57 protein-coding genes and 1 tRNA gene (1 of these 58 cut by a window edge) are annotated in these 55,110 nt (G+C 64.2%); 22 read left to right on the top strand and 36 right to left on the bottom strand.

Annotated features, from left to right (window positions below; genetic code table 11):
* Positions 1 to 151: 151 nt before the first annotated feature.
* Positions 152 to 225: transfer RNA gene (locus tag OU419_RS16250), tRNA-Cys, on the top strand.
* A 526-nt stretch (positions 226 to 751) separates the two neighbouring features.
* Here OU419_RS16250 and OU419_RS16245 read toward each other — a convergent pair.
* The 3 genes from OU419_RS16245 to OU419_RS16235 all read right to left on the bottom strand — a co-directional run bounded on the left by OU419_RS16245 (position 752) and on the right by OU419_RS16235 (position 5,261).
* Positions 752 to 964, bottom strand: coding sequence for a hypothetical protein (locus tag OU419_RS16245; RefSeq protein WP_144244908.1), 213 nt, complete (start codon positions 962 to 964; stop codon positions 752 to 754).
* An 86-nt stretch (positions 965 to 1,050) separates the two neighbouring features.
* The gene (locus OU419_RS16240) at positions 1,051 to 2,928 is read right to left on the bottom strand and encodes a UvrD-helicase domain-containing protein (protein WP_227343479.1); all 1,878 of its coding nucleotides are present in this window, start codon (positions 2,926 to 2,928) and stop codon (positions 1,051 to 1,053) included.
* On the bottom strand, positions 2,925 to 5,261 hold the full coding sequence (locus OU419_RS16235) for an ATP-dependent nuclease (RefSeq protein WP_015014880.1): 2,337 nt from the start codon (positions 5,259 to 5,261) through the stop codon (positions 2,925 to 2,927). The genes OU419_RS16240 and OU419_RS16235 overlap by 4 nt, the downstream gene beginning before the upstream one ends.
* 238 nt (positions 5,262 to 5,499) lie before the next feature.
* On the opposite strand from OU419_RS16235, the gene OU419_RS16230 reads away from it, so the two are divergent.
* Positions 5,500 to 6,237, top strand: a complete 738-nt coding sequence (locus OU419_RS16230; RefSeq protein ID WP_254473794.1) for an HNH endonuclease — start codon at positions 5,500 to 5,502, stop codon at positions 6,235 to 6,237.
* Positions 6,238 to 6,245: 8 nt separating this feature from the next.
* On the opposite strand, the gene OU419_RS16225 is transcribed toward OU419_RS16230, so the two are convergent.
* The 13 genes from OU419_RS16225 to OU419_RS16165 are packed head-to-tail and all read right to left on the bottom strand — an operon-like array spanning position 6,246 to position 18,527.
* Entirely contained in the window at positions 6,246 to 6,464 is a 219-nt protein-coding gene (locus OU419_RS16225) for a DUF2274 domain-containing protein (RefSeq protein WP_013721742.1), read from the bottom strand.
* Positions 6,461 to 7,747 (bottom strand): TrbI/VirB10 family protein, encoded by a 1,287-nt coding sequence (locus tag OU419_RS16220; RefSeq protein ID WP_254473802.1) that lies wholly within the window; start codon positions 7,745 to 7,747, stop codon positions 6,461 to 6,463. The genes OU419_RS16225 and OU419_RS16220 overlap by 4 nt, the downstream gene beginning before the upstream one ends.
* A 2-nt stretch (positions 7,748 to 7,749) precedes the next feature.
* Entirely contained in the window at positions 7,750 to 8,733 is a 984-nt protein-coding gene (gene trbG, locus OU419_RS16215) for a P-type conjugative transfer protein TrbG (protein ID WP_015014877.1), read from the bottom strand.
* A complete protein-coding gene (trbF, locus tag OU419_RS16210; RefSeq protein ID WP_254473804.1) occupies positions 8,730 to 9,434 on the bottom strand; it encodes a conjugal transfer protein TrbF in 705 nt (234 codons plus the stop codon). The genes trbG and trbF overlap by 4 nt, the downstream gene beginning before the upstream one ends.
* 12 nt (positions 9,435 to 9,446) lie before the next feature.
* Entirely contained in the window at positions 9,447 to 10,832 is a 1,386-nt protein-coding gene (trbL, locus tag OU419_RS16205; RefSeq protein ID WP_043088274.1) for a P-type conjugative transfer protein TrbL, read from the bottom strand.
* Positions 10,829 to 11,149, bottom strand: coding sequence for an EexN family lipoprotein (locus tag OU419_RS16200; RefSeq protein ID WP_041110920.1), 321 nt, complete (start codon positions 11,147 to 11,149; stop codon positions 10,829 to 10,831). The genes trbL and OU419_RS16200 overlap by 4 nt, the downstream gene beginning before the upstream one ends.
* Before the next feature lie 12 nt (positions 11,150 to 11,161).
* The gene (gene trbJ / locus OU419_RS16195; RefSeq protein ID WP_023087421.1) at positions 11,162 to 11,887 is read right to left on the bottom strand and encodes a P-type conjugative transfer protein TrbJ; all 726 of its coding nucleotides are present in this window, start codon (positions 11,885 to 11,887) and stop codon (positions 11,162 to 11,164) included.
* On the bottom strand, positions 11,884 to 14,337 hold the full coding sequence (gene trbE / locus OU419_RS16190) for a conjugal transfer protein TrbE (RefSeq protein WP_254473806.1): 2,454 nt from the start codon (positions 14,335 to 14,337) through the stop codon (positions 11,884 to 11,886). The genes trbJ and trbE overlap by 4 nt, the downstream gene beginning before the upstream one ends.
* 15 nt (positions 14,338 to 14,352) lie before the next feature.
* A complete protein-coding gene (locus OU419_RS16185) occupies positions 14,353 to 14,625 on the bottom strand; it encodes a VirB3 family type IV secretion system protein (protein WP_041110926.1) in 273 nt (90 codons plus the stop codon).
* The gene (locus OU419_RS16180) at positions 14,622 to 15,011 is read right to left on the bottom strand and encodes a TrbC/VirB2 family protein (RefSeq protein WP_254473808.1); all 390 of its coding nucleotides are present in this window, start codon (positions 15,009 to 15,011) and stop codon (positions 14,622 to 14,624) included. Before OU419_RS16180 ends, OU419_RS16185 begins: the two co-directional genes overlap by 4 nt.
* Positions 15,008 to 16,060, bottom strand: coding sequence for a P-type conjugative transfer ATPase TrbB (gene trbB, locus OU419_RS16175; RefSeq protein WP_254473810.1), 1,053 nt, complete (start codon positions 16,058 to 16,060; stop codon positions 15,008 to 15,010). Before trbB ends, OU419_RS16180 begins: the two co-directional genes overlap by 4 nt.
* Positions 16,057 to 16,521 (bottom strand): ribbon-helix-helix protein, CopG family, encoded by a 465-nt coding sequence (locus tag OU419_RS16170; protein ID WP_003111089.1) that lies wholly within the window; start codon positions 16,519 to 16,521, stop codon positions 16,057 to 16,059. Before OU419_RS16170 ends, trbB begins: the two co-directional genes overlap by 4 nt.
* Positions 16,518 to 18,527: a conjugal transfer protein TraG gene (locus tag OU419_RS16165; protein WP_254473812.1), complete on the bottom strand. Its 2,010-nt coding sequence runs from the start codon at positions 18,525 to 18,527 to the stop codon at positions 16,518 to 16,520. Before OU419_RS16165 ends, OU419_RS16170 begins: the two co-directional genes overlap by 4 nt.
* Here OU419_RS16165 and OU419_RS16160 point away from each other — a divergent pair.
* Entirely contained in the window at positions 18,522 to 18,797 is a 276-nt protein-coding gene (locus OU419_RS16160) for a hypothetical protein (RefSeq protein ID WP_254473814.1), read from the top strand. The genes OU419_RS16165 and OU419_RS16160 overlap by 6 nt on opposite strands.
* Here the strand turns inward: OU419_RS16160 and OU419_RS16155 are convergent.
* Together OU419_RS16155 and OU419_RS16150 are read right to left on the bottom strand one after the other, a co-directional pair.
* Positions 18,764 to 19,042 (bottom strand): EexN family lipoprotein, encoded by a 279-nt coding sequence (locus OU419_RS16155; RefSeq protein ID WP_254473816.1) that lies wholly within the window; start codon positions 19,040 to 19,042, stop codon positions 18,764 to 18,766. The two genes, OU419_RS16160 and OU419_RS16155, sit on opposite strands and share 34 nt — an antisense overlap.
* On the bottom strand, positions 19,039 to 19,983 hold the full coding sequence (locus tag OU419_RS16150) for a LysR family transcriptional regulator (RefSeq protein WP_015476680.1): 945 nt from the start codon (positions 19,981 to 19,983) through the stop codon (positions 19,039 to 19,041). The genes OU419_RS16155 and OU419_RS16150 overlap by 4 nt, the downstream gene beginning before the upstream one ends.
* A 212-nt stretch (positions 19,984 to 20,195) precedes the next feature.
* On the opposite strand from OU419_RS16150, the gene OU419_RS16145 reads away from it, so the two are divergent.
* The 12 genes from OU419_RS16145 (at position 20,196) to OU419_RS16090 (ending at position 32,188) form a co-directional block, all read left to right on the top strand.
* Entirely contained in the window at positions 20,196 to 20,804 is a 609-nt protein-coding gene (locus OU419_RS16145) for a TetR/AcrR family transcriptional regulator (protein ID WP_254473818.1), read from the top strand.
* 67 nt (positions 20,805 to 20,871) lie between these two features.
* On the top strand, positions 20,872 to 21,291 hold the full coding sequence (locus tag OU419_RS16140) for a hypothetical protein (protein WP_015476682.1): 420 nt from the start codon (positions 20,872 to 20,874) through the stop codon (positions 21,289 to 21,291).
* 27 nt (positions 21,292 to 21,318) lie between these two features.
* Complete coding sequence (gene hlyD / locus OU419_RS16135) at positions 21,319 to 22,359, top strand: secretion protein HlyD (protein ID WP_254473819.1); 1,041 nt, start codon at positions 21,319 to 21,321, stop codon at positions 22,357 to 22,359.
* 1 nt (position 22,360) lies between these two features.
* Positions 22,361 to 24,133 (top strand): ATP-binding cassette domain-containing protein, encoded by a 1,773-nt coding sequence (locus tag OU419_RS16130; protein WP_015476684.1) that lies wholly within the window; start codon positions 22,361 to 22,363, stop codon positions 24,131 to 24,133.
* Entirely contained in the window at positions 24,130 to 25,299 is a 1,170-nt protein-coding gene (locus tag OU419_RS16125; protein ID WP_015476685.1) for an ABC transporter permease, read from the top strand. Before OU419_RS16130 ends, OU419_RS16125 begins: the two co-directional genes overlap by 4 nt.
* Positions 25,300 to 25,303: 4 nt before the next feature.
* The gene (locus OU419_RS16120) at positions 25,304 to 26,422 is read left to right on the top strand and encodes an ABC transporter permease (protein ID WP_254473821.1); all 1,119 of its coding nucleotides are present in this window, start codon (positions 25,304 to 25,306) and stop codon (positions 26,420 to 26,422) included.
* On the top strand, positions 26,419 to 27,957 hold the full coding sequence (locus tag OU419_RS16115) for an efflux transporter outer membrane subunit (RefSeq protein ID WP_254473823.1): 1,539 nt from the start codon (positions 26,419 to 26,421) through the stop codon (positions 27,955 to 27,957). Before OU419_RS16120 ends, OU419_RS16115 begins: the two co-directional genes overlap by 4 nt.
* Before the next feature lie 20 nt (positions 27,958 to 27,977).
* Positions 27,978 to 28,187 (top strand): YgaP family membrane protein, encoded by a 210-nt coding sequence (locus tag OU419_RS16110; protein ID WP_015476688.1) that lies wholly within the window; start codon positions 27,978 to 27,980, stop codon positions 28,185 to 28,187.
* A 7-nt stretch (positions 28,188 to 28,194) separates the two neighbouring features.
* The gene (locus OU419_RS16105; protein WP_254473825.1) at positions 28,195 to 29,604 is read left to right on the top strand and encodes an MBL fold metallo-hydrolase RNA specificity domain-containing protein; all 1,410 of its coding nucleotides are present in this window, start codon (positions 28,195 to 28,197) and stop codon (positions 29,602 to 29,604) included.
* The gene (locus OU419_RS16100; protein WP_099589932.1) at positions 29,604 to 30,470 is read left to right on the top strand and encodes an LOG family protein; all 867 of its coding nucleotides are present in this window, start codon (positions 29,604 to 29,606) and stop codon (positions 30,468 to 30,470) included. Before OU419_RS16105 ends, OU419_RS16100 begins: the two co-directional genes overlap by 1 nt.
* Complete coding sequence (locus OU419_RS16095; protein ID WP_041110945.1) at positions 30,467 to 31,666, top strand: lipid A deacylase LpxR family protein; 1,200 nt, start codon at positions 30,467 to 30,469, stop codon at positions 31,664 to 31,666. Before OU419_RS16100 ends, OU419_RS16095 begins: the two co-directional genes overlap by 4 nt.
* Positions 31,667 to 31,726: 60 nt before the next feature.
* Entirely contained in the window at positions 31,727 to 32,188 is a 462-nt protein-coding gene (locus tag OU419_RS16090; protein ID WP_254473827.1) for a cytochrome c, read from the top strand.
* Positions 32,189 to 32,225: 37 nt separating this feature from the next.
* Here the strand turns inward: OU419_RS16090 and OU419_RS16085 are convergent, their stop codons facing one another.
* The 9 genes from OU419_RS16085 to OU419_RS16045 form a co-directional block, all read right to left on the bottom strand.
* Positions 32,226 to 34,199: a relaxase/mobilization nuclease domain-containing protein gene (locus OU419_RS16085; RefSeq protein ID WP_254473829.1), complete on the bottom strand. Its 1,974-nt coding sequence runs from the start codon at positions 34,197 to 34,199 to the stop codon at positions 32,226 to 32,228.
* 448 nt (positions 34,200 to 34,647) lie between these two features.
* Positions 34,648 to 35,235 carry a S26 family signal peptidase gene (locus OU419_RS16080; protein WP_041110951.1) on the bottom strand — a complete coding sequence of 196 codons (588 nt, stop codon included), beginning with the start codon at positions 35,233 to 35,235 and terminating at the stop codon, positions 34,648 to 34,650.
* Positions 35,232 to 35,765, bottom strand: coding sequence for a DUF2840 domain-containing protein (locus tag OU419_RS16075; RefSeq protein ID WP_041110953.1), 534 nt, complete (start codon positions 35,763 to 35,765; stop codon positions 35,232 to 35,234). The genes OU419_RS16080 and OU419_RS16075 overlap by 4 nt, the downstream gene beginning before the upstream one ends.
* Positions 35,762 to 36,046 carry a hypothetical protein gene (locus OU419_RS16070; RefSeq protein ID WP_041110968.1) on the bottom strand — a complete coding sequence of 95 codons (285 nt, stop codon included), beginning with the start codon at positions 36,044 to 36,046 and terminating at the stop codon, positions 35,762 to 35,764. The genes OU419_RS16075 and OU419_RS16070 overlap by 4 nt, the downstream gene beginning before the upstream one ends.
* A complete protein-coding gene (parA, locus tag OU419_RS16065; protein ID WP_033834762.1) occupies positions 36,043 to 36,681 on the bottom strand; it encodes a ParA family partition ATPase in 639 nt (212 codons plus the stop codon). Before parA ends, OU419_RS16070 begins: the two co-directional genes overlap by 4 nt.
* Positions 36,682 to 36,934: 253 nt before the next feature.
* Positions 36,935 to 37,792, bottom strand: coding sequence for a replication initiator protein A (locus OU419_RS16060; protein WP_041110956.1), 858 nt, complete (start codon positions 37,790 to 37,792; stop codon positions 36,935 to 36,937).
* Between the two features lie 26 nt (positions 37,793 to 37,818).
* Complete coding sequence (locus tag OU419_RS16055) at positions 37,819 to 38,100, bottom strand: helix-turn-helix transcriptional regulator (protein ID WP_216186429.1); 282 nt, start codon at positions 38,098 to 38,100, stop codon at positions 37,819 to 37,821.
* A gap of 83 nt (positions 38,101 to 38,183) precedes the next feature.
* Complete coding sequence (locus tag OU419_RS16050) at positions 38,184 to 38,942, bottom strand: DUF2285 domain-containing protein (protein ID WP_254473831.1); 759 nt, start codon at positions 38,940 to 38,942, stop codon at positions 38,184 to 38,186.
* A 309-nt stretch (positions 38,943 to 39,251) separates the two neighbouring features.
* The gene (locus tag OU419_RS16045) at positions 39,252 to 39,602 is read right to left on the bottom strand and encodes a DUF2958 domain-containing protein (protein ID WP_053243682.1); all 351 of its coding nucleotides are present in this window, start codon (positions 39,600 to 39,602) and stop codon (positions 39,252 to 39,254) included.
* Between the two features lie 240 nt (positions 39,603 to 39,842).
* Between OU419_RS16045 and OU419_RS16040 the strand changes: the two genes are divergently transcribed.
* The gene (locus OU419_RS16040; RefSeq protein ID WP_041110964.1) at positions 39,843 to 40,148 is read left to right on the top strand and encodes a helix-turn-helix domain-containing protein; all 306 of its coding nucleotides are present in this window, start codon (positions 39,843 to 39,845) and stop codon (positions 40,146 to 40,148) included.
* 63 nt (positions 40,149 to 40,211) lie between these two features.
* Here OU419_RS16040 and OU419_RS16035 read toward each other — a convergent pair whose 3' ends face one another.
* From OU419_RS16035 to OU419_RS16020, 4 genes are all read right to left on the bottom strand, one after another.
* On the bottom strand, positions 40,212 to 40,526 hold the full coding sequence (locus tag OU419_RS16035) for a DUF736 domain-containing protein (protein ID WP_041110966.1): 315 nt from the start codon (positions 40,524 to 40,526) through the stop codon (positions 40,212 to 40,214).
* Between the two features lie 1,014 nt (positions 40,527 to 41,540).
* A complete protein-coding gene (locus tag OU419_RS16030; RefSeq protein WP_023087442.1) occupies positions 41,541 to 41,729 on the bottom strand; it encodes a hypothetical protein in 189 nt (62 codons plus the stop codon).
* Positions 41,730 to 41,791: 62 nt separating this feature from the next.
* The gene (locus OU419_RS16025) at positions 41,792 to 43,843 is read right to left on the bottom strand and encodes a ParB/RepB/Spo0J family partition protein (protein WP_254473833.1); all 2,052 of its coding nucleotides are present in this window, start codon (positions 43,841 to 43,843) and stop codon (positions 41,792 to 41,794) included.
* A 78-nt stretch (positions 43,844 to 43,921) separates the two neighbouring features.
* Positions 43,922 to 44,746, bottom strand: coding sequence for a DUF932 domain-containing protein (locus OU419_RS16020; protein ID WP_013721781.1), 825 nt, complete (start codon positions 44,744 to 44,746; stop codon positions 43,922 to 43,924).
* Between the two features lie 565 nt (positions 44,747 to 45,311).
* On the opposite strand from OU419_RS16020, the gene OU419_RS16015 reads away from it, so the two are divergent.
* A complete protein-coding gene (locus OU419_RS16015) occupies positions 45,312 to 46,415 on the top strand; it encodes a hypothetical protein (RefSeq protein WP_254473835.1) in 1,104 nt (367 codons plus the stop codon).
* Positions 46,416 to 46,441: 26 nt separating this feature from the next.
* Here OU419_RS16015 and OU419_RS16010 read toward each other — a convergent pair whose 3' ends face one another.
* Both OU419_RS16010 and radC read right to left on the bottom strand, forming a co-directional pair.
* Positions 46,442 to 46,792, bottom strand: a complete 351-nt coding sequence (locus tag OU419_RS16010) for a DUF2958 domain-containing protein (RefSeq protein ID WP_254473837.1) — start codon at positions 46,790 to 46,792, stop codon at positions 46,442 to 46,444.
* A gap of 281 nt (positions 46,793 to 47,073) precedes the next feature.
* Positions 47,074 to 47,580, bottom strand: a complete 507-nt coding sequence (gene radC / locus OU419_RS16005) for a RadC family protein (protein ID WP_254473839.1) — start codon at positions 47,578 to 47,580, stop codon at positions 47,074 to 47,076.
* A gap of 393 nt (positions 47,581 to 47,973) precedes the next feature.
* Here radC and OU419_RS16000 point away from each other — a divergent pair, with 393 nt between their 5' ends.
* From OU419_RS16000 to OU419_RS15980, 5 genes are all read left to right on the top strand, one after another.
* Positions 47,974 to 48,168 (top strand): type II toxin-antitoxin system RelB/DinJ family antitoxin, encoded by a 195-nt coding sequence (locus tag OU419_RS16000; RefSeq protein WP_062832679.1) that lies wholly within the window; start codon positions 47,974 to 47,976, stop codon positions 48,166 to 48,168.
* A 102-nt stretch (positions 48,169 to 48,270) separates the two neighbouring features.
* Complete coding sequence (locus tag OU419_RS15995) at positions 48,271 to 49,053, top strand: hypothetical protein (RefSeq protein ID WP_228846171.1); 783 nt, start codon at positions 48,271 to 48,273, stop codon at positions 49,051 to 49,053.
* A 33-nt stretch (positions 49,054 to 49,086) separates the two neighbouring features.
* Positions 49,087 to 50,091 (top strand): DUF4917 family protein, encoded by a 1,005-nt coding sequence (locus OU419_RS15990; protein ID WP_121259421.1) that lies wholly within the window; start codon positions 49,087 to 49,089, stop codon positions 50,089 to 50,091.
* Positions 50,092 to 50,130: 39 nt separating this feature from the next.
* Positions 50,131 to 51,690 (top strand): LA2681 family HEPN domain-containing protein, encoded by a 1,560-nt coding sequence (locus tag OU419_RS15985; RefSeq protein ID WP_121259423.1) that lies wholly within the window; start codon positions 50,131 to 50,133, stop codon positions 51,688 to 51,690.
* A 60-nt stretch (positions 51,691 to 51,750) separates the two neighbouring features.
* Complete coding sequence (locus OU419_RS15980; RefSeq protein WP_254473841.1) at positions 51,751 to 52,719, top strand: HNH endonuclease; 969 nt, start codon at positions 51,751 to 51,753, stop codon at positions 52,717 to 52,719.
* Between the two features lie 47 nt (positions 52,720 to 52,766).
* On the opposite strand, the gene OU419_RS15975 is transcribed toward OU419_RS15980, so the two are convergent.
* The 3 genes in view from OU419_RS15975 to OU419_RS15965 are tightly spaced (at most 13 nt apart) and all read right to left on the bottom strand, a layout consistent with a single transcriptional unit that may run on beyond the window.
* Entirely contained in the window at positions 52,767 to 53,474 is a 708-nt protein-coding gene (locus OU419_RS15975) for a hypothetical protein (protein ID WP_062832676.1), read from the bottom strand.
* 7 nt (positions 53,475 to 53,481) lie between these two features.
* Positions 53,482 to 54,765 carry a hypothetical protein gene (locus OU419_RS15970; RefSeq protein WP_062832675.1) on the bottom strand — a complete coding sequence of 428 codons (1,284 nt, stop codon included), beginning with the start codon at positions 54,763 to 54,765 and terminating at the stop codon, positions 53,482 to 53,484.
* A gap of 13 nt (positions 54,766 to 54,778) precedes the next feature.
* Positions 54,779 to 55,110 carry the 3' end of a TIGR02391 family protein gene (locus OU419_RS15965; RefSeq protein ID WP_041105696.1) on the bottom strand. It continues 487 nt past the right edge of the window, so only the last 332 of its 819 coding nucleotides appear in the window; its start codon lies beyond the right edge, outside the window; its stop codon occupies positions 54,779 to 54,781.

Below are 55,110 nucleotides of genomic sequence, written 5' to 3'. Positions count from 1 at the left end.
TGCCGGGGACGAAAAATTAGGCTACAATTCAGGTCTTCGCTGGGTACCTCGGCGAAGAAAGTGTTCGGGAAACAACGACTTACGCGCCTAGTAAATGTCTCGTTTCCCGCTCCAGATTTTGACGGTTCGCGATGTGAGCCGTTCGTTTTACGGCTGAGTAGCAGAGTGGTTATGCACCGGATTGCAAATCCGTGAACGCCGGTTCGATTCCGACCTCAGCCTCCAATAGAAAAGCCCTGTAAATCCAAAATTTACAGGGCTTTTTCTTTAGCAGACAATTGTGCTTGCAGCAGCTCTCGCGGGTTGCAGGCAGGAACTGAGGGTGTATATATTTCGCCCGCTTTTCATTTGATCTGTTCAGCCGCGCTACCGCCCGGATGGCGAAATCGGTAGACGCAAGAGACTTAAAATCTGTTTTGTCAAGTCCTTTCTGCTTTCGCCACCAAGCCGGAAGGTCAATAGTGGCAAGGACTTGGGAGCATCCAAGGCGTAGCTTCGCGGCTCGGCTTGATGGTCAGGAGCCAACTAGGAGCCAGCAGGGAGAGGTGTAGGCTCCAGTGCATCATGTAATGCCCGAGTGGTGAAATCGGTAGACACAAGGGACTTGAACAATTTGAGCCCTCCGGGGGAAACCCCAGAGGTGAAGCCCGTCAAAGTCGGCGAACGCCCTGGATGCCCCGGCATCCGAGCCAACGCCGAGCCAAGCCCAGGCCCAATGCCTGGGAAGGTGTAGAGAGCAGACGGCGGGCACCTACGGCTGCAAGGCTATGGTGAAGGCGTGCTCCAGACCACGAACAGCGCACGCGCTGGCGGCGAAAGCCGAAGTGGTAAGAAAATCCCTCGCCGAAAGGCGTGCCGGTTCGATTCCGGCCTCGGGCACCAATTCAGGGGCCGCTTCTGTTGGCGCAGAAGCGGCCTTTTCATAGGGGGCAATGACACGGCTCATCCAAGCGCGTTCAGTCAAGGTTAACTCCGCTGCGCTAGATCGCGACAAGCCCAGGAGCAAGGTCCAGCGGCCTTCACCGATTGACTGCCCGATGTGTTGAAACCTCAGCCCAGATGCTCCGCACCTCGGATTACGGCCTCGGGGAATAGATTCTGCGCCACGATCGCGGTGCGAGCCGCTGCGACATCGGGCACAAAGGCCACGACTGCCAGGTCCTTCGTTGCACGCGAGCAGCACACATAGAAGAGGCGGCGGGTTCGATCGAGTACGGACTCTTCACCTGCCGCCAGGTTGGCTTCGTCCTTGTCCGAGAGGGGGACGTACCCGAGATACTTCCCGTAAGAATACTGCCGGAAGCCCGCTTCCTCATCGTCGATGACGACCAATACGCGCTCAAATTGGGCACCCTTCACCCCATGATGCGTCGCGAACGGTGACTCCTCTGTAAAGTAGCGCCGGTAGGCCCAGAGTTCGTCGACACCGCATGCCAGATAGGCTTGAACGTTCTCGAAGCCGCTGCTGCCGTCATCCACAGGCTCTGCAACCAGATGCATGGCGAAGCGATCATCGAGGCGCAGCAACTCGTTATCTCGCACATGCGTCAAGACGTCCCGGATAGTCGCCTGCGATCCTGCTGCCAACAGACCGACAAGCCCGTCGAGCGCTTGCTGTAGCGCTGTAAGAACGGGGGCCGTCGCTTGCCCTCGAAGCCGCGCTGGTTCAAGCCTCGGGCATTCGCTGCGCAAGGTCGATATCACTGTGAACCGATCACCCGCTTGCGCCGCGACAACGAGCGGAAGTATGTGCTGGACAAGTGGACGGAGCGGCCAGGCTGTGCCATCGCTCAGCCCTTCACTCAGACTCATGGGGGCTCGGTCATTGAGCGCAGCATACAGATTAGGGAACCCGAGCCGGTTGGCCGCCATGCGGTGCACCAGTACAAGCAGGCGGACATCGCCTTCCCGCACGTCGCTTAGCCACAGACCGTCGCCGGTTTCGGCGGCCAGCCACTGCCTAATGGCCGCGAGGCGCGCACTCCGCTCCGCGTCCGCCGGCAGGATGAACAGATTGGAGGTACCGGCAACCGGCTGCTCGATGCCATCAACGGTTATCGTCCGACCACGCACCTGCTCAAGACCGTCGCCAGGGGCGCGGATTGCATTGATGACCCCGAGCACCGATGTCGGGCACCGGAAGTTCTCGGGCTTTGTGATCTCCGCCCAGCCGTCGTTCAGCGGGACAGTGCCTGCTCCGCTCATATAGATCTTCTGCATCGGGTCTCCGAAGAACCCGACACACAGGCCAGGATGTTCGCCCGCAATGTGCCGTAACGCCTCGACGACCTCCGGATTGGTGTCTTGGCTCTCATCGACGAAGATGTAGGGAAAGCGCTTAGCGACGAGTTGTCTCAGCAGCGGATGCGCTGCGACGCAGGCTGGGGTGAGCTTGAGGATATCGTCATGGCCAAGGATGCCTTCAGCGTAGCTGCTGCCGGTGCCGTAGACGAACTTCTCTACTTCACTGATCGCAGCCAGATCGGCTTCGAGATCTGCGATCTCCTGTTCGAGGCGGGCCTTCGTTTTCGCCTGAGTCCGAGGCTTGTCGTAGTGTGCGCGTCGCTCCGCGATCTTCTCGTCGATGCGGATGGCTACCCAAGCCGCGATATCCGAATGGAACGGCCGGATGACTGACCACAGGAAACTGTGGATGGTCGAGATGTGGAATAGCGGCGAGGCCCCGACATCGGCCGAAATCTCACCGACGGCGACTTCGGTATATGTGATGCAGGCGATTTGTTGCCCGGCGCGGCGCAGGGCAGGACCGCGGGTCTCGGCTAGGTGCGCGATAGCCTTGATCAGCGAGGTCGTTTTCCCCGACCCCGCACCGGCGACCATGACAAACGAGCGTGGCGGCATCCGATCGAGACACGCTCGAACATCTAGATCGGCTTGTGTGTCAGGACTGCCGATCCGGCTTGTCATGCCGCTACCTCGTCGCCGGCGGCGACTGGTGCCCCCTGGGGCGCGTCCTCATGCGGCTGGCCCTCATGCGGCTGGTCCTCGTCCGGTTCCGGCGGCGCAATCTCGGTCTCAAGCCAGCTCAGGCCCTCGGCGATATAGGTTGGGACAGACCAACTGCTCGGATCTTCGGCTAACAAGGCGAGCGCGAAGTCGGTCTTGCTGAAGCTCTTAGCCTGCACGCGCTTGTGGATGCGTTCCGCAAGCGTGGTCAGGTTCTTCTCGTCGGCCTTGGCGATGCGGAGCTGAAGCGGCTTACGGTTCTTGTCCTGACACCATTCAAGATTTTCGAGTGCGAATGCTTCCTCCAGCGTGCGCCCGGCTAGCGCCAGGGTTTCTCCGCCCCAAGTGACATCGGTCCGGCACTGATAGGCAACGCGTACCAAAGCGTCATTGTCGTCCGTCCTCGCCTGGATCTTCTGCTCAGCCGTCGCCTCCCACAGGGCGGCGACCGTGTCGCATTTCGGTAGCCATTGGAGCAAAGTCTGATTGGACGTCGCCGCGCCCGGATGACCGGCTATGCACGCCTTCCCGGGCTTCTCCGCAGCCACAGGCAAATCCTCCTCGTCATCGTCAATGTCCTCAGCGTCAGCGCCGGCAGCCTGCGCGTTCTCGGCGGCTGGTTCCGCGGCTTCCGGTTGACCAGCGGGTGCCGCACCCTCGCCATCCTGCCCCAGTGGACCGAACACGCTGTCGAGATCGGTGATGATGAGCGTTGTCAGTCCGAGAAACTCGATCAGCGTTTTGAATCGGTAGCCGAACGCTCCGCCGATCTCTAGGACGGTGAGATAGGTCGATTGCAGCCGCGGCGCGGCATTGGCGATCATCTGCGGCAATAGCAGCCGTTCGACATTGCCTTCGACCAGCACGGCGCCATCGGCGAAGAACAGATCGCAGTGCGCGAGTTTCAAATAGCGCTCGAGGAAGCTTCGGATGTCCGGATCGGTGCTGTCGTAGAAAACCGAGAGGTTGAGCACATCGGAGGTCGACACATTCTGTGCACGGCTTCGACGAAAATAGCGGATCGGCCGGAAGCCTCGTTCGTAAAGGATATGAGTCGAATGGGTCGTGACGACGACCTGGCTCGTATAGTGCGTGCGGTCCTCGCCCTTGAGCGCTAGGATGTCCATCACCTTGCGTATGAAGGCCTGTTGAAGCTGGGCATGGAGGTGCGCTTCGGGCTCCTCGATGAAGATCAGGTGGACCGGCGGACGGTTTTCCTCGATCGCCAGCCATTGAGCGTGGAGGTCGAGCAGCTCAACGACCATGAAGATGAGGTTTTTGAAGCCAAGACCGTTATACCGATCGGGCAAGGTAGGCGGGTCGGGCTTCCCGTCATCGGCTCCCAACGCATAGTGAACGATCGCGCCATCTCGACCGCTCATGATCTGGGCAGGGTCGAGGGCCGAGCGGATCATCATGCGCGGGTTTGAGAGGCCCGGATAGCCGAGCTTCGACAAGCTCTTGAGCGTCGGTTCGAACACTCGTTCGAGATGCTCATTAAGCGAGACTTCGGATGCTGCGAGGGCGCGCAACGCTTCGATATCTTCGCCTTTCTGTTCGAGGTTGCGCCCGTAGAAGCGACTGAGTACACGGGAGAGATCCTCGGCGCGAGAGCCACCTGGGCCGTCCGAGAGATGGCGCTGTGCGTTCAAGAAGTCAATGTGGAGAAGGCCGTTCAAGATCTCACGGCCGCTCCGGTCGCGTCCGGTGAGAGTGGCTGGGTCATAGCCAGCCTCTGCGACCATCTTCGCATCGAACCGCGCGGGATCGAGTACGAAATAGCGCAGCTCATATTCGTCATGTAGCCTGTCGCGAAGGAACTCCCGCAGGTTACGTGGCGAGGGATCGAAGGCGGGTGCTCCGTCTTCACCCTTAGCGACCGCATCGAGCACGCGCTGGCGCACTTCGACATAGCGTGCATGCGTCGCCGCAGGATTGGTGGGCGCGTAGGCAACACGCATCCCCACCAGCTTGCCTTCCCAAGCAAGGCTGGGAAGAAGATCGATGACGCGGTGAACATCGTCCGGACCGATTTCGAACCAAACGTCGATTTCCATCGTGGGAAGGCTCGCCTCGCCATCGCCCTCACCAAACGCAACGATGTCGGCCCAAAGTTCGGCACTAAAGTCGTGAATGTTGAAGCGGCCACTGCCAGTGAATAACTGGAGTGCGTGCCCGACTGATGTCTTGCCGCTGTTGTTGGCACCGACAAAAATAGAGATGTCGGAAGCAAGATCAATTACAACGTTTCGCAGCCGCCTGAAATTCCGGACGGCCAACTTCTTCAAATGCATCCTAACCTCCCCCGGTTATCGGACCATCTGGCTGGTCAAAAGGCCAGCATTTTTATGCAGATTACTATAACTATAGCGTTTCCCTTAGGGCGACGAACTTGGCGGCCACTGGTTGCTGCCGATCCACAAGGACACTTTCGACTGGTGCTGCATCGGTGGAACGGCCTATCGAACGCGTCGCGGCGTTAGCCGCCCCGATTCGTAAGCTCCGCGATCCCCTTGCCCTTTGGAGGAGGAGATGCATTTCACTGCAATGAGTAGAAACTTGGAGCGCATGCGTGCTGCTATTACCGAATGGATGATTAAAGAGGAAATCCTGGGGGATGCGTTCTTCGTCGATATCGAGGCTTGGAGAGCTCGAAACGAGCCCTATGGGAACGACTCGCTCTTAGTCTTGGTGTTCGACAGCAGCACGCTTCATACCATGTTGAACTACGGTGGCGACACGATGGAGTTCGACGATCTGGTTGAGTCGTTCGGATTCTGGTACGAGCTTGGTCACTCTTGGAACATGGGCTTCTACCCTATTGAGGGGTATGACTACTCACGGCTTTCAGGCACCTATGCATCCAAGCTGCAAGATGAAAGGTGGTGTAAGAAGGCAGCAACCGTGAAGAAGCGGGCAGGACATCAATGTCAGGACTGCGGAGCCACGAAGCCTTTGGATGCCCACCATTGCTACTACGCAAGTATGCGAGAAGGCTTCGAGCCGTGGGAATACCCACTCAGTGCCCTGCGTGCTTTGTGTCGTGAGTGTCACATCCGGCGCGAGAGATCAGAGATCCGGCTACGTGCGTTTGCTGCGTCCCTGACGAGCGAAGAACTTGACGCGCTGCGCCCCGCCATCAGTCACGCCATCTATTGGCACCAAACCGCAGCGGTGTTCTCGTCCCTTTCCGCCCTGGGGCCAGAAGAACGACACCTACAGGCAGCGCTGGAGATTCTCAGAAACGGCCGAAACGATCCCGACCGCTGAAGGGGCGTCTACCTTGCGTGGCGTCTAAATCCCCGGTCCCCCGCCATGAACGCCTCCAGCATATGCGGGATCAGCGTCATGGCGTCGACCGTCTCGCCATACGTCTGTGCGTGCAGCGCGGCGTAACGATCGAGGTCTGCCTTGAGGCTGCCCGAGCAAACAAAGGTCAGCTTGACGCTCTCGGTCTTGGGCAGCGGCCCGAGTCGCAGCTTGCGGGTCGTGCTCATCTCGAACTCCCCCGGTTGAAGAACAGCGGCTGATAGGGGCGGAGAACCAGGTCGCGGTTGACGATGATCCGCACCGGCAAACCCGGCCGTTCGGTCAGCGTCGGCTGGATGTTGAGGTTGCGCCGGGTCATTTCCTGTCCGACCTGGTTCACGCTGTCCTGCAAGCTGTCGCGTCCGGCGATGATGACGCGGTCGCCGTTCTGGCGGTTCCCCGGCGAGGCCAACTCGGCACCGACGCCCAGCAGCGTCGTCAGGGCGGCGCCGGCGAAGATGCGATCCCAATGCCAATCGACACCATCCTCCAGGCCGGCATAGCCGGCCGGGTCGGTGCCGGCCAGGTTGTCCAGCGTCAACGAGGACGTGTCCGGCAGAATGATCCGGTTCCACACCACCTGCACCCGGCTCTGGCCGTAGCTGACCTGGCTGTTGTAGCGCCCGAGGATGCGCGCCCCCTGTGGAATCAGCAGATGCCGGCCCGTAGCCGTGTCGTAGACAGGCTCCGTCACCGTAGCGATCACGTCGCCCGGCAAGTCCGACTTGATGCCCGTCACCAGCGCGCCCGCGATCACGGTTCCGGCCATCACCTGATACGGAGACGCCGGCAGCGCCAGGTTGCCGGAGTTGCGGGTTTCCGTAGAACCGGCTTTCAGGAACGCTTCTTTCTGGTCTTGCCGGTTCTGCACGGTCGTCGGGTCGGCGAGCTGGGCCGCCGTCGAGGCAGGCCCGGCAGCGAGAGGAGCGAAGGCCGCGAGTGTGTTTGCAACACCAGGCGCACCCGGCGCAGCTTGCGCGACCGTGGTGGCGGCCTGGCCCTGGGCGCCCGAGCGGAAGAACACCGACGAGGCCGCCGCCGCGTCCGCCTCCTTGCGCAAGGCATCTTCGGGATCATGGCCTGGCGGCGAATAGCCCGGCGTCACCGGCTGCTGCGAAGCGACGATGGCCGGGCCAAGGTCGCCGGGCAACGGCGGCCCCAGCTCGGGCACATCGGGCGGCAAGGCTGGTGGCAGCTTCGAGTAATCCGTCGGCAGCGCATCCAGTCCTTCGGACTTCGAGACGCGATCGACGTTGTAAAGCTCGGTTTGCTCGCCCGTACCGCGCCGCTGCGGTTGCAGCGACCAGATCGTGGCCCCAAGCACGGCGACCGACAGGCCGCCGACGAGGATGGCCAGCGTGCGCCGGTTCAGGCGCGTGACCGGGCGCGGCTGGGCGCGCAGCGCCACCGCCTCGGGCGCGACCTTGCCCGCCTGCGGCGTGGCGAGGTCGGGGGTGTTGTCCTGGCTCATGGTCAGTTCCTCCGTGCCACGCCATCCGTGCGCTCGATCCGCACCACGTCGCCCTTGTCACCGCCCAGGCGCAGTTCGGCCGCGCCGAACAGCCGATCCACGATGTAGTACGGCGAGCGGAAGCGGTAGTTCACCAGTTGCCCGTCGCCCTGCGCGCCGATGACAAACAGCGGCGGCAGCTCGCCTTGCGCGATGCCCGCCGGAAACTGGATATAGACCTTTTCGCCGTCATCGAACGCACGCAGCGGCTTCCAGGGCGGATTGCTGCCGCTGATCGCGTAGCGGAAGCGCAGGTTCTCCAGCGCCAGCCCGGTATCGACAGGCGCGGCGGCATTGGCCGCCTGCGCCTGACGCTGTAGCGCCAGCATCCGGTCGCGCGGATACTCCCAGGACACGGACGCCATCCACGTCTTCTCCGTCGAAGCCAGCTCCAGCAGGTACGTCCTGCGGCTGGTGGTAATGACGAGATTGGTCTTGAGGCCCGAGCGGATCGGCTTGACCAGCACGTTCACGCGCAGGTCGGCACCGCTACCGCTGGACGTGTCGCCCACGATCCAGCGCACGGTATCGCCGGCGGCCACCGTCACCAGTTCCTCGCCCGGCTGGAGCGAAACCACGGTCACACGGCCGACGGCCGCATAGACCTGATACAGCGCGCCATCGGTGAAGGGCCAGACCTGAATCGCATTGACGTAGCCCTCGCGCGTGGGCGCGACGCGGGCCTCGGCATTGGCGCGCGAGACGCGCACCTTCTCGTCGGCCGGCTCCGGCGCGGGTTTGGCGTCCTCGAGCGGCTTCAACTGCGCCGGCATTGGCAGCACCTCGGGCACGGCCACCACTTCCACCGGCGCGGGCGGCTCCGGCAGCGGCTGCGCCTGCACCGGCTCATCGAGCGAGATGGTTGGCGGTGGCTTGCCCTGCGAGGCGCAGCCCGCGAGGGCGAGCAGGATCGCCGGCAAAGCGGATTTACGGAAAAGATCATTCATGGCTTGGCTCCTTCGGAAGAATCCAGTTCGCGGCTCCACGACAGGCCGTTGACGTAGATGCCCAGGGGGTTCTTGCGCAGGCGTTCTTCGGTGCGCGGCGGCTGGAGCACGATGGACACCACGGCCGTCCATCGCTCCAGCCCAGCCGCGGCGCCGTTGACGTAACGGCGTTCCGTCCAGCGCACGTTGAAAGAGGTGTCGCTGGCGCGCACGACGCTGGTGATCTGTACCGTCACAGACTCCTTGCCGATGCGCGCGAACGGGTCGTTGACCCGCGCGTAGTCGTTGAGCACGGCCGCGCCCTTGTCGGTCGTGTAGTCGTAGGCGTCGAGCCAGTTCTGGCGGACGACGATGGAGTCGATGGACAGCGAGCGCACCAGCGTCACGAAGCGCGCGATGTGGTGCGCGGTCTGCGCATCGTTGGGCCGGTATGGCGTGGCGGCTTCGCCCACGGCGCGTACCTGGCCCGCGTTGTCCACCTCCACGACGTAGGGCGTCACGATGGATTGCGCCGAGCGCCACACCAGCCCGCCGGCCATCAGCAGCGCAAGCGTCAGGCAACCGAAGGCCATCAGGCGCCAGTTCTTCGCCTGGACGCGCGGCGAGCCGATGCGCGCGTCCCACACCTGGCCGGCAGCTTGGTACGGCGTGGCAGGCTGCGGCGTGTCGGCGTAGCGCACCTGCGGTTTCTTGAATCGCATGGTCAGTTCTCCTTATGAATCGGAATCGCGCAGGCTCGGCCCCTGGCCGGAGCCGCCGCCATCGCCACCGCGCAGCGCGTGGGCGGTGGTGGTCGCGGCGTGGGTGAGTTGCTGGCGGCGATGCAGGCGCTTGGCCCAAGCGGGCTGTTCCTGTGTCTGCGCCGTAGCGGCGCCGGATGCGGCCTCGCCTGCGGCACCCTGACCGGATGCCGCGCCCGCGCCGCCATCGGCGGCAGCGCCGTTCCAGCCAGCGCGGAAGGGAGCGGCCATGCGTTGCCCGGCAGCGGATGCACGGGATGCAGCCGCACGTCCGGCGGACTGCGCGCCGGTCTTGGCGACGTTGCCCAAGCCCGCCATCGCGCCCTTTGCGCCGCCGCCAGCGGCGGCGGAGCCGGCCTGGAACGCCGATTTCGCACTGCCAGCCGCCGACGTGGCCGCACGCGCACCAGCGCCGGCCAGCTTGGCGGCAGCCGGTGCCATGCGCGCGCCAGCGGCCACGGCACCGCCTACGCCCGTCGCGGCAGCACCAACAGCCACCGCCGTCCCGGCTGCGCCGATGGCAGCGCCTGCCATCGCACCCGCGCCGAGCTGCGGCGCACCGGACACAAGGCCCGTGGCGATGCCAGGGCCGAAGATCCCCAGCGCCAGCAAGGTGAGCGAGGCCAGCATGATGACCAGTGCGTGGTCGAGCGACGGCTCATCGGGATGGACTTGGAACTGAGTGAACAGGCCCGAGCCGATACCGACGATCACGGCCAGCACCAGCACCTTGACGCCGGAGGCCACCACGTTGCCCAAGACCTTTTCGGCCAGGAACGAGGTCTTGTTCCAAAGCGCGAACGGCACCAGCACGAAGCCCGCGAGCGTGGTCAGCTTGAACTCGATCAGCGTGATGAATAGCTGGATCGCCAGCACGAAGAAGCAGAGCACCACGACCAGCCAGGCGAGGAACAACACCAAGATGGCATCGAGGTTCAAGAACACCTCGGGAAATCCCATCATGTCGTCGAGCTGGAGGAAGATCGGCCCGCCCGCGTCAAGGCCGGTTTTCGCCAGCCGGCCCGGCTGCAAGAAGTTCTCCATCGTGATGGCAGAGCCGGTGGCGGTGATGCCCAATCCCGCGAACGAGCGGAAGACGATGCTCGCCAGCCAGTTGAAGTTGTTGATGATGTAGGCGAAGGCGCCGACGTACAGCACCTTGCGCAGCAGCTTGGCGATCACGTCCTCGCCCTGGCCGGTGGCGTGGCTCATGGCCCAATACAGGCCGGCGATCGTCATGTCGATGACGATCAGCGTGGCCGTGAGGAACGCCACTTCGCCCCGCAGCAGCCCGAAACCCGAGTCGATGTAGGCGGAGAAGGTGTTGAGGAACTGGTCGATGATGGTCACGTCATTCATGGCGTGCCCTCCGGTTCGGTCGGCGGTGCCGGCGCTACGCCATCGGCTGGCTCATCGAAGCTCGGTGGGATCGACGGCAGGTCGGCCAGCGTCTGGTATTCATCTGGCCCGGCCTCGCCGGAAAAGAAGCGCCGTCGGAAGGCTTCGGCGGCGGCGCGACAAGCGTCCTCGCCCGTGGCCTGCCGGTCGGCCGCGCATTGCGCGCGCAATGCCTTGAGCCGCATGGGATCGGCGGCCAGGGCATCGACATGGTGGTCGGCCGGCTGCTCGCCGCAAGCGGCCAGCAGCACGACACCAAGGGCGAGGACGCATCGCATGGCGGCCTCCCGTCAGTTGCCGTAGAAATCCACGCGCTGCGGCGTGTACTGCGTGCCATCGCCCAGGAAACGTCGCCGCACCTCGCGGGCGCGCTCGGTGGCCGCCGCCTGCCGCGCCAGTTCCAGCGAGGCCGCACGATCCTGCGTGATCTGGAGCCGTTGCGACTGGATCGACTGCTTGGCCTGCAATGCCAGCAACTGGTTCATGGCCTGCATGGCTTGCAACGCACCTTGAGCCGACTGGCTCTTGCCCACGAGATCGGCCAGCACGCTTTCGTCTTCGCCCAGGTTCTGCGACACCTGGGCCTGCATCTGCATCGTGGTCTGCAAGCCGTTGAGGGTGTTCTTCCAACGCTCCTGCGCGTCGCGGTACATCTGGTCGCCGCTCACCGTGGCGGCGTACTGCTCGGGATACAGGCGCGCAAACTCCCGATCCAGATTCGTCACGTCGTAGGCCAAGCCGCGAGCCTGGGCGATCAGCCGCTCGGTCGTCGCCAGATTGGCGCGCAACTGGCCGACCACGCTGGACGGCAGGCTGGCGAGGTTGCGCGCCTGGTTCATCAGCATCTGCGCTTCGTTCTGAAGCTGCTGGATCTGGTTGTTGATCTGCTCCAGCGTGCGGATTGCAGTCAGCGTGTTCTGCACGAGGTTCGTGGGGTCGATCACCACCCATTGCGCATGGGCGGTGGCAGTGCAAAGCATGGCCGCGATGGCGGCGGCGATAAGGCGCTTCTTCATGGCAGGTTCTCCTGGGGTTGGTCAGCGAGGGAACCCGGCGCGAGGCCGGGGAACGAGGGCAGCAGGTCGGCCGCCCAATCGAGGCCGCGATGGCGCAGCCACGCGCCCGCGAAACCGGGTACGCCGGCGTCCAGCAGCACGCGGTCTATGTCGCGCTGGTCTTGCGGCGTGGATGCGCCCGCGAAGGCCAGCGCCGCCGGCCCCAGGTCGAGGTCGAACAGGCGGTTGCCGAGGCGGGATTGGTAGTAGTAGTCGCGCTTGGGCTGCGCGGTGGCGACGATTTCGATCTGCCGCTTGTTGAGGCCGAAGCCCTCGTAGATCGTGCGAATCTGCGGTTCGGTCGCCTGCGGGTTGGGCAAGAAAATCCGACTCGCGCAGCTCTCGATGATCGCGGGCGCGATGCTCGAATCCTTGATGTCGGCGAGGCTCTGCGTGGCGAAGATGACGCTGACGTTCTTCTTGCGCAGCGTCTTGAGCCACTGGCGGATACGCGCGGCAAACGCCGGGTCATCGAGGAACAGCCAGGCTTCATCGAGGATCAGCAGCGTGGGCGCACCGTCGAAGCGTTCATCGAAACGCGCAAAGAGGTAATGCAGCACGGCCATGACGGCGGCCTTGCTGTGCATCAACTCCTCCATCTCGAAGCACTGCACGTCGGCCATGCCCATCCGATCGTGATCGGCGTCCAGCAGCTTGCCGTGGGCGCCGCCGAGCACGTAAGGCGACAGCGCCTGCCGCAGCGCGTTCGATTGCAGCAGCACGGAAAGCCCCGTCATCGTGCGCTGCTCCAGCGGCGCACCGGCGAGACTTCCCAGCGCCGACCAGATGGCCGCTTTCTCATCGGGGCCGACCGCCACGCCTTCGTGCAGCAAGCGGCCTTCGATCCATTCAGCGGCCCAGGTGCGGTAGCCCTCGCGGTCGATGCGCGCGAGCGGCTGGAAGGCGATTTCGCCATCCGTGCCCAGGTCGTAGTGTTCGCCGCCCAGGCCGAGGATGGCGGCCCGCATGGAGCGGCCCATGTCGAAGGCGAAGATGCGCGAGCCGCGATAGCGGCGGAACTGCATCGCCAGCGTGGCGAGCAAGACCGACTTGCCCATGCCGGTCGGGCCTGCGACCAGCGTGTGGCCCACGTCGCCGATGTGCGTCACCAGCCGGAACGGCGTCGCGCCATCGGTGCGCGTGACGATCAGCGGCGGGCCGTCGAGGTGGTCGTTCTTCTCTGGCCCGGCCCATACCGCCGACACCGGCATCATGTGCGCCAGGTTCAGCGTCGAGACGATGGGCTGGCGCACGTTCGCATAGGCGTTGCCAGGGATCGAAGACAGCCAGGCATCCACGGCATTGAGCGTTTCGGGGATGGTGACGAAGCCCCGGCCCTGGATGGCGCGCTCCACCATGCGCAACTTCTCGTCTGCGACGGCGGCGTCCTCGTCCGTGACGGTGACGGTCGCCGTCAGATAGCCGAAGGCAACTTGATCGCTGCCCAGCTCCTGCAAGGCAGCGTCGGCGTCGGCGGCCTTGTTGTTGGCGTCGGTATCGACCAGCGGGCTTTCCTGCTGGAAGATCGTTTCGCGTAGCAGCGCGATGACGTTCTTGCGCTTGGCGAACCACTGGCGGCGCAGGCGGGCGAGTTCTCTTTCCGCCTCGGCTTTGTCGAGGCAGAGAAAGCGCGTGCTCCAGCGGTACGCAAAGCCAAGGCGGTTGAGGTCGTCCAGAATCCCCGGCCAGGTCGAGGTCGGGAAGCCCCGCACCGACACCACGCGCAGGTGCTGGTCGCCCAGCATGGGCGCCAGGCCACCGACCAGCGGCGAGTCGGTCAGCAGCGCGTCGATGTGGAACGGCACTTCGGGCACGCCGACGCGATAGCGCCGCGTCGAGATGGTCGCGTGCAGGTAGGTCAGCGTCTGCGCGTCATCGAGCCAGTCAATCTCCGGCATCACGCCGTCGAGCAGGTCAAAGACGCGATCCGTTTCCGCGACGAAGGCTTGCAGCCGCTCGCGCCAGTCCACGCCATTCGTCGGCGTGTTCTCGTAGAGCATCTTGGCTGCACGGGCGCGGGATTCTTCCGGCGGCAGGTAAAGCAGCGTCAGGTGATAGCCGCTCTCGAAGTGATTGCCCAATTCCTCGAAGGCGGCCCGGCGTTCTTCCTCCACCACCCACGAAAGCGGCTCGGGAAACTCCGAGTGCGGATAGTCGGCCGCAGGCCGGCGCTCGGCTTCGATGAATAGCGCCCAGCCCGATCCCATGCGGCGCAGCGCGTTGTTCAACCGCGCCGACGTGGCAACCAACTCGCCTTGCGTCGCGCTGTCGAGGTCAGGCCCGCGAAACCGGGCCGTGCGCTGGAAACTGCCGTCCTTGTTCAAGACGACGCCCGGTGCGACCAGCCCGGCCCAGGGCAGCCAGTCGGCAAGCAAGGCTGGGCGCTGGCGGTATTCGGCGAGGTTCAGCATCGCGGCGTCCTCCCCTCACACGTCCAGCAGCGGGCGGTGCTTGATGTGCCGGGCGAAGACCTGCATGAACTGCGGATCAACGCGCGCACCCCACACCGCCAGCGAATGGCCGACGATCCAGAGCACCACGCCGGGAATCCACAGTTGCAGGCCCAGGCCGACAGCGGCGGCCAGCGTACCGTTGGCGATCGCCACGGTGCGCGGCGCACCGCCCAGCAGAATCGGCTCGGTCAGCGAGCGATGCAGCGGCACCTCGAAGCCGTCCGCGAAGGCGTCCGGGGCACTCATACGACCGCCCCGCCGGAGAAGCTGAAGAACGACAGGAAGAAGCTCGAAGCGGCGAAGGCGATGGACAGACCGAAGACGATCTGGATCAGCTTGCGGAATCCGCCGGACGTGTCGCCGAACGCGAGCGCGAGGCCCGTGGCGATGATGATGATGACGGCGACGATGCGCGCCACCGGCCCCTGGATGGATTCGAGGATGGATTGCAGCGGGCCTTCCCACGGCATCGAGGAACCGGCGGCCTGCGCGGTGCCTGCCAGGAGCAGCATCAGCGCGGCCAGTAGCAGCCCTTGCCCCGCAGGGCGGGCCAGGCTGCGTAACCGCGTGAGGCTGGACAGGTGGAAAAGCGGATTTACGGAAACACGGAAAGCATGGGCGTGCGTCGTCATGGAAGTTCTCCAGAAAGGTCGAGGGATGGGGAGGTCGCCGCAGCGGGTGCGGCATCGGGAAGTGGCGGCAGCTCGGGAAACGGCGTTTCCAGTGCATCCGCCAGTTGGTAGCCCACGCCGTCGAAGCCGACGACGCGGGCGATGCTCTCGATGCGGCGTTTGCGCCCGCGCCCGGCTATGTGGATCACCACGTTGACTGCCTCGGCGATCAGCGCACGGGGCGGGTTCACCGCCACTTCGAGAATCAGTTGCTCCAGGCGCAGCAGCGCACCGAGTGCGGAGCCGGCGTGGATCGTGGCGATGCCGCCGGGGTGGCCCGTGCCCCACACCTTGATGAGATCCAGCGCCTCGGCGCCGCGCACTTCGCCAACGACGACGCGATCAGGCCGCAGGCGCATGGACGAGCGCACTAGCTCGGTCATGGACACCACGCCTGCGCGCGTGCGCAGCGGAACGTGGTCGCGGGCCGCGCATTGCAGTTCCACCGTGTCTTCGAGCACCAGCACGCGGTCGCCCGTGGCGGCGATCTCGGCGAGCAGCGCATTGGCGAGCGTGGTTTTGCCGCTGCTGGTGGCGCCGGCGATCAGCACGTTCTGCCGCTCGCGCACGGCGCGAACGAGAAAGCCCGCTTGCGCGCTGGTCATCATCCCGTCGATGACGTACCGCTCCAGCGGAATCACGCCGATGGCGCGCTTGCGCAGGGCGAAGGCCGGCCCCGGCGCGGCGGGCGGCAAGATGCCCTCGAAGCGCTCGCCCGTTTCGGGCAGCTCGGCGGATAGCAGCGGCTGGCCGCGATGCACTTCTGCGCCGACGTGGGCCGCGACCAGTCGGATGATTCGCTCGCCGTCCGCCTCGGGTAGTTCCACGCCCATCGGCGCGCGCCCACTGGAAAGCCGATCCACCCAAAGCGTGTGATCAGGATTCAGCATCACCTCCACCACGTCCGGGTCTTCGAGCGCGGCGGCGATCAGCGGCCCCATCGCCGTGCGCAGCATCTGGATGCGGCGGTCGAGCGACGTGGCACCCATGGACTGTGGAACGGCGCTCATGACGCACGCTCCTGCGCTTGCGCGGCTGCCGCCGCGTCCTCCATCCGCATCGGGTCGGGATGCAGTTCCTCCACCACGTCGCGCACCAGACTGCGACCGCGCAGCAGGTGGCGGCCAAGCTGCTCGGTGAACTGCTCGAAGCGTGCTTTGCCCTGCGCGCGTGCCGCGTCTTGGTGCGCCTCGGGAACTGGCGTGCTGACGGTCAGGTAGTAACGGATGAACAGCGCCAGCGTTTCGATGGCGATGTTCTGGTCGCGCTCCATGCGCTCGGCTTGGCGGGACAGGCGATCCAGCCGCTTGGCGATGGCCGCCTCGCGCTGGTCGGCGGCATCGGGCGACAACCACGATGCGAGCGCCGCCGCGACGATGGACGACTTGGACACGCCTTTCTTGGCGGCCAGCTCGTCCAGGCGCTTGGCGTGCTCCGGCTGGATGAACAGGTTGAGGCGGTAGTGGCTCATAGCTCGATTCCGTCGTTGGGGTCGAGGGAAGCCAGCCGGGCCGTGCGCTGCATGGCTGGATCGAGCTGGCGCGGAAGGGGAAGCGGCAGGTCGTCGTCGTCATCGAGCAGCGCAAGGTCGGCCGCGGGAGCGGCCAGCTCGGGGTCGTAAGCGACGGTTTCGGAGAGTTCGGGCTGACGGCGCGGACCGCCGTCGTCGACCGAACCCAAGTTCTCCAGGCCATCGGCGGATGCCGTGGCAGGCGCAGCGGGCACGGACGGAATCGCCAGCCCGCTCCAGTCGTCGGGCCGCGACGGCGGCGCGTCGGCGTACTGCCCTTCCGCCAGCATGGGCGGTGGCAGCACGCGACGCTTGAAATTGGCGTCCGTGTAGTAGCGCAGCTTCTTCGCCTTGATCGGCGCCACGCTGGACACCATCACCACGGCCTCGTCAGGCGGAAGCTGCATGACTTCGCCCGGCGTCAGCAGCGGGCGCGCGGTTTCCTGGCGCGACACCATCAGGTGGCCCAGCCACGGCGCGAGCCGGTGGCCCGCGTAGTTGCGCTGGGCGCGCAGCTCGGTGGCCGTGCCCAGCGTCTCGGAGATCCGTTTGGCGGTGCGCTCGTCGTTCGTGGCGAACGTCACGCGCACATGGCAGTTGTCGAGGATGGAGTGGTTTTGCCCATACGCCTTGTCGATCTGGTTGAGCGACTGCGCAATGAGGAAGCTGCGGATGCCGTAGCCCGCCATGAAGGCCAGCGCCGTCTCGAAGAAGTCCAGGCGCCCCAGCGCCGGGAACTCATCGAGCATCAGCAGCAGCTTGTGGCGGCGCTCGATGCCATCGGAGCCATCGAGCGATTCGGTGAGGCGCCGCCCGATCTGGTTGAGGATCAGGCGAATGAGCGGCTTCGTCCGCGAAATGTCCGAAGGCGGTACCACCAGGTACAGCGATACCGGATGCTCGGCAGCGATCAGATCGGCGATGCGCCAATCGCAGCGCGAGGTGACTTCGGCCACCGTCGGGTCGCGGTACAGGCCGAGGAACGACATGGCGGTGCTCAACACGCCAGAACGCTCGTTGTCCGATTTGTTGAGCACTTCGCGCGCCGCAGAGGCGACGACCGAATGCGGCCCATCGCCCAGGTGCGGCGTGGTCATCATCCGGTGCAAGGTCAGCTCGAACGGGCTGGCCGGGTCGGACAGGAAGTTGGCGACGCCGCGCAGCGTCTTGTCCTCGCCGGCGTAGAGCACATGCAAGATCGCACCGACCAACAGCGCGTGGCTGGTCTTTTCCCAATGGTTGCGCTTCTCCAGCGCACCTTCGGGATCGACCAGAATGTCCGCGATGTTCTGCGCGTCGCGCACTTCATGCGCGCCGCGCCGCACTTCCAGAAGCGGGTTGTAGGCAGCCGACTTCGCATCGGTCGGGTTGAACAGCAGGCAATGCGAGAAGCGCGAGCGCCAGCCTGCGGTGATCTGCCAGTTCTCGCCCTTGATGTCGTGAATGACGGCCGACGCGGGCCAGCTCAACAAGGTGGGCACTACCAGGCCCACGCCCTTACCCGAGCGCGTGGGCGCGAAGGTCAGGACGTGTTCCGGGCCTTCATGCCGCAGATACTGGCGATCGTGCTGGCCCAGGAACACGCCGGCCGGCTGTGTGAGGCCAGCCTTGCGAATGTCCTGCGCGTTGGCCCAGCGCGCAGAGCCGTAAGTCGTGACTAGGCGCGCTTGGCGCGAGCGCCATACCGACATGGCGATGGCGACGCCCACGGCGACCATGCCGCTGGCACCGGCAATGGCGCCGCCGGTGTCGAAGACTTCCGGCGCATAAGCGCCGAAGAAAAACCACCACTCAAACAGCTTCCACGGGTGGTAGATCGACGTGCCAAGAAAGTCGAACCAGGGCGAGCCAAGGCGTACTTGGTAGCCAAGGGCCGCTGCTGTCCATTGTGTGGCGCCCCACACTCCGGCGATCACGATGCCGAATACCACGGCGATCTGACCGAACAGCACGTTCGTCCCTTGCATGACCTGGCCTCCGATTTCTCCTGCGCTTTTTCCTCATGGAAAGAGCGGCACAAGGACGTGCCGCAGGCGTCAGGTTCGGTGACGGGTCAGTGCCGGTCAAAGACCATTTTCAGCAGAAAGGTCGAGCAAGAAGACGGAGTTCGCGCGGTGTCGAACCAAAGAAAAACGCCGCAAGCGAAGGCGCATTGCGGCGTGTCGAACAAAAAAATGAAGGCGAAGCGGCTATCCGCCAACAATCAGAACTTGGGCGATTCCTTCGGCGGCGTGTAAGGGGTTTCGCCATCGCCGTAGAACCGCTTGCGCGTGGCCTCGGCCACCCGGTTGCACAGCACGTCGCCGAGCTTCGGGCGGTCGGTTTTGCATTGCTGGCGCAGTTCTTTGAGCCGTTCGGGGTTGGCCGCCAGTTCTTCCACTGTCGGGATGTCCGGTTCTGAACTGATGGCCTTCTGAGGCGTCTCGGACTGACCGCAGGCGGTCAGGATGGCCGCCAACAAGAATGGGATGGCCTTCTTCATGGCATCAATTCCTCCGGGGGATCAGGGTTTCGGCCTCGTATGGCCCTAGGAGTTTCCTGCGACTCGATGGTCTGCACGCGCTCAATAAAACGTGTCAGTTCGTCAGACGGATCGCCGTCGAGACGGAGCAAGTAGGTCGTCAGTGGCGGCACTCGCGACGCCAGCGGCCGAGCTACGACGCCCGGTTCACGGCTGGCGGCAATGTGTGCAGCGCCCGCTAGTCCAAGCGCGAAGCCGGCCGATACCAGTGCCATCATCAGATCGCACGTGGCAACCCGTTCTGCGATCAGCGGTTCCATGTCAGCACGACGCAGCACTCGTTCAACGTGCTTGGCGTGGCCCTCACACACTTGCGGATCGCACAAGACCAGCGGGTAGCGCAGCAACTCGTCCAAGGGAATACGCTTGTGGGCCAGCAGTGGATGCCGGGCCGGCACTGCCACCATGAGTGCATCGCTCCAAGCGGGCAAAGTGACTATGCCGTCGCCCACCTCGTCGGATTGGGCAAACCCCACGTCGTACAGATCATCATGCAGCCCTTTGATCTGCTGCGATAGTGACACCTCGAAAAAGCGGATCTCGACCTCGGGTTCTTCCTGGCGACACAACGCCAGTAAGGTCGGCAGGCGCGACGGCGTGATGCCGTCCGACAAGGCCACGCGCAACTGCCCGTGAAAACCGTTTGCCGCTGCTTTCACGCTCTCTCGCGCTTGCTCCAAGGCAGCAAACACACGACGCACATGTTCCAAGAACAATGTTCCGGCATGGGTCAGCCGCGTACTGCGCGTGGTGCGGGCAAACAGCATCACGCCGAGTTCTTCTTCCAGTTCCTTGATGGCCCGCGACAGCGGCGACTGCTCGATGTGCAGCCGCTCGGCGGCGCGCGCGAAGTGGAGTTCTTCGGCGACGGCGACGAAGCACCGAAGATGGCGCAGCTCCATTTACACCCCGCCGGACTTGTGATGAACCGGCTCCCCTCCGCCAATGAGGCGCGGAGAGCGACGTTTGCGTCTGCCCGAAATCGACCGTTGCCCGTCGTCTGAGATCACGGTTCTGTTGTCCATTGCGGCCTCCTTTTCGCGCTTCCCCTCTTGCGGCAAGCTTGCATGGTGCTAAGATAGTAATAGATTACTCACTTTCGAAGGCGCAAGCAATGAGTGGACACTCCAAGCATCTACCGGCCGATGAGCGGCGCGCGGCCACAGTCGAGGCGGTGGTCGACTTGGCCGCCGAGCAGAACCCCAGCGACATCACGACCACAGCCATCGCACAGCGTATGGGGCTGACCCAGGGGGCGCTGTTTCGTCACTTCCCGACCAAGGACGCCATCCTGCAGGCGGTGATGTCCTGGGTCACGGAACGCCTGCTGGCTCGGGTGGACAAGGCAGCAGAAGGCACTACGTCTCCGGTCGCAGCCCTTGAGGCGGTCTTCATGACGCATATCGACTTCGTGTCCGAGCACCCGGGTGTGCCGAGGATGCTCTTCGGCGAATTGCAGCGACCTGGAGAGACCCTGCCCAAGCGAATGGTGCAGACCTTGATTCAGCACTACGGCGAGCGGTTGCATCGCCTGCTCGAAGCCGGCAAGGCGCAGGGCGAACTGGATGCGGGACTGGATGTGAATGCCGCCGCCGTGTTGTTCATCGGCACGATCCAGGGACTGGTCATGCAGTCGCTGTTGGCGGGCAAGGTCTGTCGCATCCGCCGTGACGCACCAGCCGTGTTTGCCATCTATCGCCGTGGCATCGAAAGCAACACATGAAACACCTGTCTTCTCCGCAAGCGCGACTGCGACCTCCAAACCCTTCCACAAATCGGGAGCAACGAACATGACGGCACACAGCGAACGCGCGATCTGGATGCGCGTGGTCTCCTTGATTGCGATCGGTTTTGGCCTGATGACTATCAGGGAAGGCGGCGCAGTCCTGTTTGTCGACGGCGCCGCGCGCCAAGCCGCCGGCCACTATGTGCCTTTCGTGCTCTGGTTCAATTTTCTTGCCGGGTTCGCCTACATCGTCGCCGGCGTCGGCTTGTGGATGCGCCGGCGCTGGGCCGCGTGGTTGGCGATTGTCATCACGGTGGCGACCGCGCTCGTGTTCCTAGCTTTCGGAGTGCATGTGGCTCTGGGTGGCGCCTGGGAGCGGCGCACGGTGGTCGCCATGACGCTGCGCACGTTGGTGTGGGCTGGCATAGCGGCCATAGCCTGGCGCCGGTCAGCGGCGAATGCGCCGGTCGCACGCGAGCACTGAGCACCTTTATCCAGCGGAAACCCATCGATGAAAACTCCAAACCTCCTTTCCAGAAAAACCCGTTGGGTCGTGATCGCCGTTGTCGTGCTCGCTCTTGGCGGCGCACTGGCGTTCTGGCTGTCGCGCGACCATGGACAACAAGATGCATTGCGCCTCTACGGCAACGTCGACATCCGCGAGGTGCAACTGGCCTTCCGTCAGCCCGGGCGCGTGATGCAAATGGCTTTCGATGAGGGCGATGCCGTCAGTGCCGGTGCGCGGCTGGCGACGCTCGACGCGCAGCCGTATCGGGAAGCCCTTGCGGCAGCGCAGGCCCAGGTGCAAGTGGCGCAGGCGGAACTGGCCAAGCTTCGCCGCGGTCTGCGACCGCAGGAAATCACCCAGGCGCGCGAGGCCCTCAGGCAGGCCCAGGCGCTCGCCACCGAAACCGAGCGCAATTTCAAACGCCAGAGTGGCCTGCTGGCATCGGGCGCCAGCAGCCAGCGTACGGTCGATGCCGCCCGCACGGCGCGAGACCAGGCAGCCGCTGGCGTCGAAGCAGCGAAGGCGGCCCTGTCGCAAGCATCCGAAGGTTTCCGCAAGGAAGACATCGCCGCGGCAGAAGCTCGCCTTGCGGCCGCACAGGCCGCCGCAGCGCAAGCCACGACAGCCTTGGCGGACACCGAGTTGATGGCGCCCAGTAGCGGAACCGTCATCGCACGGGTGCGCGAGCCCGGCAGCATGGTTGCAAGCCAGAGCGCGGTCTACAGCCTGAGCCTGGACAAGCCAGTTTACGTGCGCGCCTACGTGGGCGAGTCGGACTTGGGACGCATCGCGCCCGGTACTGTGGTACGCGTCAAAAGCGATTCATCAGAGAAGGTCTATCGCGGCCAGATCGGCTTCATCTCGCCACGCGCCGAGTTCACCCCCAAGACGGTGGAAACGACGGATTTGCGCACGGATCTGGTGTACCGCCTGCGCATCGTCATCGACGAAGCCGACAGCGACAGTGCCTTGCGGCAGGGCATGCCGGTGACGATAGCGGTCGATGCCAAACCAGGCCTCAGCGCGCGCGTGGGGGAACGTTAAGATGCAGGCGAACGCCGCCACGCCGACAAGCGCAAGCGCGGATGTCGCTGCCGCTGCCGTCGTCATCGAAGACGTGGACAAGCATTTCGGCGACGTAAAGGCGCTGCGGGGCTTGAGTGCGCGCATCCACTATGGGCGGCTGACGGGTCTGGTCGGCCCCGACGGCGCTGGCAAGACGACGCTGATGCGGATTCTGACCGGCCTCCTGGTGCCGAACGCCGGCCACGTCACCTTGGCAGGCTATGACGTGGTCAAGGACAACGACGCCATCCACGTCGCCAGCGGCTACATGCCGCAACGCTTTGGCCTGTACGAAGACCTGTCGGTGATGGAGAACATGCGCCTGTATGCGCAGTTGCGCGGCATGGATGCGGACCGCAACGCCGATCTGTTTGCCGAGCTGCTGGACTTCACGCGGCTCGGACCCTTCACCAAGCGCTTGGCCGGCAAGCTTTCCGGCGGTATGAAGCAGAAGCTGGGCCTTGCCTGTGCGCTCATGGCGCGGCCCAAGGTGCTGCTGCTGGACGAGCCGGGCGTGGGTGTCGACCCGGTAAGCCGCCAGGATTTGTGGCGCATGGTGCAGGCGCTGACCGACGAGGGCATGGCCGTGGTCTGGTCCACCGCCTATCTCGACGAAGCCGAGCGCTGCGAGAGCGTGCTGTTGCTGAACCAGGGACAGCTCCTGTTCGCTGGCCCGCCGCAGCAACTCACCGCGCAGCTCGAAGGCCGCAGTTTCCGTCTGGAAGACGTCGGTGCCGAGCGCCGAGCGGTCCTGACCCAGGCACTCGACCTACCCACCGTGAGCGATGGCGTGATCCAAGGCGCCGGCGTGCGCGTGGTGTTGCGCGAGGGCGCGGACGCAGGGCAGCTCCAGGCCCTGTCCGATCAGGCGCAGGTGCGGCTGGCGCAGGTGCCTGCGCGCTTCGAAGACGCCTTCATCGATCTGCTCGGTGGCGGCCCCGGCGGCACGTCGACGCTGGCCGAGCGTCTGCCGCCGGTTGAGCTGGGTTTCGACATTGCCGTGTCGTGCCGAAACCTCACCAAGCGCTTCGGCGAGTTCACCGCCACCGACAACGTCAGCTTCGAGGTGCAAAAGGGCGAAATCTTCGGCCTGCTCGGCCCCAACGGTGCCGGCAAGTCCACCACCTTCAAGATGCTGTGCGGCCTGTTGAAACCCACTGCTGGCGAAGCGCATGTGGTTGGCCATGATCTGCGCCGCGCCACCGGCGCAGCCAAGAGCCGGCTCGGCTACATGGCGCAGAAGTTTTCGCTCTACGGCCTGCTCTCGGTGCAGCAGAACCTGGAGTTCTCGGCCGGCGTCTACGGGCTGGAAGGCAACACCCGGCGCGAGCGCATCGAGGAAATGATCGCCACCTTCGATCTGGGCGACTGGCTGTCCGCCACGCCTGATTCCCTGCCGCTGGGACACAAGCAGCGCCTGGCCTTGGCCTGTTCGCTCATGCACCGGCCGCCCGTGCTGTTCCTGGATGAGCCCACGTCGGGCGTGGACCCCATTACCCGGCGCGAATTCTGGACCCACATCAACGGCCTGGCGCGCAAGGGCGTGACCATCATGGTCACCACCCACTTCATGGACGAGGCCGAGTACTGCGACCGCGTCGCCATGCTGTCGCGTGCGCAACTGATTGCGCTGGATACGCCCGACGCACTCAAACGTTCGGCGATCAGCCCCGAACGACCCGACCCGACGATGGAGGACGCCTTCATTCACCTGGTGGAGTCCGCTGACCGCGAAATGGAGGCCGCCATATGAGCGCCGCTGCACCTCACAAGGACGCGGGTGGTTCGATGCAGGCCGACTTGCGCCGCTTTGACCTGCGACGCCTCATCGCCCTGGTCACCAAGGAAAGCTACCAGGCGCTGCGCGATCCCTCGACGCTGCTGATCGCGTTCGTGCTGCCGGTGGTATTGCTGCTGCTGTTCGCCTATGCGGTGTCGCTGGATGCGAAGGATGTCCGTGTCGGCGTGGTCCTGGAGTCGCCCGGCGCATCGGCACAGTCGCTGGCCGCAGCGTTTTCGGGCACCCGCTTCCTGGATACGCACTTCGCTCATGACCGACGCGAAGTGGCCGACCAACTGGTCTCAGGCGACCTGCGCGGCTACGTGGTGATCCCGCAGGATTTCGAGCAGCGCCTGGCCCTCCGTGGCAGCGAGCCGCTGGTGCAGATCGTCACCGATGGCTCCTACCCCAATACCGCCAACTACGTCGAGAACTACGCCCGTGGCGTGGTCCAGTCGTGGCGTGCCGGGCTGGACGTCGGAGCACCAGCGCAGTCCGTCATGCTGGAGCCGCGCTACTGGTTCAACCCCGAGCTGGAAAGCCGACGCGCACTGATTCCCGGCGCCATCGCCATCGTCATGACCATCATCGGCACCATGCTGACTGCACTGGTGGTGGCGCGTGAATGGGAGCGCGGCACCATGGAGGCAGTGCTGTCCACGCCGGCCTCGGTGGCTGAAATCCTGGTCGGCAAGCTGCTGCCGTACTTCGCGCTCGGCATGCTGTCCACGCTGGGCGCAGCGGCGCTGGCGGTGTTCGTGTTCGGCGTCCCGATGCGCGGCTCCTTGCTGTCCCTGTTGCTCTTGTCGGCGGTGTTCATGGTGCCGGCGCTGGGTCAGGGTCTGCTGATCTCGTCGCTGGCACGTAACCAGTTCCTGGCCGCGCAGATCGCGCTGTTCACGGGCTTCCTGCCGGCCTTCATGTTGTCGGGCTTTCTGTACGAGATCGACGCCATGCCGGCACCGATCCGCGCCATCACCTTGGTGGTTCCGGCGCGCTACTTCGTCGATTCGCTGAAGACGGTGTTCCTGGCCGGCGACATCTGGGCCCTGTTCCTGCCCAACCTCGCCGCCATGGCGGCGATCGGGGTGCTGTTCTTCGTGATCGCCAAGCGCGCCACGCGCAAGAACCTGGAGTGACGCGATGTTGACTTCCGCATTCTCGTTCACCCGCCTGCGCGCCCAGTTCATCAAGGAAGTGCTCAGCGTCCTGCGTGACCCGCGCAGCCGCATGGTGGTGTTCGTGCCGCCGATCCTGCAGTTGCTGGTGTTCGCCTTTGCCGCGACGCTGGAAGTGCGCAACGTCGATATCGCCGTCTACGATCAGGATGCGGGGCGGTGGTCGCACGAGTTGGTACAGCGCCTGGACAGCGCCCGCTTCATCACCCGCGTGTGGCATGTCGACAGCCAGCAGCAGCTCCACGAGCTGATCGACCGTGGCGAGGTGATCGCCGCGCTCGCCATTCCCGTGGATTTCTCGCGCTCCATCGCCGCCGGCGAAAGTGGCCGCGCGCAGGTACTGGTCGATGGCCGGCGCAGCAACTCCGGGCAGATCACCGTGGCCTATCTGTCCACCATCGCCGCCGATGTCGGCGCCGAGGTCGTTCCCGACGCCCAGGCACCAACGCCCGTGGTCGTGCGCCACTGGTTCAACCCGAATCTGGTCTACCGCTGGTTCATCGTGCCCGGCCTCACGGGCATCCTGGCGCTGTTCAGCGCGCTGCTCATCACCTCGCTGTCGATCGCGCGCGAACGTGAACTCGGCACCTTCGACCAGTTGCTGGTATCGCCCACCTCGACGCCCGAGATCATCATTTCCAAGTCACTGCCGGCACTCGCAATTGGCACCGCGCTGGGCCTGTTCATGATCAGCGCGGGCGTATTCCTGTTCGGCATCCCGTTTACGGGCTCGTTTGCGCTCCTGCTCGCTAGTCTGGTGCTGTTCATCCTGTCGGTGGTCGGCATCGGTCTGATGATTTCCGCGGTCAGCATGACGCAGCAGCAGGCCATCCTGGGGGCGTTCGCCATCGGCGTGCCGGCGGTTCTGATGTCCGGTTTCGCCACGCCGGTTGAAAACATGCCCGTCGTCCTGCAATGGCTGGCCCAGGCCATTCCGCTGACCCACTTCCTCATCATCGTCGAAGGCAGCTTTCTCAAGGCCATGCCGCCCGGCGACATTCTCGCCAGCCTGTGGCCGCTGGCGGTCATCGCCCTAGCCACGCTGACGATGGCCACCGTATTCGTCCGAGGACGCCTGCAATGAAATCCAAGCCCTGCACTCCCTTTCTTCGCGCAACCATCACCGGCCTGACCCCTGGGCGCGCGCGTCCGCTCGCGCTGGCCTTGTCCTGCGTGCTGCTGACCGCCTGCGCAAGCGTGGGCCCTGACTACCGCGAGCCGCCGCCGGTCGACGTCGGCAGCGGCTGGAGCTTGCCGTTGGCAAGCGAATCCCAGTCCACAGACTTGAGCCAATGGTGGTCTGCACTGGACGATCCCATCCTCGATCGCCTGATGGCCACGGCGCTGGCACAGAACCTGGATCTGCGCCAGGCTGCGGCACGCATCGATGAGGCACGCGCCCTGCGCGATCGTGTGGCCGGCGAGGCATTGCCCACCGCCGCCGCTGGCGCGAGCGTCAACCGGCGCCGTCAAAGCGAGAACGGACCCCTGCCCGTAGGCTCCATCCCCGGTCTTGACGCCACGCAGACCATCTACGACGCGGGCTTCGACGCGGCCTGGGAGGCCGACTTGTTCGGGGCCAGGCGGCGCGCCCTGGAGGGCGCCAGCGCTCGCCTGCAGGCGACCGAAGCCGATGCACAGGGAGTACGCATGCGCATCGTGGCCGAGGTCGCGCGCACCTGGTTCACCGCCGTCGGCGCCCGCTACGAGTTGCACGCACAACAGGCCACACTGGATACGCTGCAGCAAACCTTGGAATTGGTGCGCCTGCGGCATGCGCTGGGCGACGCGTCGGCCGCCGACGTGGAGGCGGCGTACGCCCAATGGACAGCAGTCAACGCGCTCATCCCGGATATCCAGGTGCGTCAGCGCGCCGCAGTGCTCGGCCTGGGCGTGCTGCTGGGCGCGCCGCCGGAGCGGGAGCTGGCACTGCTGGATGGCCCCTTGACGCCGAGCACGCTGTGGGCGCTGCCGGTGGGCGAGCGCGCAGAGATGCTGCGCCGGCGCCCGGACGTGCTGGCTGCGGAACGTCGCCTGGCAGCGAGTTCCGCCGACATCGGCGTGGCCACGGCCGAACTGTTCCCCAAACTCTCCATCGGTATCGGCGGCGGGTTCCAAGCGCTCAGCACGGGCGATTGGTTCGATGCATCCAGCTCGCGTTTTTCCATCCTGCCGCTGATTTCCTGGCGCCTGTTCGACGGCGGCCGTGTGCGCGCCGAAATTCGGGCACGCGAGGCGGCCGAGCGGCAGGCCGCGCTGGCCTATGAGCAGGCGGTGCTGACGGCGCTGGGCGACGCCGAGCGCGCGCTGGGCGACTACCACGGCGGGCTAGACACGCTTGAGCGCCGCGGTATGGCACTGGATGCCGCGCGCACCAGCTACGGCCACGCCAAGGCGCGCTATGCGGCAGGCGACATTGCGCTGGTCGAACTGCTGGCTGCCCAGCGCAGCCTGCACGAGGCCGAAACCGCAGCCGCACGCGCGCATACCAACGCCGCCGTGCAACTGGTGGCGCTGTACAAGGCCCTTGGTGGCGGCTGGGACGTATCCACGACGGCATCGACCGCAACCCATCCGCAGCGGGGCGCTGCCGCCACCGTCGCGTTTTCAAGCCGTTGACTCAACACAAGGAGACCGTCATGCAAATCAACGTTGGAAGTCTCGACCGCATTGTCCGCATCGTCGTCGGACTGGTTCTGCTCAGCCTCCCGCTGTGGCTGGATTCATCCTGGCGTTGGCTGGGACTCATTGGATTCATGCCGCTCATCACCGGCCTGGCTGGCCGCTGTCCGGGCTACCGTCTGCTTGGCCTGAGCACTTGCCCGATACAAAAGAAAAAACCGGAGTGAGCATCCCATGAAACTGCATTTTCTGGGCGCTGCGCGCGAAGTCACCGGGTCGTGTTTCTTGGTGGAAGCGCTCAACGTACGCTTCCTGGTGGATTGCGGCATGGTTCAGGGCGGCCGCACGGCGGCGGCGCGCAACCATGGGCCATTCCCGTTCGACCCGGCGTCGATTGATTTCGTGCTCCTGACCCATGCCCATATCGACCATAGTGGGCTATTGCCCAAACTCACGCGCGCCGGGTTCAAGGGGGCCATCTACGCCACTCCCGCCACGGTTGATCTGCTGGGCGTGATGCTGCCCGACAGTGCCCACATCCAGGAGAGCGATGCAAAACGCAATGCGCAGCGACTCCGCGGAAAGGACGCACTGCCGCCGCTGTATACGCTGCAGGATGCCAGCGACTGCTTGCAGCAGGTGCGAGGCATCGAATACGACCGGGAGTTCGCGCCCCGCGTCGGGGTGCGCGCCCGATTCCGCGATGCCGGGCACATTCTTGGGTCGGCCATCATCGAGGTCTGGGTCACCGAACATGGCGACCCGACAAAGCTCGTTTTCAGTGGCGACCTCGGCCAGCCGGGGCGCCCGATACTGCGCGACCCGACAACCATCGAGGACGCCGACATCCTCGTCATCGAGTCCACCTACGGCAACCGCCAGCACAAGGATTTCTCGGCGACCGAAGAGGAAATGATCGGCATCGTCGAAAAGACATTGTTCGAACGCGGCGGCAATGTCATCGTGCCGGCCTTCGCGGTCGGCCGAACCCAGGAAATCCTTTATCACCTGCACCGACTCACCTGCGAGGGGCGGCTGCGGCAACCGAAGGTATTCGTCGATTCGCCAATGGCCACGCAGGCCACGCGCATCACGCGAAAACATCTCGAATTGTTCGACGAACAGGCGAAACGGTTGGCAGGATGGCACGCGCGCGGCGAGAACCTCCCATACCTGAGTTTCACAGCGAGCGCTGAGGAGTCCATGGCGCTGAACCGGATCCGCTCCGGGGCCATCATCATTTCTGCCAGCGGCATGTGCGATGCGGGACGTATCCGGCACCACCTGCGCCACAACTTGCCGCGCCGGGAATGCAGCATCTTGTTTCCCGGTTTCCAGGCGCAGGGGACGCTTGGCCGACGCCTGATCGAGGGGGCCGAGCGCGTGCGCATCTTCGGTGAGGACATTCCAGTACGTGCTGCAATCCACAGCGTGGATGGCCTCTCGGCGCATGCCGACCAAAAGGCGTTGCTGGATTGGGCTCGGGGTTTTATTCACCCCCCGGCGCAAACCTTCGTGGTGCATGGGGAACTGTCCGCCGCCCAGACCTTCGCCGAACTCTTGCAACAGCAACTCGGCTGGCAGGTCACGGTGCCCGAGCATGGTCATGCGCTGCGCTGGCCGGACTTTCTGGCGCACGAGTGATGAAGCCCGCCGAAGATCTCGATGAACGCCTGCGCGCCATCCGCGAGTCGCCAACGTACCGTCTTGCGTACGAAGACATCGAGCTGCTTGGCCAGGAAGAACTGCGGCCGCTGCGACTGCAGCTCGAACTGCTCAAGCCTGACCGCATCCTGCACGAGCAAGGCATTCGCTCGACGGTAGTGGTCTTCGGCAGCGCACGCGTGAGCGATGCCGAGACGGCAGAAGCCCGTCTTGGCGCGCTGGAGCGTCAGGCGCGCGTCACTCCGGAGGATGTCGGGCTGAGGCAAGAGCTTGCCCGAGCCAATCGCCGGGTCGAACAGGCACGCCACTACGAGCAAGCGCGGCGTTTCTCGGGCCTTATTTCGGCGCGTTTCCAGCAGCAAAACCGCCGTGATTTCGTCGTCGTCACCGGGGGTGGGCCCGGCATCATGGAGGCCGCCAACCGCGGTGCTTTCGAGGTCGGCGCACGTTCGATTGGCCTCAACATCACGCTGCCCCACGAACAGGCACCCAACCCCTACATGTGCCCAAATTTGGCGTTCCGATTCCACTATTTCGCGCTGCGCAAGATGCACTTCTTGTTGCACGCCAAGGGCTTGGTGGCCTTCCCCGGTGGCTATGGAACGCTCGATGAGCTGTTCGAGGTGCTCACCTTGATCCAGACCGAAAAGATGCAGCGTATTCCGGTGGTGCTGGTCGGCCGTGCATTCTGGCGTCGCGTAGTTGATTTCGATCTTCTGCTCGACGAAGGCTATGTCTCTCCATCCGATCTGGACTTGTTCACCTGCGTAGACGAAGCCGAGGAAATCGTTAGTGCCCTCGAACGCTTTTACGTCAACAGGGCGGCAGGCGATAGGGCAACATGATTGGCATCGACGGGTATCACTGGAGCCTGCGCGGCAACAAGGTGCAGCAGCCGATGCAGTGCGCCGCCTTGTTGATTGCGGGTGCATTGTTCAGCCCGATTTCTGCTTTCGGTTCCGACTTCTCGCTCTCTGCAGATCCTCCCTCCTGCTCGCCAGGGCAATCCCTGCGCTGGCGGGGTGGCACCCTGCGCCTGGAGAACGATCTATTCACCGGCTCCGACCGCAACTACACCAACGGTGTCGCGCTAACAGCAGTCTCACGTGATCTGCAAGGCGAGCTCCGTCCCGAGTGCCTGCCACAGCCGATTGGTTTGTACGCCCGCTTCATCGGCTGGGCCGATCCCGGCTTCTGGCGCGATACCGGCGACCAACCGGCATCGCAGAACCTCGTCGTTCGCTTTGGCCAGTCTATGTACACACCCGAGGACAAGACGCGCACCGATCTGATTCCCGACGATCGGCCGTACGCTGGCCTGCTCTACCTGAGCCTGGCGTGGAATCGCCGAATCCACCCACAGGCTGCCAGCTATGAAATGCTGGACGTACGCGAACTAACCCTGGGCTTGATCGGCCCCTGGTCGCTGGCAGAGAAGTCGCAGGATCTGGTGCATCGGGTGCGTGGCATCGAGCGATTTCGCGGCTGGGACAACCAGTTGCGCAACGAGCCGGCATTTCAGATGGCCATGGAACGCAAGTTCAAGCCGTACACGGAGGGTGCGGTCCGCCCTGGATGGGGCAGCGACGTGATCGGCAGCTATGCCCTGCGGGTCGGAAACATCGAAACCGCCGCCAGTACCGGCGTGGAGTTTCGCGCGGGCTGGAACATACCGAACGACTTCGGCAGCTATCCGATCCGCCCTGGCGCGGAGAACCGCCCGCCCTCTGGTGTTGCCGATCTGCGCACGACAACGCCGCAATCGGTCCTGGCGCCCAAACCTGGGGCACATGTCTTCCTGAACCTGGAGGGTAAAGCCGTCGCCTGGGACTTCTCACTCGACGGAAACATGTTCCGGAATAGCCACCATGTCAGCCGGCGGCCTTGGGTCGCGCAAGCAGCTCTCGGCATCAGCAGCCAATGGATCGTTGCTGGACGTGGCGTGCGGCTTGCCGTGATGCGCGTTTGGAGAACCCGCGAGTTCGACCAGCAGGCGGGCTATCACGCATTCGGATCGATCGCGCTGAGCTTGGAATTTTGAGGACACCTGCAACCATTCGTTAGACCCAAAGCATTCGTCACAACATCAATGGAGAAATTCGTGAACCAGCCCTTGAAACCCAGATCGTTCTTCACAGTCTCGCTGTCCGTGCTCTTGGCAACCTTCGCCACGGCACTCGGTGCGCAGTCCGTAGAGGCGGCAAAGCCAATGGCGCTTCGTACCATAATGGAAAGACTCGGGCGCGACATGCAAGTCGTCACGGGCGCGATCTCCAAAGAAGACTGGCCACTGGTCGCCGAGCTAGCACCACGAATTGCCAAGCATGCCGAGCCGCCCATGTCGGAAAAGATGCGCATCCTTGCCTGGCTTGGGGCAGACGCTGGAAAGTTTCGGGGTCTTGATGGACAGGTTCATGACGCCGCGACCGCCCTGGGCGAGGCTGCACAGCGGAATGACGGCCAAGCAGTCATCGCGGCTTTCTCCAAAACCCAGCAAAGCTGCCTAGCCTGCCACCAGAGTTACCGTCGCTCGTTCGTGGAAAAGTTCTATGGAAGCCGCTAGCAAGGGATGGATACACCTGTTGACGGAAGACTAGCTTCTATCCAATCGATATACCTCGACGAGTTCCGAGTTCCCAGGAAGCCGATCCTTTATGAATGGTCGCAGCGAGTTGTTGTCCCAACCGCTGCTCGATCACCGGCTTCCACGGCACCAGGCTGAACCCCATGCCGTCATCGAGCATCGCGTAGCGCCCGCTAGCGAGCATGACGGAACGCCTGTAGATGCCAGCCACGCGTTGGCCGTCGGACACGGGCCGGTGCTCCAAGCCGGTTTCGGCCGCAATGTCCTTGGCGGCCTGCGCCAATTCCCGATTGCGCAGCGTGCCCAACAGGTTCTGGGCTAGGATTACGCGCTGCCCGCGCCGCTCGGCCAGCCTCTGTTCGGCCAGGAAGTCGGCACGCTGCTGCATCGCCTGTTTGGCCTCGCCGCCAAAGCCCAGGTCGCCCAGGCCCGAGCCGCCGCCGATCAACTGCTGGTCAAGCCAAGTGGCCCCGATCACGCGGGCTTGCCGCTCTATGGGCAGGTGCGATTTCAGTGCAACGGCCACGCCGCCCAGGCGCTGCGCGTCGTAGCGGCGGCCCTGCTCGGGCAGGTCGCCCGGCACCTTCCATAGCCCCTCGGCCACGCGCTCCACAATGCCGGCACGGCGCAGGGCTTCGAGGCGGCGGACGTGGGCCGCGACGACTTCCTGCGGATCGCGGCCGGGAACGGCCTGACCCTGCGCGATGGCGAGGTGATGATCGGTGCGGTACAGGCCACCGCTCGCCAGTGCGGCGATGTTCTTGTCGGCGGCGCGCACGTTGGCCGATCCCTTCACCTCCACCACGGCACCGGCTGGGTAGTTCGCCAGCTCGTCGCGGGCGTTAAGCGCGACGTAGTGGGCCTTGCCATCCACCCCGTCGATGACCAAATAGCCCCGGTCTCGCAGCTCGTCGGCCAGCCCCTTCGCGGCCACGCGGCCGAGGATGGTTCGGCCGTCATCTCCCGGCTCGAACACCGCCAGTTCGCGCGGCTCGCCGTGCATGGCCCGCTGCATGGTGCGGATGATGTCGCCACGCTCGCCCAGGGCGCGCAGGGTCTTTTCAGCGTCGGCATGGACGGCCCAGGTGCCGGGCTGCATTTCGTCGGCCAGGCCCAGGCGCTGCAAGCGTTGCAGCCGGCCGATCAGCAGCAGGCGCTGGCGTTGCAGGCGCGGTTCGTTGAGCCGTTCGACATGCACCAGGCCATCGTCGCCCAGCTCGCGCTTGAGCGTGCGATCCAGGCTCGTCCACCGCTCTTGTTCCACCTCGCGCTGCAAGGTCTGCTGGATCTCCAGCTCGGTGCGCGGCCCCAGCCATTCGGTCGCCAGCTCGGCGGCGCGATGGCGGAAACCATCGGCGATGTAGTCGCCGGCGATGATGAGGTCTTTGCCGGTATCGTCGCGCCCGCGCACGACGATGTGCGTGTGCGGGTTGTCGGTGTTCCAGTGGTTGACGGCCACCCAATCGATGCCCGTGCCCAGGTCGGCTTCCATGCGACCCATGAGGTGCCGCGTGTAGGTGCGCAGGTCTTCGAGTTCCGTGCCATCCTCGGGCGAGAGGATGAAGCGGAAATGGTGTCGGTCGTCGGCACAGCGTTCCTTGAAGGCGTCGAGGTCGGCCGCATCGGTCTGCGGCCCGTAGGATTGGCCCGGCTCGCCATCGCGGCCCACGCCATCGCGCTCGATGTAGCGCAGGTGCTTGGCGAGCGACTGCGGGCTGGCCTGGCGCTGGTTGACCAGCAGCGTCTTGATGGTCACGCGCCGCGACATGGGCGTGAGCTTCGCCCCCGCGAAGCGCGCCGCCGTATGGCCCCGCCCGAGGCGCGAGCCGGGCCGCTGGCCGGTGCCACGCGCCGACGCCGGACGGCGCACCGAGGACTTGCCTCCGCTGGCCTTGCCTGCCTGCTTGAGCACCTTGGAGACGAAGCCCTGGCCCCGGTTCTTCGGGGCGCTGGGTCGGATGCGGAAATCGTCGTCGCGGCGGTCGGTCATTGTTATGCCCTCTGCAAGCTCTGGCGTGTTCGGTCGTGCGAAGCACGCGGACATGCCTGCATCGGCGCGGGCCTCGCGCCACAAGCGGCACGGCGGCGAAGCCGCTGCGTGCCGCGCAACCCCCATGTGCAGACTGACTTTCGACGCGGCCCGGTGCCGCGTCCTTTTGTCTTGCCTTCCGCCTTTGCCCCTCGCTGTCGCTCCGGGCAGCGGCGGCCCGGCGGCGCTGCTGCGTGAGCAGCCAGCGCGCCGGCGAACGCGGGCACGGCCGCAGGCCGGGCGCGTTCGAAGCAAGACGACTGCACGTTGGACGGCTGCGTCGAAGGCAGCGCGAAGTGCGGTGCGAATGCACCCGCACTGCACGCGCGACGACACGGCGACGAACAGCAGAACGACACGCCCGATGGCACGATGAGGTGCACGGCGACGTGCAGCGAATCGGCGGCCATCATGGACGAGACTCCAGCCAAACCGGATGCGCGACGCCGAGCACGGCGGATGCGTTGACCGGCCCGAAATACCGGCTGTCGAACGACGCCGGGTTGGTCACGCTGAGCAGGAACAGTTCGCCGGGTTGAAGGCGACGGCATTGCTGCCGGGATGGCAGCGGCCGGCCCCAGCGATCAGCAGGCAGTACGGCGGCCGAAGGCACGCCGTCGATGCGGACGATGCGGCCAGTGATGCACACCTCCTGCGGCGCGGCGGCGCCCACGCGCTTGAGCAGCGGCACGCGCGCCGGCAGGTAGCCTCGCTGCGCGGCCAGCGCGGCAGCGTCTGGCGGCAGCGTGGTCAGGACGATGCTGCCCACGGAGAAGGAACGTGGCAGCGAGCCGGTGCCGTCGCCCAGCGGATCGACGCGATACCAGCCGACCGCCACGCTGTCGGACGGGTTGTAGATCAGGCGCGGCAGCGGATGCACGAAGGACGCCCAGGCCAGCGCAGCGAGGCCGCAGGCGGAGAGGCCCGCCAGCACGATGCGAGCGCGCAGGCGCGAGCGAGGACGCGGCGCGGTGCCGGCAGTCGAAACGGCGGTCATGGCAGCGCCCTCCCGGTCAGCCAGGCGGCGTGCCGCTCGGCGGTGTATTCGGGCAGCGGCAGGCGCGCAGCGAGCCGGTTGGCGAGCGTGCGCCAGTACACGGGCGAGGTACCGACAGGCGCGATGCCCAGCGCCTCGATGGCGTCGATGCGCTCCAGCACGGCGCGCACCTGATTCTCGCCCTCGGCGTGCAGCAGCAGGCGCGCGCCCGGCTGCACGCCGGGAATGCGCTGCGCCGCATCGAGCGGCGTGCAAGCCTGCATCACCATGAGCTGCCAGCGAATCGTGCCGTAGTCGTTGGCCTGCCAGCGGATGCGGCAGAACATGGCGCCCGGCTGGAACACCGCGCAGCGCCGCCAGCGGTCGAGTTGATGCGTGCGCGCAGGTTCGCCGAAGCGCAGGTAGAGCTTGAAGCGCGGTTCGATGTAGGCCAGTGCCACGCGCGTCAACGGCGCGCTGGCAGGCTGGCCGGAAGGTGCTGCGAGCGCAGCCGTGGCCGAGCCAGCAGCAGGCGAAGCAGATGCGGTCATGGTGTGTTCTCCCGGAGATGCTCTGGAAACTCACGCTCCAGCAGGCCACGCAGCAGATCGGCCACGGTCACGCCTTGCGTGAAGGCCGACACCTTGATGCGCGCGCGCAGCGCGGGCGTGATGTCGAGGGTCAGGCGGGCGGTGTAGAGGTCGCCCTTGTTCAGCGCAATGGCGTCGCCCTGACGAATCCACGCCTCGGCGTGCGGATTCGCGGGCGGACGCGCGCCGATACCGACGCGCTTTGCCGTGCGCTTGCTGTTCGGTGGCGGCCTCGCGGTCATGTCGGCCACCGCAGCAGTTCGTCCACTAGCGCGGTGATTTCGCGCGCGGCGGCGCTGTCCGGCGCCGTCTCGCGCGCAAGCCGGCCAGCGGCCACGCTGTCGGCAAACACGATGCGCTGATGCACTTCCGCGCGCAGCGCAGGAAGCGGCTGGTCGGCGAGTGCCTGGCGCGCTTCGCGCCCGATCACGGTGGTACTGACGCGCCGATTGATGACGAAGGCCGCACGCAGCGCAGGCCGAAACACCTGCGCCTCGCGGATCAGCGCCACCATTTCGGCGCTGGCCCACAGGTCGTAAGGGCTGGGCTGCACGGGGATCAGCACGCGCTCGGCCGCCAGCAGCGCGGAGCGCGCCAGTGCCGCGATGCGTGGCGGGCCGTCGATGATGACGTGATCGGCTCGCCTAGCGAGTTCTGGCGCCTCTTGGTGCAGCGTTTCGCGTGCGAGGCCCACGGCGCTGAAAAGCCTTGGCAAGCCTTGCTGGCTTCTGCGCTGTGTCCAGTCCAGCGATGAACCCTGCGGGTCGGCGTCCAGCAGAACGACGTGCTGACCGCGCATCGCAAGCTCGCCGGCGATGTGCGTGGCGAGCGTGGTCTTGCCCACGCCGCCTTTCTGGTTGAGCAGAGCGACGATCATGGCGCGGCCCTCCGTGCTGGAAAGCCGGGCTCTTGCTGCTGCGCTTGTGGCCGCGCGGTGGTTATCCACCGCAGCGGCGTTTCTCTACTAAAAGTTAGAGAAATTAAGTTAGGGAAGTTAGAGGGCGCGCAAACCCAACACTGACACGGGTTTGCAGCCCATCGGCACGCCTGATAGCACGATAGTCCCACGCCTGATAGCACGATACCCCGCACGCCTGATAGCACGACACCATCCACAGGCTTTTCCCGAGTTATCCCCGTGCCGTATGCGGCACGGGCCGGAAGGTCAGCAGCTCCATGCCGTTGTCGGGCATCCGCTCGATGCTCAGGACGTAGCCGGGCAGCGACTGACGCGCAACGAGCGCGCGCAGATCGCAGGCGAAGTCGTAGGGCTTGGCGGTGCTGCCGGATTTCTGGTGCAGGTAGCGAAAGTCGAACTGCCAGCCGTATGTCTGCTTGCCGCCGTGCTTGCGCACCAGGCGGTACAGCCACCGCTCGATGCCGCCGGTCAGCCGGAAATACGCCGGGTCGATGGTCAGCACCAGGGCGGCATCGAGCACGCCCGCGTAGAACCAGTCCGGCAGGATCAGTTCGATGCCCAGCGGCGTGCCGCTGGCATCGGCCAGTTCCTTCCATTCGTTGATCCACGAGAAGCGGTGCAGGCGCCGCCCGGTCGTCTCGCGGATGGACGTGGCCACCGTGGTCGATTGCAGCCGGTCGAGCGCGGCCTTGAGGCGCTGGTAGTCGCGCAGCGACTTGCCGCGCCCGATGAAGCGCAGGATCTCGTAGGGTGTGGCGCGCATCAGCCGCGATGGCCGCAAGCCCGCGTCCTTCGCCTCCACGATCTGCGAGGCCGCCCATATCAGCACGTCCGCATCCCAAATCGTGGCGATGCCGTGCTCGGCCGTGCCTTCCACGCGAATCGTCACGTTGCCCGCACGGAAGTCGATGGGCTTGACCCGCTTCGACTTGCCGAGCGAGAAGAACGGATAGGCCATCAAGTCCTGGCTGTCGCGCGGCGCCATGTCGCCGGGCAAGGCGCGGAACAGGTCGAGCTGTTCGCGCTCCTGCAACGGCCGCTGCCGGGACGGCAGCACGGTGCTGGACATGGCGATGGCCTGCCGCGCGCCGCCGATCAGCACGCACGGCTGTCGGCCGAGTGGTGCTCGGCGTATTCGGGATCGGAAGTCGTCTCGAAGCTGCGGTCGGCGGCCCAGGCATCGAGGTCGGCCACGGCGTACATGACGCGTCTGCCGAACTTGCGAAAGCGCGGGCCGCCGCCGATCACGCGCTGCTTTTCCAGCGTGCGCGGCGATAGGCGTAGGTACTCGGCGGCTTCGTCGTTGGTGAGATAGCGTTGAGGTTGCGCGGCAGCGGTCGAGACAGTGGCGGCAGGCCGCAAAGGAGCGGGACGCATGGTGTGAACCTCCATCGTTTGAAAACGCCCGGCCACACAGCGCGACCGGATGGAGGCAGTCTCAAGAAGCGAGAGGTTTCCGATCAGGGCCGTTTTGCGTCCGCATCAAAACGACCCTTCTCAAGCGGCGGAAGCTGTGCTAACCGGCGATAGCCGCCGCGCATCAGCGCATCGCCGCGCCGCACCAGGCGGCGCACCTTGGAGCGCAGGCCGCCATCGCTGTACCAATCGGCCACGGCCTCGGCACCGAACAGCCCTTCGCCGACATCGCGCAAGGATGCGCCCGCCAGGGTCGCGTCGAGCGCCTGCAAGGTGTGCAGCTCCAACAGCGTGGAAGGTGTTGGCCGCGGCTTGGTGGCGGCGAAGGTCGCGCCGGGCGCATGACCGCGCGCAGGCGCGGCAGTGCTGCCCCGCTGGGCATAGGCGACGGCCATGCCGTCTTCCAAGCCGGGCGCCAGCGCAAAGCGCAGGCAATGGCCTGGGCTGCTCGCGATCAGCGCCAGCTTCTTGCCATCGTGGAACAGTTGTTTGTGACCGGGGATGCGCCAGAACGCGAAGGCGGTTGCATCCTGCGGTGGATCAGCATCGGGGTAGAGCTGCACTACGGCGGCATGACCAGGTAGCCAAGCTGGATGCGCGTCACGCGCATCCAGCATCGGGTCTTCCAGCAGGCGCAAACCCCAGCGATGCGCTGCTTCAGGCCGGCGATGACGGCGCAGCCAGTCGAGCCGGTAGTCGGGATACCTGCGCAGGTACTCCCAGGCGAGCGCAAGGCCATCCAGATGCAGCACGTACAGATACGCGGCAGTCGGATACCAGTGCTCGGCGCTGCGATCGACCATGACGCCACCTCCCTGCGAACAGGACTGGCCGCCACGGCAGGGCTACGCGCTACATCGCCATCGTCAGAAAGTCATGAGTTAAAGAGGCGGATGGGGCTGTCAAGACCGATTGGCTCCGATGCGTTGCGGTATTCGTCTCAATGCTGCGGCGGCAGTGCCCCGATGTGGGGCGCTGTACAGGCCAGCCTGCCGCAGCCCGCGCCAAACATCATGTCTATTTGGGTCAGACTGGTGGGGCTACGCCGCAAGAATCTCGATTGAGACTTACCCGGTATGACACCAGACTGAAAAAGTCACAGTAGGCCGTAGTCAGTCCGGGATTGCTCCGTCGCGCTCGGCCAGCCGGGTGTATTCCGACAGCGTGCGCGTGGGGCGGAAATAGAGGTCGCGCATCACGGGCTGCTGGCGCGGCCCGACGATGCCGGCCAGCTCGGACAGCTTGACGGTTCCCTGCGCCGGCATCCCGATTCCCAAGTCGATGAGTCCCCAGGCAGTGTCGCCATCGGCGGGATCGAGCGCGGCCAGCAGCCAGGTCACATGCGCGTCCGGCGTGAACAGCCGCACCACGGGCACCGGGTCGATGGCCCGGCCAGCGGCGCGGGCCTCGCCGTTGGCGAGCAGTTGCGCGCGCTCCGGGGCGGTGGCGAGTGGCTGGGACATGGTCGGCAATCCCACAAATCCAATGATGCACGGATACGGTTTCACGCCCAAGCGCAGAACCGTCAAACCGGATTTACGCCTCCGTGCGCAAGCACGGATGCGCTTGCGTGGCTTTGCTGGAATCCGCCGATGCGGATTTCCGTAAAGGCACAAAAACGTAGAACACCAAATGAACACTATAGATTGTAGTCCTATAGGGCGCAATGGGCTGTCATCTTGGTTTTTCGAGGGAAACCATAGGTGGCGGCTGGGAACTCATTGGCGAAGGCGTTGAAGATCGTTAGAAAGGCGCGTGGCTTGAGCCAGGAAGCCTTCTCTGACGTGTCCAGCCGCACCTATATGAGCACCCTCGAACGCGACCTGAAAAGCCCGACCCTGCATAAGCTGGCCGAGCTGTGCGAGGTGATGGAGATCCACCCGCTCACGCTGCTGACGCTGGCCTACGCGGGCGACAGCCCGCACAAGGCCGACGAGCTGCTGGCGCAGGTGCGCCAGGAGCTGGAGGCGGTGTTGAAGGAACGCGATGCGGCAAAACCGCGCGCGTGACGCGGTGATGTGCTGCGAACAGCAGCACAGCGCCCCGCCGCGGTGGGCGGGGCGCTGCGGCGGTCACGCCGCCTGGGGCTTGCTGCGCGACCAGATCAGGTCGTGCGTGCCGTCCTCGCCTTCGATCAGGCGGGCATAGACCGGAGCCGGGAACGAAGGATCGTCGAGGGTCACGGACTTGTATTCCCGCCCGGCCTCGCTGGTCTTGTTCCACGCCGCGCCGATGTCGTGGCCGGCGGCCTGGAGGCGGAAGTCGGGGGCGTTCTCGCTGCTGGCCTTGTCGTTGGGAACCAGCTTGACCTTGACGTTGAGCGTCAGGGTGCGCAGCGTGCCGGTGAAGCCGTCTTTGTCGGTGGTGAAGGTGCCGATGTTGGCCATGATGTTTTCTCCTTTCGGTTGAACAAGGTTCGCGCCCATCGCGTCCTTGTTGTGATCCGGCCGGCGGGGGACGGGCTGGCTGCACCGCTTGCGGTCGAAACGCAGTGGAGAGCCGGGAGGCGAAAAGAATTTGCTGCGCGAGGAAGCCGTGCAGCGGCGGGGAAATTGTTTTCGCCGGACGGTTGCAGCCATAAGCCCGAGGCGCAGCCGCACCCCCGCTAGGATTCACAACGAGACAAGGTCGCCTTGGGCCGAACCACTCCGAAAGGAGATGGGGCCGACTCGGCATCCCCGCCCGGAGGCTTTTCCGGCTCGCCCGCTGACGCGGGCCAGGTCAACCACCCGACGACAGGCGAGAACGCCCACGCTGCACCTTGCGGCGCCGGTCTTGAGGCGTGGCGTGGAAGCTCCATAGCGATGCCGGGCGGGTTGTCCGTGAACCGTCCTTCGTGACGTGATGGGCAGGAACCACCAGCGTTGAGGACGGCTGGTATCTGCACAACCTGCCGCAGCAAGCGCCAGCGTGTTCGCCAGCGCCCCGCCTATTGCGGCGGGGCGCTGGCCGGGCCGATCCGGTGTAGCCGGTTCGGCCGCATCGAGGGGCGCCAAGCTGCGCGCGGCGGGGATAGCCCGCAGGGCTTTCCCCTGGAGGCAAGCGAAGCGCGCAGCGCCGTAGGCGCGAAGGCGTGAGGGATTGAAGTCGAATGGCCGTGACGGCAAAGGCGACACGGGGTGCAGCCCGAAAGCCCGGCGGCGCATCGCGCCGACACGCCCAGGTCGTTCCAGATTTCCAAGCAGGAAACGCGGACATGCCTCTGATGAAATGGGCGCGGCCTACGCTGCGGGGTATGCACGCGACAAGCCGAAAACTGCCCGCGCACGGCGTGCCGATTCGGCTGTCGGCCTCGAACACCGGGCGCGGCCACTGCCGCGCCCGGATTTGCATTTCACCGCGCCCAGGACGGAACGGCCTGGGCGCGGTACTGATCGCGGTTATTCCTTCGTTTCGATGAGTCACCACACGGCACGCGGCAAGGCGCGGCCCGTGATGGGATGAATGTCTGTGAGGTCGGCGCGGGCCGACCAGCCCGAGGGCGGGCGGTAGCCGCGCACGTCGCCATCGCCATGCCAGCGGTGGGCGCGTACCGTGCCGGGGGAGTAGATCGCCGCCATGCGCGGGCGGCTGGTGGTGGTGCGAGTCATGGGGGCTTCTCCTTCCAGCGAAGCGCCCCGGTCGAGGCCGGGGCGCTTGCCTTCGGCGCGGGTCAAGCGGCCAGCGCCTCGGCGGACTCATCCGCCATTGCTTCGGCATCCTCCGGGGCGTCCTGCTCCGGGCCTGCCTCCTGCACGGCATCCTGCGGGCCAGCGCCCTTGAAGATGGCGGGCATCCAGCCCGTACCATCGGCCAGCCGCTCGGCTTCGCTGGCAATGTCGGCCTTCTTCAACTTCGCCAGCCGGGAAACCTGCTCCGGCGCGTACTCGCCCACGGCTTGCAGGATCGCGGCCTTGGAAACGTGCTTGAAGTAGCCTTCTGCGGTCGGCTTCCACCATGCAGCCATGTCGAGGCCCACGGCCTGCGCCAGTTCCGCGCCGGGCTGGTGCGGCGTGGCGCGAGGCGTCACCACGTCCACCGTGGAAGCCACGCACACGGCCAGCAGCCGCACCAGTTCGTCTTGCGGCTTCGCCAGCAGCGCGGCGAATAGTTCGGCGTTGTCCTCCGGCAAGGCTTCACCGGCGACCTGTTGCAGTTCGCGCAGCGCCACGGCGGCGGGCGATTCCGGCCAGTCCGGGGCCATGCCTTCCAGTCGGTCTTGCACTTTCAGGCTCACGCCGAGCGGCAGGTCGTGGCCGTAGTGGCTTTCCTGCAAGACGGTCTGCACCATGCCATGCACCAGCGCGGCCAGCGCGACGTGCGGATGCCGTGCGACTTCGATTTGCAGCGCCGCCGTGCGATGGGCGCTCAACCACTGCGCCAGCCGGTCGGACAGGCTCGCGGCCTTGGGCGCGTCGTCGGCGTCCTCGTGCTCGTCGTTGGCGGCTTCGCCTTCGGTGCTGCCGAAACCGCGCCGCAGCTTTTCCAGCGTGCGCAGCGCCTTCGCCTCGGCTTCGCGCAGCAGGCCGCGATGAATGACGGCCTCGCCGTTGCGGTCGATGGTGACGATGGCACCGGCCACCTCGCGCACATCGGGGGCATAGCCGTGCAAGGCGTCCTCCGCGTCTTGCAGTTCGCCGACCACCTGATCGCGACGCTGTTCCAGCTTCTCGGCCTTGGCCTCGTCCTCGGCGTCGCAAGCTTCTTCCAGTTCGGCGTCGATCTTTTCGAGGCGGTTTTCCAGCGAGGCGATGCGGCGGGCCTCGCGGGTGGTCGGCTCGCGGCGGTGGCGCGGGGCGTTCTGGAACGCCTGCCGTTCCTCGTAGGCCAGATGCGGTACGGCCTCCACCCATGCCCAGCCCTCGGCGCGCACGTCCTCGGCCAGCGTTGCCAGCTTGTCGCGCACCAGCGTTTCCAGCACTGCGGTATCGGTGAGGTAGGTTCCGGCATCGCCTTCCGCGAACAGGTCGCGGCGGATGCCGCCGCCTGCCTGCTGGTAGGCGTCCAGCCCGACGAAGCGCACCAGTGCGTGCGTGGCGTCGATTTCGCGCTCGGTCAGGCGCTCGCGCAGCTTGGACGGGCTGCGCTGCCATTCCGGCGCACCATAGAACGCCGCTTCCTGCGCGGCGTGGTCATCGGTGATGGTCAAGGCCATCAACTGTTCCAGCGTCACGCCACCGGCCCGGTAGTCGGCCATGAGGCGCGGCGAGACGTTCGCCAGCTTCAAGCGGCGCTGCACCACCAGCGGGGACACGCCGAAGTCGGCGGCTATGTCCTCGATGGGTCGGCCTTCCTTGACCAGCGCGGCGAAGGCCGCGAACTGGTCGGCGGGGTGCATGTTCTCGCGCTGCACGTTCTCCGCGAGGCTGACGGTACGGGCGGACGCATCGGCCACCAGCAGGCACGGCACTTCGTAGTCGGTAGGGATGCGCTTCTTCTTCGCCAGCAGCTTCAAGGCGGTCAGGCGGCGGTCGCCTGCCACCACCTCGTAAGCCTCGCCATCGGCGGAAAGGATGACGATCAGGTTTTGCAGCAGGCCGATGCGGGCAATGCTCGCGGCCAGTTCGGGGATGGACTGGCGCGGGGTCGTGCGGACGTTGCGCTTGGAGCGGCGCGGCAACAGTTGCGACAACGGAACCAAGATCAGGTTCTTGGCCGGGTCGGCCACTTCCAGCGGTGAGGCGGCTTCGATGGCGACGGCTTCGGTTTTGAGTACGGCGTTCATGGTGATTTCTCCTAGCGGTTGGGATGCAGCAGCGAGAGAAGCGGCAAGGGCTGCTGCCTGCCCCTGCCGCGTGGGGATTCAGGCTTTCAACTGGCGCAGGCCATCGGCCAGCAGCCACAGGGCGCGATTCAGGCGCACGCTTTGGTCGATGCCCTGCACGGGCCGGGTGGTCTGGCGGCGGCCATTCGCTGCGCGGGCGGACAGGCCGCCTTTGGTCAAGTTCTCCTGCGTGCGGTTGAACACGCTCCACAGGTCGCGGCGGTCGTCGTCGTGGCGGCGCGGCATCAGGATTTGCGATTCCGTGATGGGCGCGGGCTTGTCCTCGTCGTACTTCAACGCCAGCGCAGCACGGGCGAACACTTCCGATTCCCCGGCGTCCAGCGTGATGGCGCGCATGGCATCGCGCGATTCCTGCGCCCGGTCGAAGCCGTGCAGGACTTCGTAAGCGCCTTCGATGACGTGGGCTGCTACGTCGCCCTTGTGCGGCACGCGCACGTCGGCCACGGTGTCGCCGCAGACAAGGCCATTGCTGCAAACGAAGCGAAACATCCCGGCCAGCATCTGATAGCTGCTGGTGCCGTCATGGGAGTTCAGCAGGATGATTTCGTTGGCCTCGCGTCCGTTGATCTGGCTGGCATGGCGCAGCCGGATCATGTGCTTGGTGTAGTCGCGGCGGTCGTCGTGGCGCACGCGGGTTTGCGTCACCATGAAGGGCTCGAAGCCTTCCCCGCGCAGTTCTTGCAGCACGGTTGCGGTGGGGATGTAGCTGTACCGCTCGGAGCGGCTTTCGTGCGGTGCCTCCGCGAAGATGGACGGGGCCACGGCCCGGATTTGGTCATCCGACAAGGGACGTTCCGAACGCAGCACCGGGGAACGGGAAGCGAAGCGGGATGCGATTTGCATAGCATTTCTCCTGACAAAGAAAAAAGGTTTGCTGTTCACCGCATACCGGATTCCTAGATTCGGAAGCCCAGCCTTTCGGCTGTTCGGTGCGGTCGGCACGAGGAACCCGGTTGGCCCTGTTGCCACCGTCTTTCCTGAGTTCATCGCCCGCGACGGTCAGGAGCGCGCGAACGGGGGCCGTCAAGGAGGCAAGCGCAGGGTGGGTGCGGCCCGCAGGCGCAGCCGAGGACACGGCCCTGCGCGCCTTGACGGCACACGGCCGCGGGCTACAGTCGCGGACAAGGTGATGAAGTCAGGGGAGACGGCTGGACATGGCAACGGCCCCTCAACACGCCGACCGCACGGCAAGCGAAGCGCGCAGGCCCGGATCTAGGAATCCGGGCCGGAGGCGTCAGCGATGTGGAAGGCTGGCGAACGCCAGTCCCGTCAGGGATGAGCGAATAGCGAACCTGGAGCAGCGCGATCCGCGAAGCGGAGACGCGCAGGTTTCCCCTATTTACCATTTCGGGTCAATGCGCCAGGTGGAAGTCCGCCGGCTCCAACAGCAGGACGAATTCGACCATCCATGTCGCCACTTCTCGAATCAGCAATCAGGGCATCCGCTACTCGGTTGAGCCAGTACATCAAGGTGCATCGAGAGCATCCCGAAATCAGCTTCCATGACCACGTCAAGCAGCGGCGCAGGGAAAAGGCCGTCCACGCGAGTTCGTTCAAGCTGATCTGTCTCGACACGCTTGCTTGGAAATGCGTGGCGGACTACCGGCAGAACAAGACCACCCTGACGGCGGCGATGAAGGAATTTGGTGCAAGCATTGATCGGGCCGTGCAAACAGGGCGCTTCGCATTTCCCATCGGCGTTCCCACCTACTTGGAGTTGGACTCGATGGTCGATCCGGCCACCCGAGAAGCGCTCAAGAAACTGGTTGACAAACTTTCCCGAGGACTCTGCATCACCTCCTTCCATGACCGGATCGGCTCCGAGTTGCAGATGCTGCGGACAAACATGGTGGGTAGAACCGAGGGGTTGGAAGACTTCTTGTGCAGCCCTGTCGAAATGATGGGAATACCAGCCATCTCGCTGCCAGAATTCGTCAAGGCACAGGTGGACGAAGTCACATTCAACAAGTCCTTCTTTGATGCTCTGTACGAGCTTCCGTTTTCCATTCAACTGGAGGTTGCCGGCAACGCACCGGGAGAGAAATGGGACAACTCGCGCGGCATTACCGACCTAAACTATGGAAAAGCACAGCATCAATCCGAAGTCGTGAATCTCAACACGGGCATCTTCTTGGAGCTGAAGGGCGGCATCGAAGCATGGTTCATCAACGAAGGGGTAGAGCCCAATCATCAGGAGATCACCCTGGATGCCTTGAACGCAATGAATCACTGGAAGCAGGAACCCTCCTCGCGCGCATTGCCGACGATGCGCATCCTCAGCTCACTATATGGCTTGATGCGATTTGACCCGAACCGTCGATACAAGAATGGAGACCCCAACGACTTCCTGATAGCGGCATCCGCCCTCCCTGTTGCCCACGCACTGTTCACGGACAGAAAATTCGCGAACCTCTTGTCCGACAAGAGGATCGCTCTGGACAAGTTCTCGGATTGCACAGTGGTGAGCGGCTTCGAGGAAATGGCCCGATATCTCGAAGAACAGGCGTCTTAGAAGAAGGGGCCGAAGCCCCCTGCGGCTCACACGATGATCCGCCCGGCATGCCGCGCATCGCGCGCATAGGCGCTCAACCGCTTCTCAGCGCGGAAAGACAGGTCGCGCTCGATCGGCAGGCCCAGCCCGCCGCGCACCGTCGCCAGCTCGCCCAGGCTGACCCAGCCGATTTCCGGCATCCCCAGGCCCAGGTCGCAAAGACCAAAGGCGTGGTCGTGGTCATCAGGACCAATCTCGGTCAGCAGCCAGGTTGCGCCGGCGTCCGGCGTGAACAGCTTGACCACGGGGGCCGGATCGAAGTCCGGGTTCTCCAAGGATTCGCGGCCGTTGGCCAGCAACACGATGCGCTGCTCGTCGGTGATGAGTGCGTTGTTCATGGTGAACTCCTGAAAGGAAGCCGGGCGGAATTGCCCGACCCTTCCGGGGCACGGCGCAGCGCAAGCAGTCAGGGGTCAACGACGGCCGCCAGGACGCAAGCGCCATCGGCGCGCAGCCCTTGACGGCGAGAACGCCGTGGCACGATGAAGGGAACAGCAAGACCGCCTCCCTCGCACCTCCACGCACCCCGGTTTTCGGCAAGTGCGCAGCACGCGCAGGCCCGCGAGGGCCGGAGTCGCGCCGCCGGGCGCAGCAAAAAGGGGGCCGAAGCCCCCAATGGTCAAAGCAGGCCGCGTTCGGCGAATGACGTGGTGCGAGTCCCCGCAACGATGACGTGATCCAGCGTGCGAATGTCCACCAGCGCCAGCGCCTGCCGAAGCTGCGAGGTCATCGCCTTGTCGGCCGCGCTCGGCTCGGAGTTTCCGCTCGGATGGTTGTGCGAAACGATGACCGCCGCCGCATTGAGCCGCAGCGCCTGCTTCACTACCTCGCGCGGATGCACGTCGGCGGCGTCGATCGTGCCGTCGAACATCTCCACGTAGTCGATCAGCCGATGGCGCGTGTCGAGGAACAACACCGCGAAGACTTCGTGCTCGAAGCCGGCCAGCTTGGCGCGCAGGTAGTCCTTCACCGCCTCCGGCGAAGTGAACGCCTCGCCGCGCTGCATCTTCTGTTCGATGACCTGGCGCGCGGCTTCCAGAATCTGGTCGGCGTCCGCCAGCCGATAGCGCCCACGGCCATCGCGCACCATCAGCGGGGTGTCGAGAGTGAGGGTCAGTTGCGACATGATCGTGCTCCGGTTGCTCGGGCGGAATTGCCCGGAACCGGCGCCAGCACGGCGCAGCGCAAGCAGTCAGGGGTCGCAGACGGCCGCCAGGACGCAAGCGCGCATGGCGCGCGCCGCCCTTGACGGCGAGAACGCCGTGATACGGTGAAGGGAACAGCAAGACCGCCCACACCCGCTCACTGCACACACCCGGTTTTGGGGGCAAGCGGAGCGCGCAGGCCCGCGAGGGCCGGAGGCGTCAGGGGTCAAAGCCGAATGGCCGCGATTCGGCACGAAGCGCGGGGCGCAGCCCGCGAGTCCGACGGCGGAACGCCGGGGCGCCTATGACAAAGAGCCAACGACACCGAAGCCCAAACGGAGCACAATGTAGCTACAACCAGCTTGAGGCATGTGATGGCAAGCAGCAGTGATGTCGTTCGCGCCCGGATTGACCGGCATATCAAAGAGGAGGCCACGAACGTGTTGGCAGGAATGGGCTTGTCCGTTTCGGATGCCATTCGGGTGCTACTCACGCGCATTGCCGCCGATAAAGCACTTCCTTTCGATATCAATCGTGTGCAAGTCCAGCCCGAAATCACGAAACCATGAGCTTCTGCCTGAACAACTCCAACAACATCAAGGCTCCTTAGAGCCATCGGCAAGTACGGCGAAAAGACCGTACTCCTCTGAAATCCGCGGAAAGCAAGAAGCATGATCGGACAAAGAACCCGCTATTCGCTCGCACAATTCCTAGAGTTGCAGGAGCCTATGATTTCCATCGTGCTCCTGGGCAAGTACGGCGTACAGCACCTTTCGCTCTCCCGAGGACAACTACTGTACGAACTGCTGAACACACTTCGCGGGCTCGATGACCACACCATCATGCAGGTGCTCGCCGAGGTAGTGGTGACCCAAGGCGATCTGCGGTCGAGAGTCAATCCGAAGTACCGGTTTGACGAGCGGGTGCGCGATCTGACGCAATGCCTACTACTGGACGGCTACATCATCCAGGACGAGAGGTTGATCCAGACCGACCCATCGATTGCCGACGCCGCCCCCTTGGAGGATGACCTGATCGGCGCCTTGCAGAACTCGGGGGCTCCTCGTGCCCAGGAGATCATCGCCAAGATCAACGATTCAGCCAGCGCGTTCCGGGCGACGCCGCCCGACTACAACGCTTCGCTCGTGAATGTCCGCGTGGCGCTGGAGACATTGGCAGGTGATGTGGCTGCCGACGTTGCTTCGCGCTCGCCAGACCATGCGACCTACAACACCTCGAAGTGGGGCGAGGTGCTTTCGTTCCTGCGCATCAGTGGCGAGATCACAACCGAAGAGGAAAGAGGACTCGCTGGTGTATTCGGTTTTCTGAGCCCTGGCGCTCACCGTCCGGTGGGCATCCCGGAAGATCAGATGACGCGGCTTGGCCGCTCCTTCGCGCTCAACATGTGCTGGTTCCTTCTCAAAAATCATCTCGCACAGGACCACCGGTCGTGAACGCTACCGACTTGGACACACAAGGGACAATACATGCCGTTTGAGATCGCTCCATGGGAGGCCATCTCCGAAAACTACGGATGCACGGTCCTGCTCGGCAACGGCGCCAGCATTTCCGTCAACCCAAGCTTCTCCTACGCATCACTGCTCCAGCATGCCGCCGACCAGCATCTGCTCCCAGAGGACGCTCAACGCCTGTTCGAGTTCTTCCAGACCAATGATTTCGAGTTGGTTCTTCGGATCGTCTGGCAGGCATCGAACGTCAATCGGTCGCTGCAGATACCGGATCAACGAACGCATGCTGCTTATGCCAGTCTCCGAGATTGCCTCATCCAAACCGTCCGCGACATTCACCCGGAGCACGGTGCGGTAAGCGCCCACCTGCCGAATATCTATCAGTTCCTGAAGCGATTCAAAACAGTCATTTCGCTCAACTACGACTTGGTGGTGTACTGGGCCATGACCTACGGGTTGGACATCGACGACCAGCATGCTTTCAAGGACTGCTTTGTAGGAGGTGGCGCCTTCGACGATGACTGGCAGCGATTCAGGCAACCGATCCGAGGGGATCGTTCAACCTCGCTTGTGTTTTATGCACATGGCAGTCTGGTGTTGTGCCGAAACTTGGTCGAGCAAGAGCGCAAGATCCACAACCTTCAGGATGGTCTGCTGGAGGCCGTTCTTCAACGCTGGCAAAACGGAGAGGTCGTGCCTTTGTTTGTGAGCGAGGGAACGTGGCCTCAGAAAGTCTCTTCCATCCATAACAGCTACTACCTCTCCACCGTGTACAGAGAGGTTCTGAAGTCGCAGCGGGACACGCTGGTGGTTTACGGCTGGGGCTTCGCCGAGCAAGACATTCATCTCCTGCAGCGCATGAAGGATACGGGAATCAATCGCGTGGCGGTGTCAGTATTCCGAGGCGATCAGGCGTACTGCAACCGGGTCTTCCAGATGATCCATGATGTATTGGGAGCGCATGTCGAAGTGGAGTTCTTCGACAGCGAAAGCCCCGGTTGCTGGATTCACCCACCCCACTAGGAACCACGTCCGCCATATGGCGCGCAGCGGAGTCCCTTTATGTCATCGATGCTAGACAGGTTCTATAAGCGGTCCGCTCATCTGAATGCCTTGTTGAACAGCGATCCCGCCGAAGCAGTGAAACAGGCCCGAGAGATCAATCTCGATCCTGGTACGGATGAGCGATTCAACATGATGGGGCTACGCGCAGCGATTCTGGTCGATGGTGGCGCGTTGACTCAGCAGCAGGATGCGATTGAAGAAGGACTCGCCCTGTTTCGTGAACTTCACAGTTCGTTTCCAGTTGCTGACGTCACCTATAACTTGGCCAATGGGCTGGTCGCCGCGACAGGTGTCCCACCTCGTAATGCAAATTGGTTGAGTCATCAGGAGTCAACTAGAGAGCGTCGCGCAGAAGCACGACGATGCTTCTGGAAGGTCGCTCAGGATGTGGATGCCGATTCAACGCTGCGAACTCAAGCTTGGACGAACCTCGCCAACCAATTCAGTGGCAGCTATCGGCTTGGCGAAGCCCAAGATGGATGGCTTGCCGCGCTAGAGATTGATCCGGAGAACGGAGTTGCTGCAAGTTCCGCAGCCCGCAATCTGCTTTGGCTCTATGAGCGCGGTGGCTGCTCAGAACTTACGCGCATCGAGGCGATCATGCTGGCTAAGATTGCGGATCGGCATAGGGATCGAGTCATCCAATATGCCGGCGCACAGGCCGCGGCACAGATCGCGGCGTTCGCATGCGAATTGGGTGATCCGCCGCCACGATCCCCACATAAAGATCCGTTCCTCCATTGGGTCGAACGCGAACGATTGGCGCTCGCGCCAGTCGTGGAACTCATTGACCCCACCATGGGCAAGCTGGACTGGCTCATGCTTCCCGGAATTCTGGAGCGAGAGCACGGTGCTGCTGGGATGCCTCCGCCTGTGTTCGCCATGTTCAACATGCTGAAGAGCGACTTCATCCTCGCGCGTGATTTGCTATGGCGGGCTATAGATGAAAACGTGTGGCCCGCGACAGGTCGATTTGGGGACACGCTTGACTATGCCACCTATGGCCCAGATGCATCGGCGCTCATCTTGGCGCACCGGACGGCTCTCGACCTGCTCGACAAGATCGCTGTCACGGCAAACCACTACTTCGAGTTTGGGCTGCCACCAGATAAGGTCTACTTCGGCAAGCTGTGGCGAGGAAGCCCCGATAAGACAACTGGCGTGCGCCCACTCAACGAAAAGGTGGAACAGGCGATTCGTGGGGGCGCCAGTGCCCTATATGGCCTTGTTGAACTTGCCGAGGACTACGACAGCAGTGCGGGAATCTTGCGGTCCCAAAAGGACCTCCGCAACGCGGGCACACATCGATTCGTGGTGCTGCATGACCTTGGCGACCCAGCAGAAAGCAGGCAAGCACCTGAAATTGAGCATCATCGACGGGAGCCGTTTACTCAAGAGGTGTTGCGCGCCTTGCGTGTTGCCAGGTCGGCCATCCAAATGCTTGCGCTTTCGATTTCACAGCACGAACAAGGTTTGCCGCAGCGGACAGGCGGCCTTGTTGGATCACTGCTCGTTCCCGACTACGACTGGGTTCGTGGTCGCGACCACGAAACTTAGGGTCAGGCGGAGAAAAGCCGAGACGCCTCGAAAATCTATGAATACCTAAAATTGGAACTCATGACCTCTCTCGAAGCCAATATCGCCTTCTACGACACGCACTACGACATACTGCGTCAGTGGTTCCTGCGCCCAGGCGATAAGGTGGTTCTCGGCGACAAGCAAAATCGCGTCTGTCGATTTTGTAGCAGGAAGTCGCCCGAAGTGACCTTCCGCAAGGTCGCACACGCGATACCGGAAGCCCTCGGCAATAAAAGCATTGAAAGCGCGTATGAGTGCGACGACTGCAATGAAGGGTTCGGGCGTGGCATCGAGAACGATCTAGGCAACTGGTCGAAGCCGACACGCACCTTCGCGCGTATTCGTGGAAAGAGCGGCGTTCCGACGTTGAAGAAAGGCGGCGACGGGAAAGGCTGGAGAATCGAGCATGGCGCTGCGGGCTTCAGTATCACCTCGTATGAGGATGATCCGCTGTACCAGATTGACGAGGTGAACCGGCGAATCACCTTTCAGCTCAAGCGCGATCCCTATACGCCGGTTGCTGTGCTCAAGGCGTTCATGAAGATCGGCCTGACGCTGCTCCCCGACGAAGAAATCGGAAACTTCCCACACTTGATGAGCTGGGTGAGGTCAACTGATCACATTCGCCGATTTGCCGATCAGTGTCCGGTCATTCGTTCATTTCAGCCAGGGCCAATGCCGAACGACTTAATCGCGGCATTTCTCTTGCGACGAAAGTCACACGTAACGAACTACCCCTACATGTTCTTGGTGCTTGGCTATGGAAACGAAGTATTCCAAGTGCAATTACCTTCCGAACAGCACGACCTCACCTTAAACGGCCAGCCAATTTCGATTCTTCCTTTTCCGACACCGGACTCGCCTGACCCAGCGCGATACGGGCCAACCAGGGTTCAAGTGCTGGACTTGACTGGTCGCGAAGTTGTCAAGGGAGAGGTTATCCCGGTTCAAGTAGGGTACGACCTTGCCGTTCACAAGACGGGATCGAACACGACCTCGAAAGACTAGGTTCAGGCATCGCCAGCGCGCCCGACAGCAGAGCACCGGGACGCGCTTTAACGATTTGAGCCCGGCTTAACAAGTGAATAGATGACAGGAGCATGGCGGAATTCGCCCATATGCGAGTCATCATGGACAAAAATCGTATCGAACACAGAGAAGGCGTCCATTTCCGTCAGAAGCGGAGCCAAATACTTCGCCGCCTTGGCGTAGTCGATAGCCGGCAACGGCCAGTTGTCATAGATGATCAGCCAGTTGGCCGGATACCGAACGAAGCCGTCTGCTGTTGCCTTCGGCATTTTCTCCTCGACGTAGTGCGCCATCGCGGCGGCCCACTCACGCTCCGGTGAATCACCGCACCAGCCGGAGCCAGGGTTGTCCGCCCTGATTTCATGACGAAGTTCATCGGCCGTTTTTCGAGGTTCCCCGGGCGTGGCATGAGGCGTGAAGTAAACGTCGGGCCCCAAGCCTTTCTCGCGCAGAAAATTGGCTCGGGCGACGTTCTCCGGTACCGCTTCGGTATGCTCGATTCCGACCTCAGTGCCCGACATCGTCAGCACGAAGTCTGGTTTGTCGGAATGGACAAGGGTCAGAGGAAACGAAAGCCGTTCAGCCGGCAGTGTCGCAAGCAAGTGCGCGATGCAATAGCGTTCCGCGTGATGATTCCGACGCCCCTCCGAGCGCGCAGGCACATCAATGTCTAGCTCGGCAAGCTTGGTCCTGAGTTCGGCTAGAGTGCCTGCTTGTAGGATAATTTCCGACATCGGATGGCTACGCTCCGTGAGTGGCTGCCCCGAGATTGCGATGCAAGTCCGAGACAATCGCGATTAGCCTGTTGATTGGCTCGGCCAACCGCTTCGGCAACACGCGGTGCTGACTGTGGGTTTTCAGGTCGGCAATCCAGCGATGTGCAACCCACACGTCTTCTTCGGGGTGGTTGTTGTCCACGCCATTGCAATACTTGTAGCCAACGAGCGCATCAGTGTGCGACAGCAGGATGCGCGCCATCGTCATGTGGAAGCGATGCGCTTGGAGATCCGCCGGGCCTTTGGGGCGCGGCAGGGTCAGCCGCAGGCATCGCTGGCTGTTGAACTCCCTCCAGTCGGGGCCAACGACCTGTCCCGCGCGTTCCAGCATCTTGCGCGACTGTTCGTTCTTGCCATTGACCAGGGCAACGGCAACCGTACCCTTCGGGTACTCCAGCTTTTCGGCGAGCAGGTTCATCCAACCCACCAGCTTGTTCAAGGTCTCATCGTCGGCAAACACGAGGAACTGATGGCGCTGTTCATCGTCCAGAAACACCGGCAATTGCGCGTAGAGGGGGTACAGCAGGTCGTGGAGATAGATGTAGGTCTGCCGGCGTCCCTGCTCGTGGCTTCGCGTGGTCGCGGTCAATACCTGCTGCGCCCACTCGGGCGTGAGCTCGTCCAGCGTCATCTCGGTGATGTCGACGGAGATCAGCGGAAACCCGAGCGACTTCCCGATCAGCGCCTTGCGCCCGTCGAAGGCGTGGCCAAGCTCGATTTCAACGCCGCCCAGCACCATCGGCTCGGCTTTAACCGGCGGGCCGAGCACCGCAACGTCGAGCCGGAATTTGCTGCCGAACGGCGTCTCCAGGGGATGCTCGGTTGCCACCTGGTCGGCGCCGAGCAACAAGTTACCTTCCAGCGGATAGTCCGACGCATCCGCATCCTTGAACGCCCACGGCATCGCAAGTCCAGCATCCAAGCGTCGAGAAAGTTCGGCCGCGACAAGTTCTTTCGCCCGCCGGTGTTCGGGACTTTCCTGCACGGCGCGCCACCGACTGGCTTCTTCATCGTCGAAGTGCGCTTTGGGGTTGAAGGTGTGCTGAGTAGGAAGCACCCGGAAATGGGATCGCCGACGCAGCTTTCCGCTTTCAAAAGAGGGGCTGACCCATGTCACCATCTGCCGTGATGCGCCGGGAGATACTAGAGGCCACAGCTTTCGCGCATGTTCCCGGCTACGAACATCACGCGCGGCGATCGTGGTCTGAAAAACCCCTTTCCGAGAGAAGACAACGAGCGCCTCGTCCATTCTTGTCTTTCCCTTACGGCGATACGGCAGCAACTTTCGTCGCGCCATCCAGCTTGCGGTGAATCAGCGATACCAGCGTCAGGATGTCCAGTGCGTCCTGTTCGGACATCGGCCAGTTCGTCTTGGGCGCATGGGCCAGCGGATTGCGCACGGCGCCGAACAGGCCGATCAGAAGATTGGCAAAGCCTTTCTGCTCGCTCTTTTCGGACTCGGTGGTGAGCGGTCCCAAGGTGAGGACGGGCAGCTGGCCTGCGAATGCCTTGTTCACCAAGTCCGCACCATCGCCGTTCAGGCCCGACAGCAGGCGAACCCTCTCCGCAACGCCTTTCGTTGCCTCGAACACGG

Source organism: Pseudomonas triclosanedens, assembly GCF_026686735.1.
GTDB lineage: Bacteria > Pseudomonadota > Gammaproteobacteria > Pseudomonadales > Pseudomonadaceae > Pseudomonas > Pseudomonas triclosanedens.
The sequence above is the reverse complement of the archived record's forward strand: the minus strand, read 5'-3'. Positions and strand labels throughout refer to the sequence as shown.

Bases quoted from the DNA above. Each gene is read 5' to 3' on its own strand.
- OU419_RS16165 (WP_254473812.1), bottom strand. From the start codon at position 18,527: ATGCAAGGGACGAACGTGCTGTTCGGTCAGATCGCCGTGGTATTCGGC.
- OU419_RS15980 (WP_254473841.1), top strand. From the start codon at position 51,751: ATGACCTCTCTCGAAGCCAATATCGCCTTCTACGACACGCACTACGAC.
- trbE (WP_254473806.1), bottom strand. From the start codon at position 14,337: ATGCTGAACCTCGCCGAATACCGCCAGCGCCCAGCCTTGCTTGCCGAC.
- OU419_RS16130 (WP_015476684.1), top strand. From the start codon at position 22,361: ATGCAGGCGAACGCCGCCACGCCGACAAGCGCAAGCGCGGATGTCGCT.
- OU419_RS16050 (WP_254473831.1), bottom strand. From the start codon at position 38,942: ATGGTCGATCGCAGCGCCGAGCACTGGTATCCGACTGCCGCGTATCTG.
- OU419_RS16150 (WP_015476680.1), bottom strand. From the start codon at position 19,983: ATGGAGCTGCGCCATCTTCGGTGCTTCGTCGCCGTCGCCGAAGAACTC.
- OU419_RS16240 (WP_227343479.1), bottom strand. From the start codon at position 2,928: ATGACAAGCCGGATCGGCAGTCCTGACACACAAGCCGATCTAGATGTT.
- OU419_RS15975 (WP_062832676.1), bottom strand. From the start codon at position 53,474: ATGTCGGAAATTATCCTACAAGCAGGCACTCTAGCCGAACTCAGGACC.
- OU419_RS16010 (WP_254473837.1), bottom strand. From the start codon at position 46,792: ATGAACAACGCACTCATCACCGACGAGCAGCGCATCGTGTTGCTGGCC.
- OU419_RS16060 (WP_041110956.1), bottom strand. From the start codon at position 37,792: ATGTCCAGCACCGTGCTGCCGTCCCGGCAGCGGCCGTTGCAGGAGCGC.
- trbF (WP_254473804.1), bottom strand. From the start codon at position 9,434: ATGCGATTCAAGAAACCGCAGGTGCGCTACGCCGACACGCCGCAGCCT.
- OU419_RS16055 (WP_216186429.1), bottom strand. From the start codon at position 38,100: ATGCGTCCCGCTCCTTTGCGGCCTGCCGCCACTGTCTCGACCGCTGCC.
- OU419_RS16095 (WP_041110945.1), top strand. From the start codon at position 30,467: ATGATTGGCATCGACGGGTATCACTGGAGCCTGCGCGGCAACAAGGTG.
- OU419_RS16020 (WP_013721781.1), bottom strand. From the start codon at position 44,746: ATGCAAATCGCATCCCGCTTCGCTTCCCGTTCCCCGGTGCTGCGTTCG.
- OU419_RS16115 (WP_254473823.1), top strand. From the start codon at position 26,419: ATGAAATCCAAGCCCTGCACTCCCTTTCTTCGCGCAACCATCACCGGC.
- OU419_RS15970 (WP_062832675.1), bottom strand. From the start codon at position 54,765: ATGGACGAGGCGCTCGTTGTCTTCTCTCGGAAAGGGGTTTTTCAGACC.
- OU419_RS16070 (WP_041110968.1), bottom strand. From the start codon at position 36,046: ATGACCGCGAGGCCGCCACCGAACAGCAAGCGCACGGCAAAGCGCGTC.
- OU419_RS16140 (WP_015476682.1), top strand. From the start codon at position 20,872: ATGACGGCACACAGCGAACGCGCGATCTGGATGCGCGTGGTCTCCTTG.
- trbJ (WP_023087421.1), bottom strand. From the start codon at position 11,887: ATGAAGAAGCGCCTTATCGCCGCCGCCATCGCGGCCATGCTTTGCACT.
- OU419_RS16045 (WP_053243682.1), bottom strand. From the start codon at position 39,602: ATGTCCCAGCCACTCGCCACCGCCCCGGAGCGCGCGCAACTGCTCGCC.
- OU419_RS16125 (WP_015476685.1), top strand. From the start codon at position 24,130: ATGAGCGCCGCTGCACCTCACAAGGACGCGGGTGGTTCGATGCAGGCC.
- OU419_RS16110 (WP_015476688.1), top strand. From the start codon at position 27,978: ATGCAAATCAACGTTGGAAGTCTCGACCGCATTGTCCGCATCGTCGTC.
- trbB (WP_254473810.1), bottom strand. From the start codon at position 16,060: ATGAGCGCCGTTCCACAGTCCATGGGTGCCACGTCGCTCGACCGCCGC.
- trbL (WP_043088274.1), bottom strand. From the start codon at position 10,832: ATGAATGACGTGACCATCATCGACCAGTTCCTCAACACCTTCTCCGCC.
- OU419_RS16100 (WP_099589932.1), top strand. From the start codon at position 29,604: ATGAAGCCCGCCGAAGATCTCGATGAACGCCTGCGCGCCATCCGCGAG.
- OU419_RS16180 (WP_254473808.1), bottom strand. From the start codon at position 15,011: ATGACGACGCACGCCCATGCTTTCCGTGTTTCCGTAAATCCGCTTTTC.
- OU419_RS16145 (WP_254473818.1), top strand. From the start codon at position 20,196: ATGAGTGGACACTCCAAGCATCTACCGGCCGATGAGCGGCGCGCGGCC.
- OU419_RS16185 (WP_041110926.1), bottom strand. From the start codon at position 14,625: ATGAGTGCCCCGGACGCCTTCGCGGACGGCTTCGAGGTGCCGCTGCAT.
- OU419_RS15990 (WP_121259421.1), top strand. From the start codon at position 49,087: ATGCCGTTTGAGATCGCTCCATGGGAGGCCATCTCCGAAAACTACGGA.
- OU419_RS16105 (WP_254473825.1), top strand. From the start codon at position 28,195: ATGAAACTGCATTTTCTGGGCGCTGCGCGCGAAGTCACCGGGTCGTGT.
- OU419_RS16230 (WP_254473794.1), top strand. From the start codon at position 5,500: ATGCATTTCACTGCAATGAGTAGAAACTTGGAGCGCATGCGTGCTGCT.
- OU419_RS16030 (WP_023087442.1), bottom strand. From the start codon at position 41,729: ATGACTCGCACCACCACCAGCCGCCCGCGCATGGCGGCGATCTACTCC.
- OU419_RS16025 (WP_254473833.1), bottom strand. From the start codon at position 43,843: ATGAACGCCGTACTCAAAACCGAAGCCGTCGCCATCGAAGCCGCCTCA.
- parA (WP_033834762.1), bottom strand. From the start codon at position 36,681: ATGATCGTCGCTCTGCTCAACCAGAAAGGCGGCGTGGGCAAGACCACG.
- OU419_RS16225 (WP_013721742.1), bottom strand. From the start codon at position 6,464: ATGAGCACGACCCGCAAGCTGCGACTCGGGCCGCTGCCCAAGACCGAG.
- OU419_RS16000 (WP_062832679.1), top strand. From the start codon at position 47,974: ATGGCAAGCAGCAGTGATGTCGTTCGCGCCCGGATTGACCGGCATATC.
- OU419_RS16235 (WP_015014880.1), bottom strand. From the start codon at position 5,261: ATGCATTTGAAGAAGTTGGCCGTCCGGAATTTCAGGCGGCTGCGAAAC.
- OU419_RS16120 (WP_254473821.1), top strand. From the start codon at position 25,304: ATGTTGACTTCCGCATTCTCGTTCACCCGCCTGCGCGCCCAGTTCATC.
- OU419_RS16035 (WP_041110966.1), bottom strand. From the start codon at position 40,526: ATGGCCAACATCGGCACCTTCACCACCGACAAAGACGGCTTCACCGGC.
- OU419_RS15985 (WP_121259423.1), top strand. From the start codon at position 50,131: ATGTCATCGATGCTAGACAGGTTCTATAAGCGGTCCGCTCATCTGAAT.
- hlyD (WP_254473819.1), top strand. From the start codon at position 21,319: ATGAAAACTCCAAACCTCCTTTCCAGAAAAACCCGTTGGGTCGTGATC.
- OU419_RS16075 (WP_041110953.1), bottom strand. From the start codon at position 35,765: ATGACCGCATCTGCTTCGCCTGCTGCTGGCTCGGCCACGGCTGCGCTC.
- OU419_RS16085 (WP_254473829.1), bottom strand. From the start codon at position 34,199: ATGACCGACCGCCGCGACGACGATTTCCGCATCCGACCCAGCGCCCCG.
- OU419_RS16080 (WP_041110951.1), bottom strand. From the start codon at position 35,235: ATGACCGCCGTTTCGACTGCCGGCACCGCGCCGCGTCCTCGCTCGCGC.
- trbG (WP_015014877.1), bottom strand. From the start codon at position 8,733: ATGAATGATCTTTTCCGTAAATCCGCTTTGCCGGCGATCCTGCTCGCC.
- OU419_RS16220 (WP_254473802.1), bottom strand. From the start codon at position 7,747: ATGAGCCAGGACAACACCCCCGACCTCGCCACGCCGCAGGCGGGCAAG.
- OU419_RS16155 (WP_254473816.1), bottom strand. From the start codon at position 19,042: ATGAAGAAGGCCATCCCATTCTTGTTGGCGGCCATCCTGACCGCCTGC.
- OU419_RS15995 (WP_228846171.1), top strand. From the start codon at position 48,271: ATGATCGGACAAAGAACCCGCTATTCGCTCGCACAATTCCTAGAGTTG.
- OU419_RS16200 (WP_041110920.1), bottom strand. From the start codon at position 11,149: ATGCGATGCGTCCTCGCCCTTGGTGTCGTGCTGCTGGCCGCTTGCGGC.
- OU419_RS16170 (WP_003111089.1), bottom strand. From the start codon at position 16,521: ATGAGCCACTACCGCCTCAACCTGTTCATCCAGCCGGAGCACGCCAAG.
- radC (WP_254473839.1), bottom strand. From the start codon at position 47,580: ATGTCGCAACTGACCCTCACTCTCGACACCCCGCTGATGGTGCGCGAT.
- OU419_RS16015 (WP_254473835.1), top strand. From the start codon at position 45,312: ATGTCGCCACTTCTCGAATCAGCAATCAGGGCATCCGCTACTCGGTTG.